This is a genomic window from Demequina rhizosphaerae, from assembly GCF_000971255.1.
Taxonomy (GTDB): Bacteria; Actinomycetota; Actinomycetes; order Actinomycetales; family Demequinaceae; genus Demequina; species Demequina rhizosphaerae.
This window is the reverse complement of sequence record NZ_BBMC01000008.1, coordinates 57672-114134: the sequence shown is the minus strand read 5'-3', so window position 1 is coordinate 114134 and position 56463 is coordinate 57672. Positions and strand designations below refer to the sequence as shown.

Here is a 56463-nt window from a genome sequence, read left to right as displayed (position 1 = left end):
GCGCGGGTCTCAGGAGCCCCCCGCGCATCGTCCCCGGGAACGAGAGAAGCCCTCCCCGAGAGTCTCGGGGAGGGCTTCCTCAACGGCGGTGACGGTGGGATTTGAACCCACGGTACGGGGTTACCGTACACAGCATTTCGAGTGCTGCACCTTCGGCCGCTCGGACACGTCACCGCGGAAGAGATTACAGGCATGTGAACGAAAAAACCTAATCGAGCCCTTTCGGGGGAGCATGCCTGCCGGCCGGGTCCGGGGGCGCCGGCGGATGTAGCAGGGCGGTTGCCACTGCAAGTCCTGCACCAAGTGCCGTATCGAGGATCCGCTCGCCCGTGACGGACAGGTCGCCGAGCTCTCCGGCGCTCGCGGTGACGATCACGAGGGCCATCGGCGTGACCGCCGCGACCGCGATCGCGTAGTGCCGCGTGATGCTCAGCTCGGTCACGTACTGCAGTGCGCCCAGCGTGAGGGCGAGCGCCAGCGGCGGCATCCCGGAGTACGCGATCGCGACGTACACGCCCACGCCGACCACGGTCCCGACGGCACGATGCAGGCCCCGCGTCACCGCCGGCCCGCGCCCGGGCACCACGCCCACGACGACGACGCCGGCCGCGACCGTCCAGTAGGCCCGGTCGGGGTCGACGTAGAGGAGCGACAGGGCGGTCCCGGCGATCGCGACGATCGCGGTGCGCATCACGAGCTCCCGCGCGCCGCGGTCCCACTCGGGCGGCGCGAGCAGCACTCGCAGCGGTCGCGGGCTCACCTGCCAGTGGACGCGGCGCACCAGCGGCGCGATGCTCGCGACCACGGCCCACGCGCAGCCCGCCGCGACGGTCCCGACGAGCACGAGCGGCGGCACCCCGCCGTTCACCGCGTGGCCGGACATCCCGTAGACGAGGATCGGGAACAGCGGACCCGGCGGCCCCAGCCGGTAGCCGTGCACCGCGATGCCGATGAGGATCGTGACCGTCACCAGGCCCAGCGCGGACAGCCACGTGTACGGCGCGAGCAGCGCGCCGAGCGCGCTCGTGAGCACGAGCACGAGGCCCGCGATCGGGCGCAGCCGCAGGCGCTCGAGGCGGGGCAGCGCCGCGAAGTAGGGCACCGTGAAGGCGCCGGTCGCGGCGATGAGCCCCAGGTCGATGCGGCCGACGGCGATGCCGACGAGGATCGGCACGGTGAGCACGATCGCGGCCTGGAGGGCGATGGGCCAGCGCGGCTCCTTGGCGGGCACGAGCGTGCCCAGGCTCACCACCGCGCGCCGCATCCCGTGGCGCCACACGTCGCGACGGCGGGGGTCCTCGCTCATCTAGCGCCGGGCCTCGAAGAACTCGGTGAGCAGCTCGGCGCACTCGTCCGCGCGCACGCCGGACACCACCTCGACCTTCGCGCCGATCCGCGCGTCGCGGACCACGTCCCACTGGGACCCGGTCGCGCCGGCCTTCTCGTCCCACGCCCCCAGCACGAGCCGCGGGACCCGGGCCTGCAGGATCGCGCCGGCGCACATGAGGCACGGCTCGAGCGTGACGACCATGGTGCAGCCGTCGAGGCGCCACGTTCCCAGGGACGATGCGGCGGCCCGGATCGCCTCGACCTCGGCGTGGGCGGACGGGTCGTGGGCGACCTCGCGCCGGTTGTGCCCGGTGCCGATGATGTCGCCGCCGGGCGAGAGCACGACCGCGCCGACCGGGACGTCGCCCGCCTCGCGCGCCTCGCGCGCCTGGACGAGCGCCTCGCCCATCGCGTCGTCCCACCGGCCTCTCACGAGGTCAGGCTACCGGCGCATCGTCCCGGGCCATCGGCCGCTTCCCGCGATACCCTCGGACCATGCATCTGCACGTCGCCGATCACCCGCTCATCCGTCACAAGGTCACCGTCCTGCGGGACAAGAAGACCCCGTCGCCGACGTTCCGTCAGCTGGTCGACGAGCTCGTCACGCTGCTCGCGTACGAGGCGACGCGCGAGGTGCGCGTCCAGGAGTGCGAGGTGGAGACCCCGCTCACGACGACCACGGGCACCAAGATCGCGGACCCGGCGCCCATCATCGTGCCGATCCTGCGCGCCGGCCTCGGCATGCTCGACGGCATGACCCGGCTGCTGCCCAGCGCCGAGGTGGGCTTCCTGGGGCTCAAGCGCGACGAGGAGACGCTCGAGGCGATCACGTACGCGAACCGCCTCCCCGAGGACCTCACGGGCCGCCAGGTCTTCCTCATCGACCCGATGCTCGCCACCGGCGGCTCGCTCGTCATGGCGATCGAGTACGTGCTCGAGCGCGGCGCGACCGACGTCACCTGCGTGTGCCTGCTCGCGGCCCCCGAGGGCATCGCGCACGTCCAGGAGAAGGTGGGCGACCGCGCCGACGTCTCCGTGGTGGTCGCGCAGGTCGACGAGAAGCTCGACCAGAACGGCTACATCGTGCCGGGCCTCGGCGACGCGGGCGACCGGCTCTACGGCATCGTCGACCTGTAGCCTCCACGCCTTCCGAAGCGCCGCATCGTCCCGGTGGACGATGCGGCGCTTCGTCATCCCCGGGGGGTCCGGCGGGCGGGCGGCGAGCCTCGTTGTCAGACCCCGGTGAGACCCTCGAAGAGTGGTCCCGGATCGGCGGTCCCACAGTGTTCAACAGGCCTCGGCCCGTCGTCCACACGACACGCCGAGGTGTCCACAGGCTTTACACAAGGTTCTCCACAGAACCACAAGATGTGGTGGCGAACTCCGGAATCGCCCCCAATATCTTGTTGCACACGGGTGTAGTTCGCGTTAGGTTCGGGGGTGCGCCTCGGAGCTGACGACGCCGGTGGATCTCCCGGAATCCGCCGCCACCCGGGTGCCACGTGTCACTGTTCCGACGGGGTCCCCGAACGGCCCATCGGGACGAATCGAGGGGAGCATCGTGACCATCACCGAGAACACCGCAGCGGCGCAGGCCGGCGCCACCGGGGCCGTCCCCGTCGTGGCCGCCGGGATCCAGGTCACCAAGCGTGACGGCACGCGCGAGCCGTACAACGCCGACCGCATCAACAAGGCGATCGAGCGCGCGGCCGAGGGCCTGCCCGACCAGATCTCGATGACCACGCAGATCGCGACCGAGCTCGCGATCACCCTGTTCGACGGCATCACCACCGAGCAGCTCGACGAGGCCGCCATCGGCGTGGCCGTGCAGAACGTCAAGGACGACCCGCAGTTCGACATCGTCGCGTCGCGGCTCCTGCGCAAGGTCATCTACAAGCGCGTGCTCGGCGGCTACGACACCGAGCTCGAGCTCGCGCTGCTCCACCAGGCGCGCTTCCCGGGCTACATCCGCGACGCGGTCGAGGACGGGCTCCTCGACCCGCGCCTCACGGAGCTGTTCGACCTCGACGCGCTCGCGGCGGCCCTCGACCACACGCGCGACGACCTCATGCGCTACATCGGCACCGTCACGATGCGCAACCGCTACATGATCACGGACCGCCACGGCAAGGCGCTCGAGGTGCCCCAGTACTTCTGGATGCGCGTCGCGATGGGCCTGTCGCTCAACGAGGCGGACCCGACCGCGCACGCGCTCGCGTTCTACGACAAGATCTCGCGCCTCGACTACCTGCCGGCCGGCTCGACGCTGGTCAACGCGGGCACCTCGTACCCCCAGCTCTCCAACTGCTTCGTCATGCAGATGGAGGACGACATCGAGCACATCGCCAAGTCCGTCCGCGACGTCATGTGGCTGACGAAGGGCACGGGCGGCATCGGCCTGTCGGTGACCAAGCTGCGCTCCGAGGGCTCGCCGATCCGCTCGAACAACACCACCTCGACCGGGCCGATCCCGTTCATGCACACCATCGACTCGACGCTGCGCGCGGTGAGCCGCGGCGGCAAGAAGTTCGGCGCGCTGTGCTTCTACATGGAGAACTGGCACCTCGACTTCCACCAGTTCCTCGACCTGCGCCAGAACTCCGGCGACCCGTACCGCCGCACCCGCACCGCGAACACCGCCGTGTGGATCTCGGACGAGTTCATGAAGCGCGTCGAGGCGGACAGCGACTGGTACCTCTTCGACCCGGCCGAGACGCCCGACCTCGTCGAGCTCACCGGCGCGGCCTTCTCGAAGCGCTACGCGGAGTACGTCGCGCAGGCGGAGGCCGGCAGGATGCGGTCGTTCAAGAAGATGAAGGCGCGCGAGCAGTACAAGTCGATCCTCATCATGCTCCAGACCACGTCGCACCCCTGGCTCACGTGGAAGGACACGATCAACAACCGCGCCCTCAACACGAACACGGGCACGATCCACCTGTCGAACCTCTGCACCGAGATCTGCCTGCCGCAGGACCGCGACAACATCGCCGTCTGCAACCTCGCGTCGGTCAACCTCCCACAGCACCTGGTCGAAGGCAAGATCGACTGGGACCGCATGAAGGACTCGGTGCGCCTGGCCGTCCGCCAGCTCGACAACCTCGTCGACATCACGCTGTCCTCGGTGCCCGAGTCGGAGTTTGCGAACCGCGAGAACCGCGCGATCGGCCTGGGCGTCATGGGCTTCACCGACATCACGGAGCGCCTCGGCCTCGCGTACGAGTCGGAGGAGTCGTACGCGCTCATCGACGAGATCGTCGAGTTCGTGTCCTTCCACGCGATCGACGCCTCGGCGGACCTCGCGCGCGAGCGCGGCGCGTACAACAACTTCGCGGGCTCGGGCTGGTCGCAGGGCAAGGTGCCGTTCGACACCATCGCGGAGACCGAGCAGGACCGCGGCGTCCCGATCGAGGTCGACCGCACCACGCGCCAGGACTGGGAGTCGCTGCGCGAGAAGGTCAGGGGCGGCATCCGCAACGCGACCCTCATGGCCGTCGCCCCGACCGCGTCGATCGGCCTCGTCGCCGGCGTCACGCCCGGCTTCGACCCGCAGTTCTCGCAGATCTTCTCCCGCGCCACGTCCTCGGGGAAGTTCCTCGAGGTCAACCGCAACCTGGTCAAGGACCTGCAGGACCTCGGCCTGTGGGAGGACGTCCGCGACCGCCTGCTCGAGGTCCAGGGCGACCTGTCGCAGATCGACGAGGTCCCGCAGCACCTCAAGGACGTCTACAAGACCTCCTTCCAGCTCTCGCCGTACGCCTTCATCGAGGTCGCGGCGCGCGCCCAGAAGTGGATCGACCAGGCGATCAGCCGGAACATCTACCTCGAGGACCGCGACGTCGACAACATGATGGCGCTGTACGCGGCCGCCTGGAAGCGCGGCGTCAAGACCACGTACTACCTCCACATGAAGCCGCGCCACACCGCCGAGCAGTCGACGGTGCGCGTCAACAAGACCGAGAAGATCAACTCGACCGGCAATGCGGCGGGCCGCCCCGCCGCCGGGGGCTCGTCCGGCCCGGCCCGCCGAGGCTTCGGCGCCGCGCGGAAGGGATTCGGCGCTGCCAAGGCGTCCGCGCCCGCCGCGCCGGTCGCCGATGCGGTCGTCGAGCCGGCGGTCGAGGCTCCGGCGGCCGAGGCCCGGCCCGTCGCCCGCGGCTTCGGCGCCGTCAGGCCCGCCGAGCCCGCCGCCGTGACCGCGCCCGTCGAGACCGTCGAGGCCGCGCCGGCCACCGGCGCGGTCCAGGCGCCCGCCGAGGTCCTCGCGGGCGTCGCCGCCACCGCCTTCGCAGCCGCTCCCCAGGAGCAGCCCGAGGTGCCGCCGGCCACGCTCCCGGAGACCGCGACCGAGACGGCGGAGGCCGCCGCGCCGGCGGGCCACGAGCCCGCTGCGGTTGCGCCGGCGGGCGCGTCGCTGCTCAATGTGGTGGAGACCGTCGACGGGGACACGGAGATGGTGGGCGGCGTCGCCTGCCCCGTGGACCCCATGGAGCGCCTCCAGTGCGAGTCGTGCCAGTAAGCGAAGCGTCAGAACAGGAGACTTGAGAACGATGGGCATTCTCGGCAGCGGCGTGCAGGACGGGCTCCTGCTCAAGCCGATCACCTACCCCTGGGCCTACGACCTGTACAACCAGGCGGTCGCCAACACGTGGTTCCCCAACGAGATCCAGCTCGGCGAGGACCTCGCGGACTTCAAGAAGATGACCGACGAGGAGAAGCACGCCATCACGTACCTGATGTCGTACTTCAACCCGAACGAGCTGCTCGTCAACAAGGCGCTCGCGTTCGGCGTCTACCCCTACATCAACGCCCCGGAGGGCCACCTCTACCTGGCGAAGCAGATGTGGGAGGAGGCCAACCACTGCATGTCTTTCGAGTATGTCCTCGAGACGTTCCCGATCGACCGCGAGGCCGCCTACGAGTCGCACGTCACGGTGCCGTCGATGGCTGCCAAGGAGGAGTTCGAGGTCAAGTTCATCCGCCGCATGACGGAGGAGACGCTCGACATCACGACGACCGAAGGCAAGAAGGACTTCATCCGCAACCTCGTCGCCTACAACATCATCCTCGAGGGCATCTGGTTCTACTCGGGCTTCATGGTCGCGCTGTCGTTCCGCCAGCGGAACCTGCTGCGCAACTTCGGCTCCCTCATGGACTGGATCATCCGCGACGAGTCGCTGCACCTCCAGTTCGGCATCAACCTCATCCTCACCGTGCTCGAGGAGAACGAGGACCTGCAGGACCCGGAGTTCGCCGAGGAGATCCGCCAGATGATCCTCGGCGCGGTCGAGATGGAGGAGCAGTACAACCGCGACCTCCTGCCCAAGGGCATCCTCGGCCTCAACGCCGACTACGTGAACCAGTACGTCAAGTACCTCGCGGACCGACGCCTCGAGGAGCTCGGCTTCGACGCGCACTACAACGTGTCGAACCCGGCGAAGTGGATGGCGACGGCCAACGACACGCTCCAGCTCGTCAACTTCTTCGAGGCCACCAACACCTCGTACGAGGTCAACGCCCAGGCCACCAAGAAGCAGTAGGAAACCACGGTAGACACGTGTCATGCAGCAGTTAGACTGACTGCACTCACATAGACGAGACGCCCGGAGCTGAGCGATCGCTCAGCTCCGGGCGTCTCGTCGTGTGCGCACCACCCCCCCTCCTCTTCGCGCCGCCCCAAGCGCGCCCACACGCAGAACGAAGGTCACCCGTGAGCGCCACCGTCACCACCGCGCCCGTCGTCGCACCGAGCCCCGGGCTCGCGATGCCGCGGAGCCAGAAGCTCCTGTACGTCGTCGTGCTCGGCGCACTCATCGCGCTCGGCCCGTTCACGATCGACATGTACCTGCCGGCCTTCCCGACGGTGGCGTCGGACCTCGCCGCCTCGGACGCCGCGATCCAGCTCACGCTGACCGCGACCACCATCGGCTTCGCGCTCGGCCAGCTCGTCGTCGGCCCCCTCAGCGACGCGTTCGGGCGCAAGAAGCCGCTCATCCTCGCGACGATCGTGCACATCCTCGCGTCCGCGTTCGTCGTCTTCGCGCCCACCGTCGAGTGGGTCATGGCGGGCCGCGTCCTCCAGGGCATCGGCGCCGCGGGCGGCGGCGTCGTCGCGATGGCCATGGTCCGCGACCTGTTCGCGGGCCAGGCGCTCATCCGGATGCTCGCGCGCATGGCGCTCGTGGTCGGCCTCGCGCCCGTGGCGGCGCCGGTCATCGGCTCGCAGCTGCTCAACTTCATGGACTGGCGCGGACTGTTCGTCGTGCTCGCGATCTACGGCACCGCGGTGGTCCTCGTGGTGAGCGGCGTCATCAAGGAGACGATGCCCGTCGAGCGTCGCGGCGGCGCCTCGCTCAGCGCGACGCGCGCCCGCTACGCGCACCTGCTCGGCGACGCGGCCTTCGTCGGAATCTCGCTCGTCGGCGCGCTGACCTTCGCGGCGCTGTTCTCGTACCTGTCGGCGTCGTCGTTCGTCCTCCAGGACGTCTTCGGCCTCAGCCCCCAGGAGTACGGCATCGTCTTCGCGATGAACTCGATCGGCCTCGTCATCGCGAACCAGGCGTCCGCGCGCCTCATGCGCGTGCTCGCCCCGCGCGCGGTCGCGACCGGCGGCCTCATCATCATGCTCACGGGCGCGATCCTCATCATCGCCGGCGACCTCATGGACCTCGGGCTGGTCGGCGTGCTCGTGCCGCTGTTCTTCGTGGTCGGGTCGATCGGCATCATCGGCCCCGCGGTCCAGATCACGGCGCTCGGCAACCACGGCGCTGAGGCCGGCACCGCGGCGTCGATGCTCGGCGCGCTCAACTTCGGCATCGCCGGCATCGTGTCGCCGCTCGTCGGCGCGATGGGCGTGTCCGTCATGTCGATGGCCGCCGTCATGGTGGGCTGCCTCGTCGTCGCGAACGCGATCTTCTGGATCGTGGTGCGCCCGCGCATCCAGACCACCGTCGTCGTCTGACCGTCGTCGCGTCGCGGCCCGAACCGCGTCCTGCTCGCTAGCGTGAGGTCATGACCACCCGCACGCTGATCCTGCTGTACGACGGCTTCGACCTCATCGACGCCGGCGGTCCGTACGAGGTGCTGCTGACCGCCTCGCGGCTGCTCCAGCGCGACGGACTCGCGCCCGAGTTCGAGGTGGTGCTGGCGACGCCCGGCGGCGGCGACGTCACCGCGTTCGGCGGGATGACGCTCACGCAGCTCGAGGACTCCGACCGGATCGAGGCCTGCGACGTGCTGCTGGTGCCGGGCACCATCGACGTCGCATGCGCGGTCGGGGACGGCGCCCTCATCGAGACGGTGGTGCGGCTGTCGCGAACCGCGGCGATGACGACGTCGGTGTGCACCGGCGCCTTCCTGCTGGCCCGCGCCGGCCTGCTGGACGGCGCTGCGGCCACCACGCATTGGGAGGACCTGTCGGACCTCGCCGCGTGCGGCGAGGTGGGCTCGGTCGTCGGCGACGTCCGCTGGGTCGACTCGGGCGCGGTGCTGACGAGCGGCGGGCTCACCTCGGGCATGCACCTCGCGCTGCACCTCGTGGCGCGGATCTCGGGCACCGACCTCGCGATGCGCACCGCACGCCAGCTCGACATGGACTGGAGCCCCGACCCCGCGCGCTGACCGCGTCGCGGGTGCCGCCTGCGCGGCGCCGATCCGCTCAGCTCTCGGCGGCGGCCTCGTCCGCGGGCTCGGCCGCGACCTCGGGCGTGAGGGTGACGACGAGCGAGCTCAGCAGGAACGCGTCGCTGTAGCCGCTGGAGACCTCCAGGCGGTGCACGCCGGCGTCCACGGTGCGCGTCTTGAACGGCTTCGCGTCGACGCCGAGCGCGTTGGCGAACGGCGAGCCGAAGGCCGTCGAGTCCGCGGCGTTGCCCGGGTTCCCGCCGATGGCGCCCTTGCCCGACCAGCCCCACGGGTTGAGCGTGTCGCCGTCGATCGCGAGGCGGTTGTCGTGCTTGCCGCGGTCGCCCTCGAAGGCGACCATGCTGACGTCCACGGCGGCGCGCTGGAGCGTGAGGAACGGCACCTCGACGGACGAGCCGAACATCCACTGGGTGCCGTCGAGCACCACCACCGTGGCCTCCGGAAGGTCGGGGTGCTCGTAGATCACGGTGATCGCGAAGCCCGCGTAGTAGTTGGGGAACACCGCGGCGAAGTCCTCCGGGAGGGCGATGTCCGCGAGCGCGTACGTGCCGTTGCCGCCGGCCGCGACCTGCTCGGTGATGTCCGCGGTCGCCTGGTAGTAGAGGTCGCCGCCGTCCCAGCTGGTCGCGACCTTGTCCGCCTCGACCTCGGCGTAGCCGCCCTCCGGCGTGCTCAGCCGCGCGACGTCGAGGTCGCCGGACCACGTGTCGAAGATGCCGCGGTTCGCCGACCACGTGAGCGTCGCGGAGAGCACCGTGGCGCCCTCGGGCAGCTGGTCCGTGCCGAGCACCGTCGTCGAGGAGCTCGCCTCGCCCTCGGCGAGGTTGAGCGGGCGCATCTTCTGCGTGTCGTTGTTGTAGCGCGAGTTCGCGTCCGAGCCGCGGAAGTCCATGACCGTCTGGCACTCGCGGACCGCGAGGTCGCAGCCGAGGAGCGGGGCGCCGACGACCGAGGCCGCGACGTGACCGGTCGCGTCGGCGCGGCTGTCGAGCGCCGCCTTGATGTCGGACAGGCCGGTGCGGACGCGGTACGTCACCGCGTCGTCGCCGGACGATGCCGTGAACTCCGTCCACGCGTCGTCGCCCAGGTCCGCGGTCGCCAGGATCGCGCCCAGGCCGAGGTCGATCGACGTGTCGCCGCCCGCATCGAGCGAGTCGAGGGCGCAGTCCGCCTCGGAGCGGTCCGCGGACAGCTCGCAGGTCCAGTCGCCGACCGACACGGTCGAGTCCGCGGCGAAGTCGAGGTAGCTGCTGATCGCCTCGGGGCCCAGGGGGGCGGTGCCGCCGCCGCCCGCCGCGGGCGCGGCGAACATGAGGCCGTCGGGGAGCACGATGCTCGCGGTCACGTCCGCGGCGGCGTCCTCGCCGCCGTTGCTGAGCTCCATGGAGATCGAGGGCGAGGTGCGCGAGATCGTGAGGTAGCTGAGCGGCGTCATGCCGATCGACAGCGCCGTGCGCGGGGTCGGCGTGGGGTCGCCGCCGTCGCCACCGTCGCCACCGTCGCCACCGTCGCCACCGTCACCACCACCGCCGGTGCCCGTGTCACCACCACCTGTGCCGGTGTCGCCGCCACCCGTGCCGGTGTCGCCACCGCCTGTGCCGGTGTCGCCGCCACCGGTACCCGTGTCGCCACCACCTGTGCCGGTGTCGCCACCGCCGGTACCCGTGCCCCCGTCGGTCGAGCCGCCGGTGGAGCCTCCGGTCGTTCCGTCGTCCGTCGATCCGCCGGTCGTACCGGTGTCACCGGTCGACCCGGTGTCACCGGAGGTGCCGTCGTCGAGCAGCGCGCCGGAGGCGCCGATGAACGTGTCGTCCCCGGCCTCGTCGTCGGGCGCGATCGTCGACTCGTCGCCGGGGGCCGTGGTGGCCTCGTCGGTCGGCTCGTCGGAGTCGTCCTCCGCGGGGCTCGGCGACGCGGACGCGCCGGCACCCGCCGCATCGTCCTCCTCGACGGGGTTCTCGACGCCGGCCGGCTGCGCGCCGGTGTCCTCGGGTCCGGCCTCGCCAATGATGCCCAGCACGCTCGCGCCGGTCATCACGAGGGAGACCACGCCGAGCGTCGCCGCGGCAGGAAGCGCCACGGCCGCGAGCCCGTTCGCGATGACGGCGATGCCGCCCGAGATGCCGCTGCCGCCGCCGGCCGCCGCACCGCCGCCGGCGGCACCGCCGCCCGCCGCGGACGAGGAGGCCGCGGCGGCGCCCTCGCCGAACACGCCGCCCACGGGCAGACCGCCCTCGAGCGCCTTGACGCCGAGGAGACCGAGGAACAGCGGGGCGATGACGGCGCGGAGGCCGCGGTTGACGTCCTCGAGCTCGGCCACCAGCGCGGTGCACTTGGCGCACGCCCGGACGTGCTCGTCGACGCGCGAGTGCTCGCGCTTGCTCAGCCCGCCGCGCACGTACGAGCCGAGCTGCGCGTTCGCCTCGAGGCAGTTGACGGTGTCGGCGGCGCCCAGGTGCTGCTGGAGGTAGGCCTGGCGGAGCGCCTCGCGGGCGCGGTAGGCGAGAGCGGCCACGCCGTTCGCGGACAGGCCCAGGAGCGGGGCGATGTCCTTGGGGCTCTTCTTCTCGACCTCGGTGTACCAGAGGACCGCGCGCCAGCGCTCGGGGAGCGAGCGGAAGGCGTCCGCGACCATCGACTGCTCGAACGTGTCGAGCGCGGGCTCGTCGGACCCGGCCTGGAAGCCGATGGCCGACTCGTAGGTCGACATGTCGTCGCGCGGCCGCGCGCGGTTCGCCTTCTCGATGACGTCGAGGCCGGTGCGGCGCACGATGGTGAAGAGGTAGGCGCGGAAGGCGAGGTCGGGGCCGTCGCCCTGCTGGAGCGCGCGGAGGATCCGGGAGAACGCCTCGGAGACCACGTCCTCCGCGTCGGCGGCGCTGTTGGTGTACTGCGCGGCGACCTTGCGGGCGGCGTCCGCGTGACGCTCGTAGAGCACGCCGAAGGCCGCCGGGTCGCCTGCGCGCACCCCGGCGATCAGCTCTGGGTCGCTGGACGTCTCCGTCCAGAGCGACAGCGCCTCCTGCGACATTCCGTGCTCGCTCCTGTAGCCGGATGGGTACCCGCATTCTTCCTGGTGCAGAAGGGGTGGGCAAGGAGGGTGAGGGGTTTGTCACACTTCGCGTCGCGGCGTCTCAGAAAAAAACTTGGAAAGTCGCGTCATCACGGTGTCATCGGCCCCTCTCATGGGGCATGACCAGCGAGGTGAACGTCCCGGGTGCAGCTCCCGCCATGCCGCTGCTGCGCCGCTGGGAGGCCGCGAGCATCGGGACGGTGTGGCGCCGTCCCGGCGACTGGTTCACCCCTGCCGCCGAGGCCCTCGCCGAGGCGCTCGAGGCCCGGCTCGACACCTCGCCCGCCGCGTACCGCCTGGGGGAGGCGCGCGCGCTCGTGGGCGTCGGCATCACCGAGGCCATCGACGACATGGCGGTGCTGTTCCGCGCCGCCGGCTACGAGTCCGCGCCGATCCGTTCGATCCGCGCGCTGTGCGAGGGCTGGACCGCGGGCGACGCCGCCACGCGCGTCGAGCCCGCGATGAACGACCCGGAGTCCGGCCTCGGAAGCAACGACTACCTGGTGGCACGCCTCGGCGAGCTGTACGGCGCCGCCGAGCGCGACGGCACCCCGGTGAGCGAGGCGTACGCGCTCGTGCTCGTCGACGTCGCCGCCGCCGACACCGATCCGTGGCAGCGGATGGCGCGCAACGCGGCCATCGGCCAGTCGCTCCGTGACGCCTACGGCAAGGGCCGCCCCATGGCGCGCCTCGCCGACGGCCTCTACGCGGTCCTCGTCGACCGCGGCCCCGACATGGGCCGCGGCATCGGCGAGCTCCGCGACCACATCTCCCGACGCGCGGGCCAGATGCGCGTCGGCAACCTCATGCGGCAGCCGCCGCGCGTGTGGATCGAGTCCCTTCCGGACCTCCACGAGTACGCGGTCGAGCTGGTGGAGTCTCTCCACCGCTGAGGGGGGACGAGGGGCCGGTACCGAGCTGAGGGCGGTGCCGGCCCCTCGTAGCATCCCCGCGCGGCTCCACGCCGACGGGTTGCTTGGCGTGCCCTGCAATGTACGCACTTCACTTATCATTAACCCATGCTTGACGACCAGACCCCCGACCTGCGCCACCGACTGCTTGAGAGCGCTCTCACGCTCATCTCCGAGCAGGGCGCGAGCGGGCTGACGGTCCGTGCGGTGGCCAAGGCCGCCGGGTGCTCGACCATGGGCGTCTACACGCACTTCAACGGCAAGTCGGGTCTCATCGACGCGGTCGTCGAGTCGGGCTTCGACGCGCTCGACCAGGTCATCGCGGACGCGTGGGAGGTCGCCGGCGTCGGCCGCGACGGTCTCATCGCGACGGCGGAGGCCTACCGTGCGTGGGCCTTCGAGTCGCCCGCGCAGTTCCAGACGATGTTCGCGCCGGCGATCGCGGGATACGAGCCCTCGGAGCAGACCCGCGAGCGCTCGTGGGAGACCTTCTTCGCGCAGCGTGCCCGGGTGGCCGCGGCGCTCGACAGCGCCGACGCGGACCCGGCCGCGTGGCACGACAGCACCACGCGCCTGTGGGCCTGGGTGCATGGCCACGTCGCCGTCGAGCTGATGAGCCGCGCGTACGCGAGCGAGTCGCACGACGAGATCCCGCCCGCGGACCTCTCGATCGCGATCGACGCGGAGATCGAGCGCGTCGCCGTCGCCGTCGCGAGCTAGCGACGGGGCAGGGGTCGCGTCAGTCGCGCGGACCCGTCCACAGCACCACGGCGCGGCCCTCGTCGCGCCGAGCGCGGCGTCCGCGCTCGACGATCACGACGTTGCCGGTGGGGCCCGTGGTGAAGATGCGCGAGCCCGTGTCCGCGCGCGGACGCAGGCGCTCGACCTCGCGCTCGAGGCTCTGCACCTCCCGTGAGAGGTGCAGGATGCGCTTGATGCCGGCGAGGTTGATGCCCTCCTCCTGGCTCATGCGCTGGATCTCGCGGAGCGTCGCGACGTCCCGCAGCGAGTAGCGACGGCCGCCGCCCGGGCGACGCCGCGGCACCACGAGGCCGAGCCGGTCGTACTGCCGCAGCGTCTGCGCGTGCATCCCGGCCAGCTCCGCGGCGGCGGAGATGAGGAACACCGGCTCGTCGACGTCGGGCTGCTCCATGGTCCACCTCCTTCGCGCCCACGCTAGCGGGCAAGCATCGTGCCTGCTGTGAGGCCTACCGTGCGGCGTCCTTGTAGAGGCTCGCGCGCGGGTCCTCGCTGCCGAGCGTCTCCGCGAGCGCCTCGACGGCCTTCTTGGCGTCGCGCGAGAGCTTGTGCGGCACCGCGACCTCGACGGTGACCAGCAGGTCGCCGGTGCCCTTCTTCGACGTGAGGCCGCGGCCCTTGACGCGCAGCGTCGTGCCGGACTGCGTGCCCGGCGGCACCTTGACCTTGACGGTGTCGCCCGCGAGGGTCGGCACGGCCACCTGGGCACCCAGCGCCGCCTCGTCGAAGCGCACGGGCAGGCGCGCCTTGAGGTTGAGCCCGTCGGTCGTGAAGACCGGGTGCTTCTGCACGTGCACGGTGAGCAGCAGGTCCCCGGCCGGCCCGCCGTTGGCGCCCGGGCGGCCCTTGCCGGGTACCCGGATGCGCTGGCCGTCCTTGACGCCCACGGGGAGCCGCGTGGAGATGCGGCCGCCGTCGGTGCCGAGGGTCACGGTCGAGCCCTCGGCGGCCTGGCGGAACGACACCTCGACCGCGGCGGCGAGGTCGCCGCCCTTCTGGGGCCCGCGCTGGTAGCCGCCGCCCCCGAAGAGGCCGCCGAGGATGTCCTCGAAGCCGCCCCCGCCGGCGCCGCCGGTCTGGAAGCGCACGTTGCCGCCGCCTCCCGGCATGCCGCCGCCGAACATCCCGCCGAACATGTCCTCGAAGTTGCCCGCGCCGCCGGGGCCGCCCGCCTGGAAGCGGGCGCCCCCGCCCATCGCGCGGATCTGGTCGTACTGCTGACGGTCGCTGTCGCTGGAGAGGACCGCGTAGGCCTCGCCCACGTCCTTGAACCGCTGCTCGGCCGTCTTGTCGCCCGGGTTGCGGTCCGGGTGCAGGTCGCGCGCGAGCTTGCGGTACGCCTTCTTGACCTCGTCCTGGCTCGCGTCCTTGGAGACGCCGAGCGTCGCGTAGAAGTCCTTGTTGAACCAGTCCTGGCTCGCCACGGCGCCTCCCTCCCTACTCGGGCTGCGCGACGATGACGCGCGCCGGACGGAGCACGCGCTCGCCGACCTTGTGGCCGGGCTGCGCGACGTGCTGGACGGTCGGCTCGGACACCTCGCCGCTGGGCTGCGACATGAGCGCCTCGTGCAGCTGCGGGTCGAACGCGTCGCCGCTGGCGCCGTAGGCCGACCAGCCGAGGCCGGCGAGGGCGGACTCGAGCTTCGCCGCGATGGCCGCGAACGGGCCGTCGGCGAGGTCGCCGTGGTCGCGCGCGGCGGCGATGTCGTCGAGGGTCGGGATGAGCGCCTCGATCGCCTTCGCGGTCGCGTTGACGCCGATGAGCTCGCGGTCGCGGTCGACGCGCTTGCGGTAGTTGACGTACTCCGCCTGCAGGCGCTGGAGGTCCGCGAGGTGCTCGGCGGCCTTGGTGTACGCCGCGTTGAGCGCGTCGTCCGCGCCGTCCTCGTCGGCGGTGAGGTCGTCCACGCCGTCGTTGTTCTCGTCGAGGAAGCTCGCTGCGGCCTCGTTCACGATGCGCTCGGCCTGGGCCTCCGCATCGTCCCGCGGCTCGGGGGTGCCGTTGTGGTTGTCGGTCATGGCTGCCTTCCCTGGAAGCGCCGAGGGCGGGCGGCGGCCCGGTGTCGGATGATCACCGCGCCGCCGCCCGCCGTCGTGCCTCGTTACTTGTTGTCCTCGTCGTCGACGATCTCGGCGTCGACCACGTCGTCGTCCTGCGGGGCGCCGCCGGCGGTCTGCGCCGCGGAGTCCTCGTCGACGTTGACGCCCTCGGCCTGCTGGGCCGCGTAGACGGCCTCGCCGATCTTCTGCGCCTTCTCGACGAGCGTCTCGTGCTTCGCCTTGATGTCCTCGACGTCGTCGCCCTCGAGCGCGGTCTTGACGTCCGCGATCGCGGTCTTGACGTCCTCGGCGACCTCGGCCGGGACCTTGTCCTCGTTCTCGGACAGGATCTTCTCGGTCGAGTACGCGAAGGTCTCCGCGTTGTTGCGGGTCTCCGCCTCCTCGCGACGCTTCTTGTCCTCCTCCGCGTGCTCCTCGGCGTCCTTGACCATGCGGTCGATGTCGTCCTTGGAGAGGGCCGAGCCGCCGGACACGGTGATGGACTGCTCCTTGCCGGTGCCGCGGTCCTTGGCGTGGACGTGGACGATGCCGTTGGCGTCGATGTCGAAGGTGACCTCGATCTGCGGCACGCCGCGCGGGGCCGGCGCGATGCCCGAGAGCTCGAACGTGCCGAGCATCTTGTTGTCACGCGCGAACTGACGCTCGCCCTGGTAGACCTGGATGAGCACCGACGGCTGGTTGTCCTCGGCGGTCGAGAAGACCTCGGACGACTTGGTCGGGATCGCGGTGTTGCGCTCGATCAGGGTGGTCATGACGCCGCCCTTGGTCTCGATGCCCAGGCTCAGCGGCGTGACGTCGATGAGGAGGACGTCCTTGCGCTCGCCCTTGATGACGCCGGCCTGCAGCGCGGCGCCCACGGCGACGACCTCGTCCGGGTTGACGCCCTTGTTGGGCTCCTTGCCGCCGGTGAGCTCGCGCACCACGTCGGCCACGGCCGGCATGCGGGTCGAGCCGCCGACGAGCAGCACGTGGTCGATGTCCGACAGCTTGATGCCGGCGTCCTTGATCACCTGGTGGAACGGGGCCTTGGTGCGGTCGAGCAGGTCCGAGGTCATCTGCTGGAACTGCGCGCGGGTGAGCTTGGTGTCGAGGTGCACCGGGCCGTTCTCGCCGATGCTCAGGTACTGCAGCGAGATGGTGGTCTGCTGCGCGGAGCTGAGCTCCTTCTTCGCCTGCTCGGCGGCCTCGCGGAGGCGCTGGAGGGCCGAGCGGTCCTTCGACAGGTCCACGCCCTCGGTGTTCTTGACCTCCTTGACGAGGTGGTCGACGATGCGCTGGTCCCAGTCGTCGCCGCCGAGGCGGTTGTCGCCCGCGGTGGCCTTGACCTGGATGGTCGAGAAGTCGTCCTCGTCCTTGCCGACCTCGAGGAGGGACACGTCGAACGTGCCGCCACCGAGGTCGAAGACCAGGATGTGCTCGTCCTCCTTGCCCTTGTCGAGGCCGTACGCGAGGGCCGCGGCGGTGGGCTCGTTGACGATGCGCAGGACGTTGAGGCCCGCGATCTCGCCGGCCTCCTTGGTGGCCTGACGCTCGTGGTCGTTGAAGTACGCGGGCACGGTGACGACGGCGTCGGTCACCTTCTCGCCGAGGTACTCCTCGGCGTCGCGCTTGAGCTTGCCCAGGATGCGGGCCGAGATCTCCTGCGCCGTGTACTTCTTGTCGTCGATCTCCTTCGACCAGTCGGTGCCCATGTGGCGCTTGACCGATGCGATGGTGCGGTCGACGTTGGTGACCGCCTGGCGCTTGGCGATCTCGCCGACGAGGACCTCGCCGGTCTTCGAGAACGCGACCACCGACGGGGTGGTGCGAGCGCCCTCGGCGTTCGCGATGACGGTGGGCTCGCCACCCTCGAGGACGGACACCACCGAGTTGGTGGTGCCGAGGTCGATGCCAACTGCACGTGCCATGTGTGTTCTTCCTCCAGTCGCGGCCGCGCCGCGTGATCCGACTCGCTCAGGACTTGAGCGACCATCACTCAACTTATGTGCGCCATCCGACACTGTCAAGCCGAGCGGCGAAAAGTTGAGCGGACTCTGCTCAACTTCTCAGGAACGTCGATTCCCAATGACGGATGTGCCTCGGGTGTCGCCGCGTGAAGGCTGTGACGGCCCCACGGGTCGCACCGGTCGCTTGCCTCACATCTGTCATTGGGAGTCGCCGGGCCGGTGCCGCCTGGCAAGGTGCCGCGGGGGCCTCGACTGGCCCCGCGCATCGTGCCTACGCTCGCCGCATGGATCACGCCGCCCGCCTCGCCGCCGCCCGTGCGCACTTCGCCGCGCGCCTCGCCTTCGAGACCGACGTCTCCGACGTGCACGCCGCGCTCGAGTCCGGCGATCCCGGCTTCGTGCTGATCGACACCCGCAACCGCGAGGCGTGGGACCAGGGCCACGCGCGCGGCGCGATCCACCTGCCCAAGCCCGACATGCCCGCGCGCATCCCCGCGAAATTCGCGGCCGGCACGCGCTTCGTCGTCTACTGCTGGGGTCCCGGCTGCAACGGCGCCACCCGCGCGGGCCTCATCATCTCCGAGCTCGGCTACGAGGTGCAGGAGATGATCGGCGGCTTCGAGTACTGGGCGCGCGAGGGCATGCCCGTCGACGCGGTCGGCGCCGACGGCGTGGTGGTCGACGCCACCTACCCCGTGGACCCGCTCACGGCGCCGCGCCCGGTCGCGGGCGCGCGCATCGCCTGCGACTGCTGAGCGGCCGCCTGCGGGGCCGCCCCCTGGGCTGCTTCCTGCGAGGTGCTCGGTGAGCGAACACCGCGAGATCGGGCGCTGAGCACCTCGCAGCGCTCCGCACGCCGCTGGCACGACCGGCTCAGCCGGCGACCTGCACGATCTGCACCACGTTGGCGGTGTCGCGACGCTCGAAGCCCAGGCGGGCGTAGAGGCGGAGCGCCGTCGCGTTCGAGGCGCCGGTGTGGAGGAAGGGCTGCCGGCCCGCCTCGCGGATCCCGTGCGCCACGACCTCCATGAGGGTGGTCGCGAGCCCGCGTCCGCGGTGCGAGTCGCGCGTGCACACCGCGCTGATCTCCGTCCACGAGCCCGTCGTGAGCCGCTCGCCCGCCATCGCGACGAGCCGGCCGTCCTCCTTGACGCCGTAGTACGCGCCGAGCAGGTGGGTCTCCTCGAGGAACGGCCCGGGCTGGGTCTCCTCGACGAGCGCGAGCATCTCCGGCGCGTCTTCAGCGGTCAGCCGGACCACGTCGGAGTGCGGGCGCCCGAAGGCGGTGGGCACCGTCATCTGGACCACCTCGAAGCGGTCGACCTCCTCCCAGGTCGGCGGCACGTCGTGCGGGAGCCCGAAGAGCACGAGCTCGTCGTCGCCCGCGAGAGGCGCGAGGTCCGCCCAGTCCTGCGCGCGGTCGCCCGGAGGGACCGCCGCGAAGCGGGCGATGGACGGGCGGTAGCGCGCGGCCTCGCCCTGGCGGACCGACAGGGGACGATGCGCGCCGGAGAGCGCGTGCCAGACGGGGTGGTCGAGCTCGGAGAGGGACATGGGGTCGATTCTCCCGCTTGCGCGGGGGTCAGACGACCCGCCCGTCGGCCATCCGCACGACGCGGTCGGCCATGACCTCGGCCTCCGCCGGGTCGTGCGTCACCAGCAGCCCGGTGGTCCCGGAGCCGTGCAGGATGTCCCGCACCTCGACCGCGAGCCGCGCGCGCAGGTCCGCGTCGAGCGAGGAGAGGGGCTCGTCGAGCGCGAGGAGGCGCGGGCGCGGGGCCAGCGACCTGGCGAGGGCCACGCGCTGACGCTGGCCGCCGCTGAGCTCCGTCACCGCGCGGTCGCCGAGGCCCTCGAGCCCCACCAGCGCGAGCAGCTCCTCGACCCGGGTCGCGCGGGCCGCGCGCCCCATCCCCGCCATCTCGAGCCCGAAGGCGATGTTCGCGCCCACCGTGAGGTGGGGGAACAGCTGCCCGTCCTGGAAGACCAGCCCGAAGCCGCGCTTGTGGACGGGCACGCGGGCGAGGTCCTCGCCGTCCCAGGCCACCGTGCCGGCGGCGGGCTCGACGATCCCCACGACCGCGGACAGCAGCGACGACTTCCCGCACCCGGACGGCCCCAGGAGCGCGAGCGTCTCGCCGCGCGCGATGTCGAGCGACACCCCTCGCACGGCCTCGACCGGCGGCGTCCCGGGGTAGGCGACGCGCAGGTCCCGCACCGCGAGGCCCGGGCCCGCACCCACGTCGGCCCCGCTCATATCTCGGCGCCCACGGTCGTGCGCAGCCGCTCGGAGGCGAGCATGATGGCCGCGGTGATCGCGGCGAGCAGGACGGATGCGGCGAAGGCCATGCCCACATTCTCGATGCCCGGGCGCGACAGCAGGCGCGCGATCGCCGTCGGGAGCGTGGGGCGGTCGGGACGGGCGACGAATGCCGTCGCCCCGAACTCGCCCATGGAGATCGCGAAGGCGAACGCGATCGACGCCGCCGTCGCGGAGCGCAGCATCGGCGCGTCGACGCGCAGCAGCACCCGCCACGGCGACGCGCCCAGCGTCGCGGCCGCGGCGCGCAGGCGCGGGTCGATCGCGCGGGCCGCGGGCACCAGCGCGCGCACCATGAGCGGCAGCGCGACCACCGCCTGCGCGATCGGCACGAGCCACCACGAGCCGCGCAGGTCCACCCCGAGCACCGAGCGGTTGAGGGTGAGCAGCACGCCCAGGCCGACCACCACCGCGGACACCCCGAGCGGCAGCATGACGAGCGACTCGAGCGCGGACGCCCGTCGCGAGCGGCGCGCCACCAGCTGCGCGGTCACGATCCCCACGACGGCCGCCATCGCGGTCGCGACGGTCGCGGTGACGAGCGACGTCACGGCCGCGTGCCACAGCGGCGCGGACAGCGTCGAACGCGCGGGCGGCTCGCCCAGCAGCGCCGCGTAGTGGTCGAGCCCGTAGCCGTCGGACGTGCGCAGGGACCGTTCGACCAGCGCCATCCCCGGCAGGGTGAGGAGCAGCGCGGTGGGTGCGAGCGCCGCCGCGATCCCCCAGCGGTCGCGGCGGCGCGGCGTCCGCGCGGGCTCGACGGCGGCGGGCGGCCGCGGGGCGCGCGCCCGCGCGCTCACCCACAGCGCGATGGCGACGAAGACCACCTGGACGAGCGCGAGCACCGCGGCCGCGCGCAGGTCGAGGAACTGGTTGACCTGGAGGTAGATCTCGGTCTCCACGGTGCGCACCCGGGATCCGCCCAGGATGAGCACGAGCGCGAATGACGTCGAGCAGAACAGCAGCACCACCGCCGCGGCCGATGCGATCGCGGGGCGCAGCGCCGGCAGCGTCACGGTGAGGAACGCGCGGGCGGGCGACGCGCCCAGGGTGCGCGCCGCATCGGCCATCCGCGGCGACAGCGACTCCCACGCGCCGCCCACGATGCGCACCACCACGGAGATGTTGAAGAACACCAGCGCGAGCACGGTCGCCGTCACGGACTGGTCCAGCCCGAGCCCGCCGAGCAGCCCCGACCGCGAGAACAGGGCCGAGAACGCGGCCGCCACGACGATGGTCGGCAGCACGAACGGCACGGTCACGAGCGCGCGCATCGTCCTCGCGCCTCGCCACGAGAACCGCGACAGCGCCCACGCCGCGGGCAGGCCCAGCAGCAGCGAGCCCGCCGTGCCCGCGACCGCGAGCCCCACGGTCGTGGAGATCGCGTCGAGCGTGCGCGAGCGTGCGAGCACCTCGAGCGCACCGGCGAGGTCCCCGCCGCCGAGGCCGTCCTCGCCCAGCAGCCCCCGCACGATGACGGTGCCGGCGGGCCACAGGAAGAACAGCCCGAGGAACGTCAGGGGCACGGCCGCGAGCGCCCACCAGAGGCGGGCGCTCGCGGGCCAGGGCTTCATCGGGGTCGGCTCAGTCGAGGACCGTGGCGGTCCACTGGTCGATCCACTCGTCGCGGTGCGCGTCGATGTCCGCCGGGTCGACGGCCAGCGGCGCCGCCGCGAGCGGGGCGAACTGCTCCCAGTCCGCCGGCACCTCGGCCGTGGTCGACACCGGGTAGACGTACATGTTCTCCGGCAGCGTCGACTGGAACGCGTCGGACAGCAGCCAGTCGACGACGGCCTGCGCGCCCGCCGGGTTCTCCGCGCCCTCGAGCACGCCCGCGTACTCGACCTGGCGGAAGCACGTGTCGAGCATCGCGGCGGTGGTGGGCTCGCCGTCGATCACCTCGTAGGGCGGGGAGGAGGCGTAGCTGAGGACGATGGGGAAGTCGCCGCCGTAGTTCGGCGCCGAGAAGTCCGTGTAATAGGTGTCCGACCACGACGCCGTCACCCGGACGTCGTTGTCCCGCATCGCGGCCCACCACGCGGTCCACGCATCGCCCTTCGCCGCGATGGTCGCGAGCAGGAACGCGAGGCCGGGGGAGGACGTCGCGGGGTTGGTGACCGACACCATGCCGGCGTATTGCGGGTCGGTGAGGTCGTCGAGCGTCGGGGCGCCGTCGGGGAAGGTCGCGAGGTCGTAGTTGAGGCAGACGTCGGAGAAGTCGACCGCCGTGAGGAGGTCCTCGGCGCCGGGGACCGCGTAGGCCGCCGCATCGTCCGCCGCGGGCACGTCGGGCGCGTACGCGGCCAGCACGCCGTTGTCGACGGCGCGCGAGGCGAACGTGTTGTCGATGCCGTAGACCACGTCGCCCAGCGGCGCGTCCTTGGTGAGGACCAGCTGGTTGACCAGCGTGCCGGCGTCGCCGGGCTGCACCAGCTCGACGTCGATGCCGGACTCGGCCTCGAAGGCGGCCAGCACGTCCTCCGGCACGGCGAAGCTGTCGTGCGTCACGAGTCGGACCGTGCCGCCCGTCTCGGGGGACGATGCGGCGGTCGCGTCGGCGGTGGCCGAGGCGCCGGGCTCCGCGGTGGTCGAGCAGGCCGCGAGCAGCAGCGTGGACATGGCGGCGGCCGTGACGGCCGCGGTGCGCGTGACGCGCATGTTTTCCTCCCGGAATAGGAGGGGACGAGACTCGACTCCCTACGCCGGTGCGAGCCGGATCAGGTTCGAGGGTCTGCGGCGTTCCGCACTCTCAGCGCCCTGGCCCCGGTCTCCCGGGAAGCGCTCCCCTGTCGTGTCCGGCCAGGATAGCGCGGGTGCGGCGGGGTGCTACTCCGCGATGATGCCCTGCGCCATGGTCCGGGTGACGTCGGTGCACTCGAGGGAGTCGAGATCGGCCGAGGCGTAGATGACGACGAGCGAGTCGTCGGCGGCGATCGCCATGAGGCACTCGTGCGTGGGCCAGCCGTCGTAGGTGGCGTCGGCCTCGATCTCGTAGGCGTCGTACCGGAGCCCCGTGATCAAGGCGCGCTCCGCCGTGATCTCCAGCGCGTCGTACTCGGTGGCCCAGGTGTCGAGGAAGCCGTGCGCCTCGTCCTTGACCCCGAGCTCCAACGGCGAGTCGTGGGCCGCGTAGATGCCGACCCACGTGCGCGCATAGTCAGTGTCGCCGTCTGCCGCGAAAGCTGCGATGGACTCGAGCGAGCCGGTCAGCACGGTGCCCTCGTCGACGCTCGCGAAGCCCTCGTACTCCTCCCACGACGCGTCGACGTAGTAGACGATCCGGCCGGACGCGGACTCGAGTCGCGTCCATTCCGGGGGCAGCCAGTGCATGATGCGCTCGGGTGTCGCGGCGGGGGAGGCCGCGGCCACGGCATCCTCGATCTCCGCCATGGCGGGCGCGCTCGCCAGGTACGAGCCGACGCCGATGCCTCCGTGCAGGACGAGCCCGCCCAGCACGATCAGCGCGACGCCCCATCCCGGGATGTCGCGCAGCGGTGCGGGCGCCGCGACCGGCGCGGAGCTCTCGACCGGCGCGGAGCTCTCGACCGGCGCCGAGCTCTCGACCGGCGCCGAGCTCTCGACCGGCGCCGAGCTCTCGACCGGCGCGGAGCGCGGCGGCGTCGGCGGCGCGACGAATGGGTCGGTGGTCATCATTCCCCCTGGTGTTCCCGCTTGTGCGAGGAGCCTAGGGGGCTGCGGACCGTATGGCACCGTGTGACACGCCCGGCCGGCGTGACGGGCGTCAGACGTCGATGCGGTGGAAGTTCTTCCAGCTCAGCGACGCGGTCGGCCCGCGCTGGCCGCGGTAGCGCGAGCCGTAGCGCTCCGAGCCGTAGGGGTGCTCGGCGGGCGAGGACAGCCGGAAGAAGCACAGCTGGCCGATCTTCATGCCGGGCCAGAGGTTGATCGGCAAGGTCGCGGTGTTCGACAGCTCGAGCGTGACGTTGCCCTCGAAGCCGGGGTCGATGAAGCCCGCGGTCGAGTGGGTGAGCAGGCCCAGGCGGCCGAGCGAGGACTTGCCCTCGAGTCGGGCGGCGACGTCGTCGGGCAGCGCCACGGACTCGTAGGTCGACCCGAGCACGAACTCGCCCGGGTGCAGCACGAACGGGCCGTCGGCGACGTCGACGAGGCGCGTGAGCTCGGGCTGCTCGGCGGCCGGGTCGATGGCCGCGTACTTGTGGTTGTCGAACACGCGGAAGAAGCGGTCGAGGCGCACGTCGATCGAGGAGGGCTGGATCATGTCCGCGTCGTAGGGCTCGAGGGCGACCCTGCCCGCGGCGATCTCAGCACGGATGTCCCTGTCCGAGAGAAGCATGGGCCCAACCTAGTGGCCGGGGCCGGGACGTGACCAGGCCCCCGGGCGCCGATGCGCGCGGGGGCCTGGTCGTCGAGCGTGCGTGCTCAGTCGTGCTCGGGCGCCTCGATCCGGATCGGCATGCGCTCGCCGTGCGAGGCGTCCGCGGCGGCGCGACCCGCGGCCGCACCCCCGACCGCGCCCTTGATGAGGTCGCTGATCCCGAAGCCGGTGACGGAGGTCATGACCTCCTCGGTCTCGGTGAAGAGGTTCGCCGCCTGGCGGGTGACCGCGGACGCGCCCTCGGTCGACACCACCGTGATGGAGTCGATCGCGGACATCGCCTTGCCCATCTCGCCCACGATCGCGGGCATCCCGTCGAGCGCGATCTCGAGCACGCCGACCTGCGGCATGTTCTCGTACGCGGTCTTCTTGGCCTCGATGCCCTCGGCCTCGGCCTTGCCCTTCGCGGCGATCGCGGTCGCCTCGGCCTCACCCTTGGCCTTGACGGCCTCGGCCTCGGCGAGACCGGTGGCCTGGACGACGCGGGCCGCGGCGGAACCGCGGGCCTCGTCGGCAGCCGCCTCGGCACGTCCGCGCGCCTCGTCCGCGGAGGCCTCCGCCTTGCCTCGCGCCTCGAACACCGCGGCGTCCGAGAGTCCGCGGGCCTGGTTGGCGGCGGCCTCGGACTCTCCGGCCTGACGCGTCGCCTCGGCGATGCCCTTCGCCTTCGAGATCGCGGCCTCGCGCTCCGCCTCGGCCTCGACCTTGGTCGCGTACGCGGTGGCGTCGGCGGGCTTGCGCACCTCCGACTCGAGGCGCATCTCCGTCACCTCGGCGCGCTTGGCCTCGGCCAGGCGCTCCTGCTCGTAGATCTCGACGTTGCGCTGCGCCTCGGCGATCGGCCCGGCGGCCTTCGCGTTGGCCTCGGCGGTGTCGGTGTCCTGCTGGATCTCCGCCATGCGGAGCGCGAGGGTGCGGTTCGCCTCGGCGATCTGCTGCTCGGCTGCCGCGCGCTTCTGCTCGGACTCGCGGCGGGCCTCAGCCTCGGCGATCTCGGCGTCGCGGCGAGCGATCGCCGCCTGGCGGCGTCCCAGGTCCTGGATATAGCCCGAGGGCGTGGTGACCGACTGGATGTTCAGCCCCTCCAGCACCAGGCCCCACTCGGAGCATGCCTCCCCTGTGACCTTCATGACGCGGTCCTTGAGCGTCTCGCGGTCGGAGTTGATGTCCTCGACCGACATGGTGCCCACGATGGCGCGCATGTCGCCCTCGATGTTCTGCTGGACGAAGGCCTCGATGTTGAGCGGGTTGACGTTGAAGCGCTCGATCGCGGCGCGCACCGAGGCCTCGTCGCCGCCGATCTTCACGTTCGCGACGCCCTCGAGGTTGACGAGGATGTTCTGGTTCGACGGCGAGTCCTGCACCCGCCAGGCGATCTGGCGCGTCTCGAGCGACACCTTGTTGTAGCGCTGCGTGAACGGCACGACGAACACGCCGCCGCCGCCCAGCACCACCTTCGACGGCACGGGGCGCGTCTCGTAGGCGACGGTGCCGTCGGCCTTGCGGACGGGCACCTGCGTCTTGGACTTCGATCCCGAGACCACGAAGGCCTCGTCCGGGTCCGAGACCTTGTAGCGCGATGCGATGGCCCAGACCACCACGATCGCCGCGAGCACGCTGGCCGCGATGGCGATCAGGGTGATCGCGCTGCCGGCGAGTCCGAACATGTACTGCCCCCTCTGTTGTGTACGAGGTCCCTCAGGCGGAGTGCCGGGAGACCTTGATCTGGTTGCCCGCGAGCACGGCGTCGACCACGACGTCGTCGCCCGCCTTGAGCGGCTCATCGGAGCGGAAGCTCATGCGACGGTTCTGCCCCAGGAACGGCACCAGCGCCGTGCCGAGCGCGCCGGGCGTCGCGGGCGCCTCGGCCACGGTGACGATGCGCCCGACCATCGCGTTCAGATCGGTGGCGCCGTCCTCCTGCTGCTGGCTCATGAGCACGCGGTGCGCGCCGAAGGCGAGGAGCCAGCCGGCGACCGCGCCGGCGAGCCCGATCAGGATGACGGTCCCGAGGCTCGGGTCGTCCATGCCGAAGCTTGCCGCGGCGCCGGCGAAGCCGAAGCCGGCGAGCGTCGCGGCCGTGGTGGTCGAGCTCAGCGCGCCGTCCGGCAGCACGTCGAGCGCGACGTCGAAGATGTCGCCGACCACCGCCGAGATGATGGCGAACACGAGCGCGAGGGCGCCGACGCCCAGCAGGAGATATCCGACGGTCATCGTCTCGAGTCCCATGTGGCTCGCCTTTCGAGTGCGAGGCTCGCGCGATCCAACGCCCCCGACGCCGCGCCGAGCCTGCCCGAACCCTAGCGGCGGCGCACGCCCGGCGCCAGCATCGTCCCTGGTCGCGTCGTGCGCCGCGGCGGTAGGGCCAGGCGACGATGCGGCGCGCGCGGGCCTCGCGCATCGTCTCGTGAGAGCGCTCTCTCGCGTTTCCCGAATCGTTTCGATAAGGTGGACTCCGACACTCCGCCGGAGGCGCCGCATGGAGGCGCGCGCCCCGACACGAAAGGCTCCGCACATGCAGTTCGGCCACTTCGACGACGAGGCCCGCGAATACGTCATCACGACGCCCCACACGCCGTACCCGTGGATCAACTACCTGGGCGCCCAGGACTTCTTCGGGCTGGTGTCGCACACGGGCGGCGGCTACAGCTTCTACCGCGACGCGAAGCTGCGCCGCCTCACGCGCTACCGCTACAACAACGTGCCGGTCGACGACGGTGGCCGCTACTTCTCGATCAACGACGGCGGCGACGTGTGGAGCCCCGGCTACCGCCCGTACAAGACCGAGCTCGACTCGTTCGAGACCCGCCACGGCATGGGCTACACGCGCATCACGGGCTCGCGCAACGGCCTCGAGGCCTCCGTGCTGCTCTTCGTGCCGGTCGACGTGAACGCCGAGGTGCACCGCGTCGAGCTCACCAACACGTCCGACGCCCCCAAGTCCTTCTCGCTGTTCAGCTTCCTCGAGTTCAACCTCTGGAACGCGGAGGACGACCAGACCAACTACCAGCGCAACCTCTCCATCGGCGAGGTCGAGGTGGTCGACGGCGCGATCTATCACAAGACCGAGTACCGCGAGCGGCGCGACCACTACGCCGTCTACGGCGTCAACGCCCCGATCGCGGGCTTCGACACCGACCGCGACACGTACCTGGGCTTCGGCAACGGCTTCGACGAGGCCGCGGTGCCGCACGCGGGCCGCGCCCAGAACAGCATCGCGTCCGGCTGGTACCCGATCGCCTCGCACCAGCTCGAGGTCGAGCTCGCGCCGGGCGAGTCGAAGGCCTTCACGTTCGTGCTCGGCTACCTCGAGAACCCGCGCGACGACAAGTGGGAGGCGCCCGGCGTCATCCGCAAGGACGGCGCGCGCGAGCTGCTCGCCCGCTTCGCCACCGACGAGCAGACGCTCGAGGAGTTCGCCCAGCTCAACGCGTACTGGGACGGGCTGCTGGGCTCGTACACGGTCGAGTCGGGCCACGAGAAGCTCGACCGCATGGTCAACATCTGGAACCAGTACCAGTGCATGGTGACCTACAACATGTCGCGCTCGGCGTCCTTCTTCGAGACCGGCATGGGCCGCGGCATGGGCTTCCGCGACTCGTCGCAGGACCTCCTCGGCTTCGTCCACCTGGTCCCCGAGCGCGCCCGCGAGCGCATCATCGACATCGCGTCGACGCAGTTCGAGGACGGCAGCGCCTACCACCAGTACCAGCCGCTCACCAAGCGCGGGAACCACACCCTGGGCTCGGGCTTCAACGACGACCCGCTGTGGCTCATCCTCGGCGTCGCCGCGTACGTCAAGGAGACCGGTGACTTCGCGATCCTCGACGAGCAGGTGCCGTTCGACAACGACGAGTCCAAGGCCGAGTCGCTCATGGAGCACCTCAAGCGCTCGTTCGACCACCCCTTGAACAACACGGGCCCGCACGGGCTGCCGCTCATCGGCCGCGCCGACTGGAACGACTGCCTCAACCTCAACTGCTTCTCCACCGAGCCCGGCGAGTCCTTCCAGACCACCGGCAACCGCACCGGCGGCGTCGCCGAGTCGGTGTTCATCGCGGGCATGTTCGCCGCGATCGGCCCCGAGTACGTCGCCCTCGCGCGCCGTCGCGGGGACGATGCGGAGGCCGACCGGGCGCAGGCCGCCATCGACGAGATGAAGGCCGCCGTCACGGAGCACGGCTGGGACGGCGAGTGGTTCCTCCGCGCGTACGACTACTTCGGCAACAAGGTCGGCACCCACGAGACGCAGGACGGCCAGATCTGGATCGAGCCCCAGGGCTACTGCATCATGGGCGGCATCGGCGTCGAGGACGGCAAGGCCATCCAGGCGCTCGACTCGGTGCGCGAGCGGCTCAACACGCCCCACGGCATCGTCCTGCTCAACCCGGCCTACACGGAGTACCACGTCGAGCTGGGCGAGGTGACGTCCTACCCGCCGGGCTACAAGGAGAACGCGGGCATCTTCTGCCACAACAACCCGTGGGTGATCATCGCGGAGACCGTGGTCGGCCGCGCCGAGCACGCGTGGGAGTACTGGAAGCAGATCGCGCCCGCATACCGCGAGGAGCAGTCCGAGGTGCACCGCCTCGAGCCCTACGTGTACGCCCAGATGATCGCCGGCAAGGACGCGGTGCGCCACGGCGAGGCCAAGAACTCGTGGCTCACCGGCACCGCGTCGTGGAACTTCGTCACCGTCTCGCAGTACCTGCTCGGCGTGCGCGCGGACTACGACGGCCTCGTGGTCGACCCGTGCATCGGCGCCGAGGTGTCCGAGTACACCGTGCGGCGCGGGGTGCGCGGCGCCACGTACGTCGTCAAGGTGTCCAACTCCGGCGGCAAGGGCGCGTCCCTCACCGTCGACGGGCGGCCGATCGAGGGCTCGCTCGTGCCGTACGCGGAGCCCGGCTCCGTGGTCGAGGTGGTCGCCACCGTCTGATCTTCCTTCCGAGCCGTGAGGGCGCCGCAGCGGGTGCGGCGCCCTCACGCATGCCCCGGGGGGTGCCGGGTCCCGGTCCCGGCGTGGCACACTGCCGGTGGACGAGGGGGGTGAGCATGATCGTGACCGACATCGAGGACGCCTACCGCGAGTCCGGTGCGCTCGTGCACACGCTCGCGCTGCGCGCGCTCGGCTCGGTCGAGGAGGCCGAGGACGTCGTGCGGCGCGTGTTCGCGTCCGCCGCCGCCGGCGGCTCCCTCGAGTCCCGCGACCTCGTCAACGATGCGGTGGACCGGATCACCGGCGACCTCGAGCGGCGCGTGCGCGCCAAGCTCGCCGCGCTCGACGACCCGGCGCTGGGCGTCGACGGCGTGACCGACGACCGCGCGGTCGTGGCCGAGGCCGACCGCATCCTCGTGCGCGCGTCGCTCGACCGGCTCGATCCCGCCGCACGCGACCTCCTCGACCGTGCGCTCGTCCACGGCGTGCCGCGGTACGAGCTCGCGATGTCCCTCGGGGTCTCCGAGGAGGAGCTCGAGGCGCGGCTGCGCGACGCGCTGCTCGCGCTGTGGCATGGGCCGGTCCCCGGCGAGGGCCACGCGCCCGTCGAGGGGCTCGCGTCCCGGGCGCTCGGGATCCGGGTCGCCGACGGCGGCCAGCAGCACATCGCGTCCTGCCGCGACTGCCGCGACGCGTGGCGGTCGCTCAACAACCTCGTCGGCTCGATCGCGCGGACGCCCGCCTCGGGGCCCATGGTCGCGCCGCGCGCCGGCCTGTGGGACGAGGTCCGCGACGCGGTCGACGCCGGGCCGCCGGCGCCCGAGGCCGACTGGCGCGAGGAGGCACGGCGCGACGCCGCGCGGGCGCACCGCAACCGCACGCTGGTGATGAGCGTCGCGCTCGTGGCCGCGAGCGTGTTCGCGGGCCTCGCCGTCGTGCTGTCGCAGATGCTCGTCGAGCCCGAGGGCGACGCGATCGCCCGCACCCGCCTCGAGGACCCGCGCGCGGGCGGCTCCGAGGCGGGCGCCGCGCGGGTGCTCGCCGGCGCGGACGGCGGCGAGGTGATCGTCGTCGACGGCCCGTACGCCGAGTACCCCGACGCCTACCTCGAGCTGTGGATCATCCCCGCGAGCGGGGAGCCGGTCGCGCTCGGCCAGCTCACGTCCGGCCGCTACGAGGTCGCGGTGCCGGCCTCGGTCGGCACGGCGGTGGGCGCGACGCTCGAGATCAGCCGCGAGCCATGGGACGGCGATCCCGAGCCGAGCGGCGACGTGGTCGCCCGCGGCACCCTGCGCTGACGCCCCTCCCGACGGCTCGCGCGGAGGTCGTTCCGGCGCGCCTCGGGCTCCGCCGCCGCCACCGCCACCGGCACCGCCGCGAGCGCGACCGCGACCGCGACCGTCGCGTCGTCCCCGCGCTCGCGGCGTGACGTCGTCGGTTGCGTGCGCACCGTCGGGGCGCATGTTCGCTGTGAGCGAAATTCGAGCAGGGGTGCATCCGGATGCGGGTCTCCGTCGGAAGTGCCGGGTGACGGCCAGCCGCACCCGGGCGGCGGCCTCGACGGAAGGAAAAGGACATGCGCACCTCGATCCTCGCCGGCATCGCCGCCGGCACCCTGCTCGCGGCGGGCACCGCCGCACCCGCGCTCGCGGTCGACGACGGGAAGGCGGAGCTCTCGGTGCTCCACGGCATCCCCGACCTGACTGTCGACGTGTACGTCGACGGCGCCCTCACGCTCGACGACTTCGCTCCCGGCGACCTCGCCGGACCGCTGTCGCTCGACCCCGGCACGTACGCAGTCGCGATCACCGCGTCCGACGCCGCCGACGACTCGGACCCGGTGCTCGGGCCCATCGACCTGCCGCTCGAGGAGGGCATGAGCTACACCGCGGTCGCGCACCTCGACGAGGGCGGCGACGCGACGGCGAACCTCTTCACGAACGACATCTCCGCGACCGCCTCCGGCGAGGGCCGGCTCACCGTCCGCCACGTCGCGGCCGCGCCCGCCGTCGACGTGTGGGCCGACGGCAGCGTCGTGTTCGAGAACCTCGCCAACCCCGACGAGGTGATGGCGGACCTGCCGGTCGGCACCTACTCCGCGGCCGTCTCGCTCACCGGCGAGGAGGACCCGGTGCTCGGGCCCACCGACGTGGCCGTCGAGGAGGCGACCAACACGATCGTGTACGCGTGGGGCTCCGCCGAGGACGGCAGCCTGGCCGTCGCCGCGCAGACCGTCGCCACGCACGCGGACATGCCCGGCGCAGTGAGCGCCGGCACGCAGGGTCTCGCCGCCGAGGACGGGGGCGTCCCCGCGGGCGTCATCGTCGCCGGAGCACTCGCCCTGGTCGCCGCGGCGGGCCTCGGCACCCGCGTCGCCCTCGCGCGACGCTGACGTCACCTCCCCGGGGCGGGGCGCCTTCTCCCCCTGCGCGCCCCGCCCCGACCCACGACCCAGGAGCCACCGATGCGTCTCCCCGCCCTCGCCCTCGCCGCGCTGCTGACGCTGTGCCTCTCCTCCTGCGCCCCGGCCGGCGCGCAGGAGGAGCAGCCGCGTGCGACGGCGGCGGCGAGCCAGACGCCCGCCGGCGCCGACATCCCCGCGATCTCGGCGGGGCCGGTGACGGGGCCGATCCCGGTCCGGCGCGCGGACGCCGCGGCGCTCGCGGAGGCGCCGCGGCCCGCGCGGCTCGTGGTCGACCGCCTCGCGATCGACATGCCGGTGCGGGGCGTCGGGCTCGAGCCCGACGGCTCCATGGAGCTCCCCGAGAGCGCCGGCACGGCGGGCTGGTTCCGTGCCGCGGGCAACCCCGGCGGCGGCCTGCGGGCGGGCCGGAACGCGGTGATGGCCGCGCACGTGGACGATGCGGCGGTGGGCCTGGGGCCCTTCGCCCGCCTGCGCGAGGCGCGCGCCGGCGACCGGGTGCGGGTGGTGCTCTCGGACGGCGGATCCGTGGTCTACCGGGTCGATCGCGTCGAGCAGACCTCCAAGCGCGAGGTCGACCTCGAGGCGGTCTTCGAGTCCCCGGACGGGGCGCTCGTGCTGGTCACCTGTGGTGGACCTTGGGATGCCGATGTGCGACATTACGAGGACAACGTCCTCGTCTGGGCCTACCCGGAGGGCGACTCTCGATGAGCGCGGGGACGGCGATGGTGACGGAAGCGACGGAGCGTGACGACGCGCCCGACGACCGCTCCGTCGACCGCGACTTCGCGGCAGGCGTCGACGGATCGCTCGAGCGCCTGTACCGCGAGTCCTCCGCGCTGGTCTTCACCCTCGCGCTGCGCGCCCTGGGCGACCGGACCGAGGCGGAGGACGTGACCCAGCAGACGTACGTCGCGGCGTGGCGCGGCCGCGATCGGTTCGACCCCGACCGCGGCCCGGCGCGCGCGTGGGTCGTCGGCATCGCGAAGCGGACCATCGCGGACGCGCTCGCGGCCCGCTCGCGGGAGCGGCGGCGGCTCGAGGCCGTGCGCGACCTCCCGAACCCGGGCGAGACGGACCCGCTCGCGGCCGAGGCCGAGAGGATCGTGGTGCGCGGCGAGGTGGAGAGCCTGGGCCCGCCGCGCTCCACCATCGTGGCGCTCGCGTTCTTCGAGGGCCGCACCCATGAGCAGATCGCGACGGAGCTGAGGATGCCCCTCGGCACCGTCAAGAGCCACCTGCGCCGCTCCCTGCTGGCGCTGCGACGAGGATTGGAGGCCGCCGATGCGTCACTGTGACGACGAGGTGCTCGCCGCGCTCGCCCTCGGCGAGCCCGTGGACGCCTCCGACGCCGCACACGTCGACTCCTGCGAGACGTGCGCCCGAGAGGTCGCCGAGCTGCGCGAGCTCCAGGGGACGCTCGTCGACGCGGGCACCGTGGGTCCGCTGGTGGCCCCGCCGGACGGCGTGTGGGAGGGCATCGAGGCGCGGGTCGCGGCGGAGGACGAGGCGGACGACCCGTCGGTCGTGCCGCTGACCGCCGGCCGCCGGCCGCGACGCGTCCCGGACCGCACCTTCGCCGGCTGGGTCGTGGGCGCGGCCGCCGCCGTCGGCGTGGTGATCGGCGGCGCCGTGGTCGCCCTCGCGCTGCGCGACTCCGGCCCCGAGCAGTCGCTGGTCGCGACCGCGGAGCTCGCCGATCTCGCGACGGAGGAGGACGCCGGCACCGCGCTGGTCGAGAGGCGCGACGACGGCACGGAGGTGCTCGTCATCGACACCGCCTACGTGCCGGCGGCCGAGGGCTCGCTCGAGGTGTGGCTCATCGACCCGGATGTGGTGGGCATGGTGTCGCTCGGGTTCCTCACCGGCGATCACGCCGAGTTCGAGATCCCGGCTGGCTACGACGTCGCGAGCTTCCCCATCGTCGACATCTCGGTGGAGCCCGCGGACGGCGACCCGACGCACTCGGGCGACTCGATCACGCGGGGCATCCTCGAGGGCTGACGGCCCTCCGCGACGGCCCGCGCGGAGCCGGGCCCGGCACGCGGGCGCGACCGCCGCATCGTCCCGTCTCCCGCGGCGGGACGGCTACGGGCGCTGCGAGAAGCGCTCGAGGAGCTCGCCCTCGCCCGCCACGACGAGCAGGTCCTCGGGCCCGACGATCGTGTCGGGGGTCGCGTACTCGAACTCGCGTCCCGCGCTCTTCACGCCGATGACGCGCACGCCGTACGTGCCCTGGAGGTCGAGCTTGTCGAGCGTGAAGTGGTGGGTCTCCTTGGGGGCCCGCATCTTCACGACGGTGAAGCCGTCCTCCACCTCGATGTAGTCGAGCATGTTGCCGCCGACCGAGTGGGCGATGCGGGCGCCGGCCTCCGCCTCGGGCAGCACCACGTGGTGCGCGCCGATGCGCTCGAGGATGCGCTTGTGCTCGTTGGACGTCGCCTTGGCCCAGATCTCGGGCACGCCGACGTCGGCGAGGTTCCCTGTGATGAGCACCGAGGCCTCGAGGGACGTGCCGACGCCGACGACGGCGGCCGCGAAGTCCGCGGCGCCGATCTGCTCGAGCGCGCGCGGGTCGGCACCGTCGGCCTCGACGCACGGGATGCGCTTGGACCAGCGCTCGACCACCGCGGGATCGCGCTCGACGCCCAGGACCTCGACGTCCATGTTGTCGAGCGTGTCCGCGATCGCGGAGCCGAAGCGGCCGAGCCCGAAGACCAGGACGCCGCCGCGGGACGTGTCGTTGCTAGCCAATGAGGGGCCTTTCTGACGGGTACCGGACAACCCGGCGCTGGCGGTTGAGCATGAGGGCCGAGGCGAGCGTGAGCGAGCCCACACGGCCCAGGTACATCGTGATGATCAAGGTCATCTTCGCATCGGAGTCCAGGTCGCCGGTGATGCCGGTCGACAGTCCGCACGTCGCGTACGCCGACACCACCTCGTAGAGCGAGCGGTCGAGCGGGATGTCGGTCTGCCACATGAAGATGCCGGTGGTGACGATGACGACGAACAGTCCCATCAGCGTGATCGAGACGGCGATGCGGAGGACCTCGGTGCCGATGCGCTTGCCGAAGGCCTCGATGTCGCGGCGGCCGCGCGCCTCGGCCCACGCCGCGAGGACCAGCACCGCGAGCGTGGTGACGCGGATGCCGCCCGCGGTGGATCCCGAGCCGCCGCCGATGAACATCAGCACGTCCTCGAGCAGCCAGGTCTGCTCGCGCGCGAGGCCCACGTCGAACGACGCGAAGCCGCCGGAGCGCTGATTGATCGACTGGAAGAACACGTTGCCGATGGTCTTGCCGGAGCTGTGGTCGCCCAGCGTGAGCGGATTGGTCCACTCGAACAGCGCGAGGAAGGACGCGGAGATGAAGGCCAGGACGGTGACGGTGACCAGCGTGAGCTTGGTGTGGAGCGACCACTTCCGCGGCGACCGCCACTGGCGGATCATGTTGAGGTACACCGGGTAGCCGAGGCCGCCGATGAAGACGCCGAGGCCGATCGGCACCAGCATCCACAGGTCGCCCGCGTACGGGTAGAGACCAGCCGGGTCGGGCGTGAAGCCGGCGTTGTTGAACGCGGACACCCCGTAGAAGACGGAGTAGCCGAACGACTTCGCCCAGCCGTAGTCGAGGGTGAGGAAGCGCGGCACCAGGATCGCCGCGATCGTCAGCTCGACGGTGGTGGAGACGATGACGACGGTGCGCAGCAGCGAGCCGAGGTCGCCCAGCCCGGCGGCGCGGGACTCGCCCGCGGCGAGGATGCGCTGGGTGAGGCCGATGCGGCGCGACACCGCGAGACCCGCCAACGACGCGAGCGTCATGATCCCGAGGCCGCCGACCTTGATCGCGAGGCCGATGATGGTGAGGCCCCACGGCGACCAGTACGTGCCGGTGTCGACCGTGACGAGGCCCGTGACGCAGACCGCCGAGGTCGAGGTGAACAGCGCGTCGACGAACGGGGCGCGCTCGCCGGAGGAGGTCGCGGCGGGCAGCGACAGCAGCCCGGTGAAGAGCAGGATGGTGATGGCGAAGGCGCCGAGGGTGAGGCGGGCCGGCGACTCGAGCGCGACGCGGTCGATCCATTCACCGAACGCGTCGCGAGCCGTGCGCAGGCTGGCCATCGATCTCCTCACCGCGGGACGTGTTCGCCCTGCTTGAAGCCCCGCGCGCGAGCCTATCCCTCACACCCATCATCGGCGCGTTCCCCACACTTCACAACCGTCACTTCAGCCCCTACAGTTGAAGGAGCATCAGGCCGATATACGCGCCAGATGCTACGAGAGGGACGAGACGACATGGCCGAATCACCGCGCACCACCTTCCTCACCGTCGCCGAGGTGGCAGAGATGGTGAGGGTGTCGCGCATGACGGTGTACCGCTGGGTGCACTCGGGCGAGCTGCCCGCCGTGCGCTTCGGCCGGTCGTTCCGCGTCCCGCAGCAGGCGGTCGAGCAGTTCATGGAGCAGGCCGCGCTCGCGGGTGGCTACGTCGTCGAAGATGACGACAAGGGCACCGGCACGGTAGGCTAGGTCCTTGTCTGTCGCGTCCAGCGCGGCCTGGACGCCGGCGTGCTACGGCACGCCTCGCACTTTATGTCGGAGAACGAGGTAGGTTCCGTGGGTTCCATCATCAAGAAGCGCCGCAAGCGTATGTCGAAGAAGAAGCACCGCAAGCTGCTTCGCAAGACGCGCCACCAGCGCCGCAACAAGAAGTAAGCGCTCCGCGCTTCGCACGCCCGTTCCACCTCGCGGTGGGGCGGGCGTTTCGCGTTCCCGGCGCATCGTCCCTTCCCGCCCCGTCCCGTCCGCAACCGGCGTACGTGCCCGCGGTCGAGCGGTGCCACCAGGGACGATGCGCGGAGTACCCGCATCCGTACGCCGGTCCGGGTAGGGGGTTGGGGCCGGGAGCCGAGTTGGGCCGGCGTGGGGCTGGGGCCGGCTAGGGGAGCTCCAGCGCGTGCACCCGCGCGGACGCCGCCGTCAGCGCCCAGCGCGCTCCCGCGGCAGGGTACGCGCGGTACGTGCGCGATCCCTCCCGGTCGAACACCTCGACGATCGAGCCGTCGACCCAGACCTCGGCGTCGTCCTCGCCGGCGCAGGCCTCGCGGGCCGAGGCGTCGCCGCCTTCGCGAGCGATGGCGAGCGACCACGGACCCTCGACCGCGGCGGTCCATGCGGGCCGGGCGATGCCACCCGCCGCATCGACCGGCTCGCCCGCCAGCGCGCGCAGCTCCGGGACGGGACGCATCCGGGCGAGCCCCGCATCGTCCACCACCACGTCGCGAGGGAAGGTGACGGTGCCGGCCCACCCCGCCGCGTCGACCGCGGCCTGCGGGCGCGCCTCGTCGCTCCAGCCGACCGCGATCACGCGCCCGTCGGCCGCCAGCAGCTGCGGCGCGTAGAAGTCCGGTCCGCCGTCGAACGGGGCCGCGGCGGTGAGGGCGAAGGCGGGGGCGCCTCCCTCGTCGGCGAGATCGCCGGTGAAGGCGAGGGTGCCGCGCGCCGAGTGGTCGAGCAGCATCCACGACACGACCAGCACCCAGCGCCCGCCGATCTCGACCAGCTGCGGACACTCCCAGACGTCGCCCGGGTGCGGCAGGTGGCCGGGCACGTCGTCGGCGCGGAGGAGGGTGCCGAGCGGGATCCAGGCATCGAGGTCGTCCGCGTCCCACAGGAGGACGGCGCCGCGGTCGTCGATGCGCGAGCCCTGCAGCGCGTAGCGGCGACCCCGCCACGTGAAGAGGAACGGGTCGCGGACATCCTTGATGCGAGTGTCGGCGGGGTGGGGGAGCGTCATCGCGTCGGGCTGGGTCCACGTGCCGTCGTCGCGCGCGGTCGCGATCGCGACCCCGACCTCGGCCGGTCCCGCCGGTGTGGCGCTGTAGACGAGCAGGGGCGGGCCGGCATCATCCGTGACCGCGACCCCCGACCAGCACCCGCCCGCGTCGATGGTCCCCGCGCGCGGCGTGAGCGCGGCTGCGTGCTCGGTCCACGTGACGAGGTCGGGAGAGCTGAGGTGCGCCCAGTGGATGTCCCCCCAGCGCGGGGCGTGCGGGTTCCACTGCATCATCACGTGCCAGCGGCCGTCCCAGCGGCCGAGGCCGTTCGGGTCGTTGACCCAGCCCGTCGCCGGACGCGGGTGGAGGCGGGGGAAGGCGTCCATGACCCCATCCTGGCGCGGGCGGTGCCGGGCCCGCAGGGTCGAGCGCCGCTCCACACGCCGGAACCGGCGCGCGTGGCCGCTCCACACGCCGGAACCGGCGCGCGTGGCCGTGCTCGCCCACCGGGACCAGGCACGATGCGCGCCGCCGCGGTGCCGTACGCCGGTGCGCGCTGGCGGCGGGGGTGGTGGCGGCCGGGAGCGGCTAGAGGTCGCGCGCGGCCTCGGCGTGCTCGCGCCGCGGCTTGCCGAGCAGCGTGCGCAGCGCGGCCTTGAGCCCGCGCGACACCTGGATGGTGACCCAGGCGGCGCCGGTGATGGAGGACTTCACGATGCCGCGGCGGCCGCTCTTGCGGCGCTTGCGGAACTCGCGGACCTCCCAGCCCCGCTCCTTGGCCACGCGTCGCATGCGCGGGTCCGGGTTGATCGTGCAGGGGTGGCCGACGACCTCGAGCATCGCCGCGTCGTTGACCGAGTCGCCGTAGGCGTGGCTCGCGGCGAGGTCGATGCCGCGCTCGGCCGCGAGGGCGCGCACCGCCGTGGCCTTGGCAGGGCCGTGGAGGAAGTCGCTCTCGAGCCGGCCCGTGTAGTGGCCGTCGCGGTGCTCCGCGACGGTGCCGAGCGCTCCGGTCGCGCCGATCCGGCGAGCGATCAGCCGCCCGACCTCGACGGGCGACGCCGTGACGAACCACACCTCGTCGCCGCGCTCGAGGTGCTCGTCGATGATCGCCTTGGTACCGGGGTAGACGCGGCTGGCGAGCAGCTCGTCGTAGACCTCCTCGGCGACCGCGGTCATCTCCGCCACCGACCAGCCCTTGATGATGCCCAGGCCCTGCTCGCGGATCCGGTCCATCTGGTCCTTCGTCTCGCCGAAGAGGACGTACGTGGCCTGCTCGTACCCGAGCTTGAGGATGTCGCGGAGGTTGAAGTAGTCGCGCTGCCACAGACCGCGCGCGATGTGGAACGAGCTCGCGCCGCGGATGACCGTGTTATCGACGTCGAAGAACGCGGCGACCCGTGGGTTGGCGTGCTCGGCGTCCGTGGTCACCGCTCAACTGTACCGAGATGCGCAAGCATCGCCCGAGCCGCCCCTGTACGCCGGGCCCGGCGGCGGCCGCCGTCGCGCCGGACGCCGAGCCTGGTGGCGACCCGCTCCGACCCCGACCCGCGCCCGCCTATCCTGGGGGGCATGCCTGCCCGCGTCATGCTCTACACCCGCGCCGGGTGCCACCTGTGCGAGGACGCCCGCGACGTGGTCGCCGCGACGTGCGCCGCGCTCGAGCACGACTGGGAGGAGGTCGACATCGACACCGATCCCGACCTCCGCGCGCGCTACGGCGACGAGATCCCGGTGGCGACCGTCGACGGTCGGACGGTCGGCTTCTGGCGCATCGACCCCGAGAGGCTGCGCGGAGCCCTCGCATAGCCGCGTGACGGAGCCCCCGCGCAACCGGGTGACAATAGGACCCATGTCCCGCGTGCACGTCCTTCGCCACGGCCATGTCCACAACCCCGACGGGGTGCTGTACGGCCGCCTCCCCGAGTTCCGCCTGTCCGACGCGGGGCAGCAGATGGCGCAGGCCGTCGCGGACCACCTGGTGAGCTCCGGGGCCGAGGTCGGCCGCGTGGTCGCCTCCCCGCTGCTGCGCGCCCAGCAGACCGCCGCGCCGGTCGCCGCGGCCTACGGCGTCGACATCGTCACCGACGAGCGCATCATCGAGGCCGACAACGCCTTCGCCGGCGGCCCCACGCCCACGCCCGCCTCGCTCGCGCACCCCCGCAACTGGTGGCTGCTGCGCAACCCCTTCCGCCCGTCGTGGGGCGAGCCGTACAAGGAGCAGGCCGCGCGCATGCACGCCGCGATCATCGACGCGGCCGCCGCCAACCCCGGCTCCGACACCGTCATGGTGAGCCACCAGCTCCCCATCTGGATCGCCCGCCGCGCCGCGCAGGGGCGCTCGTTCGTCCACGACCCGCGCTCGCGCGAGTGCGCCCTCGCGTCGCTGACCTCGTTCGACGTCGACGGCGACCGCGTCTCCTTCGCGGGCTACAGCGCGCCCGCCGCGCACATCGAGGCGCCCAAGTGAGGCCCGCCGCCCGCATCGCGATCCTCGCCGCGATCGTCCTCGCCATCGTCCTCACGGTCGTGGGCTGCGCGCCCGGCGACGCGGCGCAGTCGCCCGGCTACGTCTCGGGCGACGGCACCGTCACCGTCTTCGACGACGGCGCCGAGGTCGCGCTCGCGGGCACCTCGTTCGCCGGCGACGAGGTCGACGTCGCCGACTACCGCGGCCAGGTCGTGCTCATCAACGTCTGGTACGCCTCGTGCCCGCCGTGCCGTGCCGAGGCACCCGACATCGCCGCGCTCGACTCCCGCGACGACGTCCAGGTCATCGGCGTCAACGGCAGGGACGATGCGCCCACGGTCGAGGCCTTCGACCGCACCTTCGGCATCGAGTACCCGTCGATCGACGATGCGGACGGCGCCGCGACCGCGACCCTCCAGGGCCTCGTCGCGATGAACGCCGTGCCGACCACGCTCGTCGTCGACCCCGAGGGTGCGCTCTACGCGCGCATCATCGGCACCGCGGACCCGTCGACGCTGCGCTCGCTCGTGGACGAGGCCGCCGGGGCGGCCGCGTGACGGCGCTCGCGGCCGAGGCGTCGTTCGCCGGCATCGCCCTCACCGGCTCGATGCTGCTCGCCGTGCCCGTCGCGATCCTCGCGGGCCTCGTGAGCTTCGCGTCGCCGTGCGTCGTGCCGCTCGTGCCCGGCTACCTCGGCTACGTGTCGGGCATGGCGGGCACCGGCGGCACCGGTCGCGCGTCGAAGCCCAAGCTGGTCCTCGGCGCGCTGCTGTTCGTCGCGGGCTTCTCCGCGGTCTTCATCGCGCTCGGCTTCCTCGCATCGTCGCTCGGCGCGACGCTCGCGCCCTACCTCACGCTCATCACGCGCCTGCTCGGCGTCGTCGTGATCCTGCTGGGCTTCGCCTTCATGGGCGCGATGCCGTTCCTCCAGACCGAGCGGCGCCTCCACGTCAGCCCCACCGCGGGCCTCGCGGGCGCGCCCGTGCTCGGCGTCGCGTTCGGGCTCGGCTGGACCCCGTGCATCGGCCCCACCCTCGCGGCCGTCTTCACCCTCAGCCTGTCCGAGGCGACCCAGGGCCGCGGCGTCGCGCTCGCGATCGCCTACTGCATCGGCCTCGGCCTGCCGTTCGTGCTGCTCGCGCTGCTGTTCGAGCGCTCGGGCAAGGTGCTGGGCTGGCTGCGCCGCTGGCGACTGCCGCTCATGCGCATCGGCGGCGCGCTCCTCATCGTCCTCGGCGTGATGCTCGTGACGGGCCTGTGGGACCAGCTCACGGCGCAGCTCCAGGGCTGGATCGACGGGTTCTGGGTGGCGGTCTGATGGCGCGCGTCAAGCTCGACAACTACGTGGTGCCCGCGGCGCCGCGCCTGGGCGTGCGCGGCTGGCTGCGATGGATCTGGCGCCAGGTCACGAGCATGCGGGTCGCGCTCATCCTGCTCCTGCTGCTCGCGCTCGCGTCGATCCCCGGCTCGGTGCTGCCGCAGTGGCCGCAGGACGCCGCCGCGACCCGCGCGTTCCTCGACGAGAACCCCTTCTGGGGCCCCATCCTCGACGCGACCGGCTTCCTCGACGTGTTCGGCTCGGCGTGGTTCACCGCGATCTACCTGCTGCTCTTCGCGTCGCTCATCGGCTGCATCACGCCGCGCGCGATCCACCACTACCGCGAGCTGCGCCGCCCCGTCGCGGCCACCCCGCGCTCGCTCGCGCGCTACGACGGCGCCGGACCCGAGACCGTCTCCTCGACGCCGGACGATGCGGTGGAGGCGGCGCGCGCCGTCCTGCGCCCCCGCGCCGGCTGGGTGGGAGCGCTGCGCGGCTACCGCGTCCGCGTCGACCGCCGCGACGACGGCGCGGTCGCGCTCGCGGCGGAGACCGGCCACGTGCGCGAGCTCGGCAACCTCGTCTTCCACGCCTCGCTCGTGCTCGTGCTCGTCGCGGTCGCCTACGGGACGCTGTTCACGTACCGCGGCCAGGCGATCGTGGTCGAGGGCCGCTCGTTCACCAACGCGGTCGCGGCGTACGACACGTTCTCCTCCGGCGCGCTGTTCGACGCCTCCGACCTCGACCCGTTCACGCTGCGCCTCGACTCGCTCGACGCGGAGTTCTCCGACACCGGCCGCCCGCTGCACTTCCAGGCGAACGTCACGTTCACCGAGCCCGGCGAGGACCCGGTCGCGGAGGAGATCGCCGTCAACCACCCGCTCGAGTCCGGCGACGCCAAGATCTACCTCCAGGGCAACGGCTACGCGCCCGTCATCACCGTCCGCGACGCCGCGGGCGAGGTGGCGTTCTCCGGCCCGGTCGTCTTCCTCGCGCAGGACGCCGCCTACACGTCGACCGGCGTGATCAAGGTGCCGGACGTCACCACCGGCGAGCAGCTCGGCTTCAAGGCGACGCTCTACCCCAGCTTCCTCGAGGGCCCGTTCGCGGTCGGCTCCGTGCACCCGGACCCCGCCAACCCGGTCATCGAGATGCTCGCCTACACCGGCGACCTGGGCCTCGACGCCGGCGTGCCGCAGAACGTCTACAGGCTCGACGAGTCCCAGCTGAGCCCCGTGCAGGACGAGGACGGCCTGCCCGTCACGCTGCGGCTCGCGCTCGGCGAGACCGTCGACCTGCCGGACGGCCTCGGCTCTGTGACGTTCGAGGAGCTGCCGCGCTACGGCGCCTTCGACCTCCGCGCGGACCCGTCGCTGCCGTTCCTCCTCGCCGCCGCGGTGCTCACGCTCGCGGGCCTCGCGACCTCGCTGTTCGCGTCCCGCCGCAAGGTCTGGGTCGTCGCGCGCACGCAGGACGGAACTACAGTGGTCACCGGCGCCGCGTACGCGCCGGCGCACGATGCGGGCGTCGGGGTGGTCCTCGAGCGCGCCATGGCCGCCGCAGCGGGCCGCGACCCGGCCCCGTCGGCGGAGGAGAGGGAGCACTCATGAATCCGACCGATCTCAGCGTGATGGCGCTGGGCGGCGCGACCGTCCTCTACGCGATCGCGATGGTCGCCTACGCGATCCGCCTGGCCCGCGTGGCCGACGAGAAGGTGGCGGCCAAGTCCGCCGCCGCGGTGCCCGTGGGCGCCGGCGCGCCCGCGACGCCCGCGTCGCCCGCCGACGAGGCGCCCGCCGCATCGTCCCCGCTCAAGCGCTCCGCGAAGGCGGCGGGCATCGCCCGCTCGACCACGCTCGTGGGCGCGCTGCTCCACGGCGTGGGCCTGGCGGCGCGCGGCATCGACGCCGGCCACGTGCCGTGGTCGAACATGTACGAGTACACGATCTCGGGCTCGTTCTTCGCGGTCGTGGCGTTCCTCATCCTCCAGCGCCGACGCGACGTCGCGTACCTGGGCGCCGGCGTCACGGGCATGGCGACGATCGCGCTGGGGCTCGCGCTCACGGTCCTCTACAAGGACGTCGACACGCTGCCGCCGGCGCTGCAGAGCTACTGGCTGGTCATCCACGTGTCGATCGCGACCATCGTCACCGGCATCTTCGCGGTGTCCTTCATCGCGTCCGCGCTGCAGCTCATGCGCGACTCGCGCGACCGCGGCGTCCGCTGGACCGGCGCGCGGGCGCGCTTCCTCGACGCGGTGCCCGCCGCATCGTCCCTCGAGGCGCTGTCCTTCCGCCTCAACGCCGTCGGCTTCGTGCTGTGGACCTTCACGGTGATGGCCGGCGCGATCTGGGCCGAGCACGCGTGGGGCCGCTACTGGGGCTGGGACCCCAAGGAGGTCTGGTCCTTCGTCATCTGGGTGCTCTACGCCGCGTACCTCCACGCGCGCACCACGCAGGGCTGGGCCGGGCGCCGCAGCGCATGGCTCGCGATCGCGGGCTTCACCGCGCTCATCATGAACTTCACCGTGGTGAACCTCTTCCTCCAGGGCCTGCACACGTACGCGGGGTCCTGAGTGAAGATCGCGCTGGTCCTCGACGACAGCATCGACCGGACCGACGGGGTCCAGCAGTACGTCCTCACCCTGGGCGGCTTCCTGGCGCGCGCCGGGCACGAGGTGCACTACCTGAGCTCGTCCGCGGAGCGCACCGACGTGACCGTGCACTCGCTCGCCAGCAACGTCGGGGTGACGTTCAACGGCAACGGGCTGCGCATCCCGCTGCCCGCATCCCGCCGCGGGATCCGTGAGGTGCTCGAGGCCGAGCGCTACGACGTCATCCACGTCCAGACCCCGCACTCGCCGCTGTTCGCGGCGCGCGTGGTGGACGAGGCGCGGCGGCTGTTCGGCGACGACGTGCGGATCGTCGGGACCTTCCACATCCTCCCCGACGGGGCCGTGTCCTCGTGGGGGACGCACCTGCTCGGGCGGGTGCTGCGGCGCAACCTGCGCCGATTCGACGCCTTCTGCGCGGTGTCCGCGCCGGCCGCGGAGTTCGCGGCCTCGGCCTTCGGGATCGCCGCGCGGGTGATCCCGTGCCCCGTGGACGTGACCGGCTTCGGGGCGGCGGCCGCCGCGGCGGAGCGCGTGCCGGGGGAGGACGGCCGGCTGGTCGTCGCGTTCCTCGGCCGGCTGGTCGAGCGCAAGGGCGTGCTCGAGCTGGTGCACGCCCTCGACGCGCTGCCCGTCGCGGTGCAGGACCGGATCGACGTGCGCATCGGCGGCAGGGGGCCGCTGCTGGGCGCTCTCGAGGCCGCGATCGAGGTGAGCGCGCTGGGGCGCGTGTCGCTGCCCGGCTTCGTCGCCGAGGAGGACAAGGCCGCGTTCTACGCCGACGCCGACATCGCGGTGTTCCCCGCGACCGGCGGCGAGAGCTTCGGGATCGTGCTGGTCGAGGCGATGGCGGCGCAGGCCGGCCGCGGCACGGGCATGGTGCTCGCGGGGGCCAACCCGGGCTACCTCTCCGTGATCGGGGACGATGCGCGGGTCTCCGTCGACGCGCGCGACGCCGAGGCCTTCGCGGCGACGCTCGAGCGGCTCATCGCGGACGCGGACCTGCGGGCCGAGCTGCACGCGGAGCAGGCCGAGCGGGTGCGACGGTTCGACGTCGAGACGGTGGGCGCCCAGGTGCTGGAGCTCTACGCCGCCCGTTGACTCCCAATGACGTTTGTGGCTGGAGTCTTCTCGCGTGAAGGTTGGGGCTGACCCAGCCTTCACGCGGCATCACCCTCGTCCCATCTGTCATTGGAAGTCGGCGCGGGGCGCGACCGGGATCAGCGCGGCGGGGCCGTCGACTCGCGCACGATGAGCGTCGTGTCCATGCGCACGTGCTGCTCGCACTCCTCGCCGCGGACCAGCAGCAGGAGCATCTCCATCGCCTCGGCGCCCATCGCCTGCAGCGGCTGACGGACGGTGGTGAGCGGCACCTCCGCGCCGGCGGCCTCGGGGATGTCGTCGAAGCCCACGATCGACAGCTCGTGCGGCACCGCGACGCCCATGTCGGCGGCGACGTCCATGACCGCGAGGGCCGTGGTGTCGTTCGCCGCGAAGATCGCGGTCGGCGGCTCCGGCAGGCTGAGCATGGACTCGGCGGCGGCGGCCGCCAGCTCCGGCTCGTAGCTCGTCTCGACCACGAGGTCCTCGTCGACGTCGACGCCCGCGGCGCCCATCGCGTCGCGGAAGCCGTCCTCGCGGCGCCGGCCCGAGTCGAGGTCGCGGCGTCCGCCCAGGAAGCCGATGCGGCGGTGGCCGAGGCCCAGCAGGTGGTCCGTCGCGGCCCGCGCGCCGCCGTAGTTGTCGGAGTCGACCGTGGGCAGCGAGGACGGGCCGTAGTGGGGGTCGATCGCGATGACGGGCACGCCGGTCTCCGTGTTGAGCACGGTGGGGGTGACGAGGATCGCGCCGTCGATGAGGGTGCCGGCGAGCCGCGCGAGCGAGCGCCGCTCCCAGCCGTGGCCGTGGCCGCCGGAGTGGGCGAGCAGCTCGAAGCCGCTGCCCTCGGCGCCCGTCCAGGCGCCCTTCATGAGCTCCGCGGAGAACGGCTCGAAGCCCGCGACGAGGATCCCGAGCACGTTGGTCTTCTGCCCGCGCAGCGCCGCGGCGGAGAGGTTGCCGGCGTAGCCGAGCTCGTCGATGACGCGCTGCACCTTGGCGATGGTGTCCTTCGAGACGCCGTAGCGGCCGTTGACCACCTTGGACACGGTGGCGACCGATACGCCCGCCATGCGGGCCACGTCGGCGAGCTTCACGCGGGCGACCGGTTCCATGCCCGCATGCTATCGGCCCGCGCCCGTTGCCACAGAGTGCCTGATCCCCCGTTGCGAAAACGTTATCGATAACGTTTGACGAAAGTCGCGACGCGGTGCCAGACTCGCCACTGTTCGGCCTGAGTCAATGGAGACGAAAGGGGACATCATGGCGAACATGCGACGAGCCGCTGCGGGAGCGGCGATCGCAGCATCCATGGCGCTGCTGGCGGCGTGCAGCTCGACCGAGGCGGGGGAGGACGGCAGCTCTGCCGACGCCACCGACGGCGGATCGGGCGACGCCCCTGTCACCCTCACGTGGTGGCACAACGGAGTGGCGGGCGACACCGGCGAGAACTCGCTCGGTGACTACTGGGACACGGTCGCGGCCGACTACATGGCGGACCACCCCAACGTGACGATCGAGATCGAGCAGATCCAGAACGAGGACCTCCAGCGCACGCGCATCCCCACCGCGCTGCAGTCGGGCGACGCGCCCGACCTGTTCCAGCAGTGGGGCGGCGGCGAGATGGCGGCGCAGGCGGAGGCCGGCTACCTCATGGACCTGTCCGACGTGCTCGCGGACGACATCGGCCGCCTCGGCGGCGGCGTCGCCCCGTGGCAGGTGGACGGCGTCACCTACGGCCTGCCGTTCCAGTTCGCGGTCGAGGGCATCTGGTACCGCCCCTCCCTCTTCGAGGAGGCGGGCATCACCGCGGAGCCCACCACGATGGCGGAGCTCGACGACGCGGTCCAGAAGCTCAAGGACGCCGGCATCGTGCCGATCGCCGTGGGCGCCTCGGACGGCTGGCCCGCGGCGCACTGGTGGTACAACTTCGCGCTCCGCTCCTGCTCGCAGGACGTGGTCGCGAGCGCCGGCACGAGCCTCGACTTCTCCGACCCGTGCTGGCTCGACGCCGGCACGCAGCTGGAGGACTTCCTCGGCACCGAGCCGTTCCAGCCCCAGTTCACGTCGACCGTCGCGCAGACCGGCGCGACCTCGTCCGCGGGCATGGTCGCGAACGGCAACGCGGCGATGGAGCTCATGGGCCAGTGGAACTACTTCGTCTACGAGGGCTTCACGGACGGCTCGGACGAGGCGATCGCGGCCCTGCACGACGACCTCGACTGGTTCCCGATGCCCGCCACCGACGGCGGCGCGGGCGACCCGTCCGCGGCGATGGGCGGCGGCGACGGCTTCTCCTGCTACGTGGACGCCCCGGCCGAGTGCGCGGACTTCCTCGCGTACATCGTGAGCGACGACGTCCAGCGCGGCTACGCCGAGGCCGTCGGCGGCCTGCCGGTCGCCCCGGCGGCGTCGGACGCGGTCACGGACCCGGTCCTGCAGGAGATCGCGCAGACCACCTCGAGCGCGGCCTACGTCCAGCTCTGGATGGACACCCTGCTCGGGCCCAACGTCGGCGGCGCCATGAACGACGGCATCGTCAACATCTTCAACGGCACGGGCGACGCCCAGGGTGTCGTCGACATGATGGTCGCCGCCGCGGCGACCTCCTGACCCCCACCACTGCGACTAGAAAGCGAGGCTCCCTGGTGACCGCACTGGAGGCCTCGGGTCGCAGCGCGGCCCCCGCCGTCGACGCGGAAGCGTCGGCGGCGGGGTCCCGCCCGGTGACCCCTGCATCCGAGCACACCCGCCGCGCGACGGCCCGCAAGTGGGCGGAGATCGCCCTCTTCGTGGGTCCGGCGATGGTGCTGTTCCTCACATTCGTCGTCTACCCGGTCGTCTCGGCGGCCCGGTTCAGCCTCTACAAGTGGAACGGCGTCTCGCAGTTCTCCGACGCCGAGTTCATCGGCCTCGAGAACTACGCGCGGGCGCTGTTCGGCGGCACCGACCCCGCCACCCAGCAGGCCTTCACCACGGCCTACTCCCAGCCCTTCTGGGAGGCCCTCAGCCACAACTTCGCGATCATCTTCCTGTCGATGGCGGTGCAGCTGCCGATCGCGTTGGCGGTCGCGCTCACCCTCAACCGCAGGTTCCGCGGACGCGCCTTCACGCGGGTGGTGATCTTCGCCCCCTACGTGCTGAGCGAGGTCATCGCCGGAACGATGTGGCTCATCATCTTCGACCCCAACGGCATCGCGACCCAGCTCATGCGCGGCATCGGCCTCGACATGCCGAACGGCGGCTGGTTCGAGGACCCCACGTGGGGCTTCTGGACCGTGTTCTTCATCATCACGTGGAAGTACGTGGGGCTCGCCATCATCCTGTTCCTCGCCGGCCTGTCGGGCGTGAGCGAGGACCTCCAGGAGGCCGCGGCCATCGACGGCGCGAGCTGGTGGCAGATCCAGTGGCGGATCAACATCCCGCTCATCGGTCCCACCATCCGCATCTGGGCGTTCCTGTCGATCATCGGCTCGATCCAGCTGTTCGACATGGTGTGGGTGCTCAACCGCGGCGGCACCGCGGGCCAGTACTCGACCATCGCGAGCTACATGATGGAGATCGGCTTCTTCCGGTCGGACTGGGGCTACGGCTCCGCGATCGCGGTCATCATGTTCTTCCTGTCGTTCGTCATCGCGCTCGCCTACATGGCGACCATCCTGCGCCGCGACAACGCCCACCCCCGAAAGGCCAGGTGACGACGATGTCCGTCGACACTGCTGCCCGCTCGACCGCCGCATCGTCCGCCGACGGCCGCCGCCGCAAGGGCCTCATCCCCGAGGGCTCGACGTACGTGGCCGTGGGCATCGCCCTCGTGGGCGTGGGCCTGACGCTCGGCCCGATCCTCTACCTGATCCTCGGCGGCTTCCGCACCCAGGGCGACCTCGCCGCGAACCCGACCGGCTTCCCCGACCCGTTCATGTGGCAGAACTACTGGGACATCCTGTCCAAGCCGCTGTTCTGGCGCCAGCTGCTCAACTCGACGCTGGTGGCGGTCGCGACGACCGCGGGCGTGGTGCTGTTCGGCACGATGGCGGCGTACCCGCTCGCGCGGTACTCGTTCAAGGGCCGCGAGCTCGTGTTCGTCATCTTCACCACCGGCCTGATGTTCCCCCTCACAGTCGCGGTGCTGCCGCTGTACCTGCTGCTGCGCGACATGGGCATCTCGGGCCTGTGGGGCCTCGTGATCCCGCAGATCGCGTTCGGCCTGCCGGTCACGATCATCATCCTGCGGCCGTTCCTCGCGGCCCTGCCCAAGGAGCTCGAGGAGGCGTCCTTCATGGACGGCATCTCGCGCATCGGCTTCTTCTGGCGCATGCTGCTGCCGCTCGCCCGGCCGGCCATGGTGACGGTGGGCGTGCTCGCGTTCATCGGCTCGTGGAACGCCTACCTGCTGCCCCTGCTGCTGCTCACGGGCGACCCGACCGGCATGACCCTGCCGCTCGGCGTCACCACGTTCCAGGGCCAGCACTCCGCCGCGACCACGATGATCATGGCCTACACGTCGCTCGCGATGCTGCCGGCGCTCGCGTTCTTCCTGCTGATGGAGCGGCGCATCGTCGACGGCCTCACCGGGGCGGTGAAGGGATGACCGCGGTCGACGTCGCGGTGAGCACCCGCGTGGCCTCCCTCGTCGCGGAGATGACGCTCGAGGAGAAGCTCGCGCAGATCACCGGCTTCTGGGAGGACGAGAAGGGCGACGTCGTCGCCCCGCTCCAGGGCGAGGTCTCCGTCACCGGCGGCCTGGACGATGCGACGCGGCACGGCATCGGCCACTTCACCCGCATCTACGGCACCACCCCCGTGGACGCCGATGCGCGGGCCCGGGTCCTGTGGGAGCGCCAGCGCGCGCTCGTGACCGGGACGCGGCTGGGCATCCCCGCGATCGTCCACGAGGAGATCCTCACGGGGCTGTCGGCGTGGAAGGCCGCGACGTATCCCGGCCCGCTCACGTGGGGCGCCGCATTCGACCCGGAGCTGGTGGCGCGCATGGGCGCGCTCATCGGCCGCGACTGCCGCGCGCTGGGCATCCACCAGGGCCTCGCGCCGGTGCTCGACGTCGTGCGCGACCCCCGCTGGGGGCGCGTCGAGGAGTGCATCGGCGAGGATCCGTACCTCGTCGGCGAGATCGGCACGTCCTACGTCGAGGGCGTCCAGTCCGAGGGCGTGCACGCGACCCTCAAGCACTTCGTCGGCTACTCGGCCTCGCGCTCGGGACGCAACTTCGGGCCCGTCTCGATCGGCCCGCGCGAGCTGCGCGACGTCATGATGGTGCCGTTCGAGATGGCCGTCGTCGACGGCGGCGTCCGCTCCGTCATGCACGCCTACACCGAGATCGACGGGGTCCCCACGGCCGCCGACGGCTCGCTCCTCACGGGCGTCCTGCGCGACGAGTGGGGCTTCGACGGCGTCGTGGTCGCCGACTACTTCGGCATCGCCTTCCTCCACCTGCTCCACGGCGTGGCGGCGGACCTGTCCGAGGCCGCGGCGCTCGCGCTCGAGGCCGGCGTCGACGTCGAGCTCCCCACCGGCGACGCCTACCTCGCGCCGCTCGCGGCCGCCGTGCGGTCCGGGCGGGTGCCCGAGCACCTCGTCGACACCGCGGTCGCGCGGATCCTCGCGCAGAAGGAGTCGCTCGGCCTGCTCGACGCGGACTTCTCCGGCGAGCCGCCCGCGGGCGTCGACCTCGACGGTCCCGAGCACCGCGAGGTGGCCCGGCTGCTCGCCGAGCGCGGCATCGTCCTGCTCGCCAACGACGGCACGCTCCCCCTGGGTGCACCGGCCGGGGACGATGCGGCGGGCGCGCCGGACGCGGCGGGCGCGCCGGGTGCGCCGCGCGTGGCCGTCATCGGCCCCAACGCGGACCGGTACGCGGCGATGTTCGGGTGCTACTCGTTCGCCAACCACGTGCTCGACAAGCGGCCCGGCACCGAGCTCGGCCTCGACGTGCCCACCGTGCTCGACGCCGTGCGCGACGAGCTCGGGCCCGTCCTGTCGGCACGCGGGTGCGACGTGCAGGGCGGCTCGCGCGAGGGCTTCGCCGAGGCAGTCGAGGCGGCCCGCGCGGCCGACGTCGCCGTCGTGGTCGTCGGCGACCAGGCGGGGCTCTTCGGCCGCGGCACCTCGGGCGAGGGCTGCGACACCGACTCCCTCGAGCTGCCCGGCGTCCAGCGCGAGCTCGTCGAGGAGCTGCTCGCGACCGGCACGCCGGTGGTGCTCGTGCTCGTCACGGGCCGCCCGTACGCGATCGGATGGGCGCTCGAGCGCTGCGCCGCGGTGGTGCAGGCGTTCTTCCCGGGTGAGGAGGGCGCGCGCGCGATCGCGGGCGTGCTGTCCGGCCGGGTCAACCCCTCGGGCCGCCTGCCGGTGAGCATCCCGCGGGACACCGGCGCGCAGCCGTACAGCTACCTCCACCCGCGGCTCGGCGGCGACACCGACGTCACCAACCTGTCGTCCACGCCGCCGCTGACGTTCGGCGAGGGGCTGTCGTACACGTCCTTCGCGTACGAGGGCCTCGCGGCGGAGGACGCCCCGACCGACGGGACGATGCGCGTGTCCGTGACCGTGCGCAACACCGGCGCGCGCGACGGCGACGAGGTGGTGCAGGTCTACGCGCACCAGCGGCGGGCGTCGCTCACGCGGCCGGTCGCGCAGCTCGTCGGCTTTGCGCGGGTGCCGCTGCGCGCGGGCGAGGCCAGGCGCGTCACGCTCGACATCCCCGCGGCGCGGCTCGCGTTCTCCGGTCGGGACCTCGTGCGCGCGGTCGAGCCGGGCGAGGTCGAGCTGTGGGCCGGCACGCCGGTCCGCCGCGAGGCCGAGGCGGTCGCCTCGCTCACGGGCGAGCGCTGCCCCGTGGGACGCGAGAGCGCCCGGAGGGTCCGCGTCGAGGTGAGCTGACCGGGCGGCGTCGGACGATTCCCGTCAGTCGATTCCCAATGACACTTGTGACTGCGGTCTCACCGCGTGATGGCTGGGGCAGCCTCAGCCATCACGCGAGACGACAGGCGTCCCATCCGTCATTGGGAATCGACACGCGCCGGCGGGCTAGCGGCCCTCGCCGCTCTGGCGCTTGCGTCGCGCCTGGTCGCGCAGCCACGCGAGGTACTCCGGGTCGTCGTCGGGCGCCACGGGGTCCGAGCGACGCTGCGGGCCGCTGTCGGGGCGGGTGCGGCTCAGGAGGATCCAGCCGATCGCGCCCACGTAGGGCAGCAGCACGATGATCGCGGCCCAGAGCCACTTGGACACGCCGTACGGATCCTTCTCGGGACGCTGCATCGCGTCCGAGAGGGCGTAGATGACGAGCCCCAGGTAGACGAGGAGGGGGAGCACGCGAGCCATCCATCAAGCGTACGCCGGGTACCGTTGATGTATGAGCGTTCTTGCGTACTGGGGTGCCCGCACGGGCGTCTTCCTCGCCGTCCTCGGCGTGCTGTGGGCCGTGGGATGGCGCGACGTGATCGCGTTCCTGGCCGCCTTCGTCGTCGCCTGGCTGGTGTCCTACCTGGCGCTGCCGGGCCTGCGCGTGCGCGCCGCCGCGCAGATGGACGGCTGGATCTCCCGCAGCGAGAAGGGGATCCGCGAGGCCGCCGCCGAGGAGGACGCCGAGATCGACGCCGCCGACCACGAGGCCGGCAGCACCCGCTGAGCCCGCGCGGCTACAGCGCCAGCCCCACCGCCATGAGCAGGCCGTAGGCGAGGCCCACGCCGCTGATCCCCTGGAACATCACCGCGAAGTTCCGGCCCGACGCGCCCATGCGCATGCCGAACGCGATGACGACGGACGGCAGCGCGACCATCGTAGAGATGAGCACCCACGGGTGCGCGAACGCGACGATCACCGCGAGCCCCACCGGCAGCGTCACGGACGCCGCGAACAGCTGGCGCGCGCGCAGCTCGCCCACCTTGACCGCGAGGGTCCGCTTGCCCGCGAGCGCGTCCGTCTCGAGGTCGCGGATGTTGTTGACCAGCAGCAGCGCGACGGCGTAGAGCCCCACGCCCGCCGACGCCACGACCGCCCACCACGTGACGTGGCCGGCCTGCGTGAGCATCGTGCCGAGCACCGCGACGGGCCCGAAGAACACGAACACGCTCACCTCGCCCCAGCCCGCGTAGCCGTAGGGGCGCGACGAGCCGGTGTAGGTCCACGCCGCGACGATCGCGACCGCGCCCACCGCGAGCAGCCACCACATCTCGACGTACACGACGAGCGCGAGGCCCAGCAGCGCGCCCGCGAGGAACGACAGGTACGCGGCGCGCTTGACCGAGGACGGCAGCGCCTTGCCCGACGCGACGAGCCGCTCGGGGCCGATGCGGTCGATGTCGGTGCCGCGGATGCCGTCCGAGTAGTCGTTGGCGTAGTTCGACCCCACCTGCAGCGCGAGCGCGACGCCGAGCGCGAGCAGCGCCGGGACGAGGCGGAAGCCGTCCTCCGCGATCGCGGCCGCGGAGCCGACGATCACCGGCACGGCCCCGGTCCACAGCGTGCGGGGGCGTGCGCCCGCGATCCAGTCGGCGGTGGTGGTCATCGATCCTCCTTGCTCGCCAGGCCTCTGGCGGCCGGCCGGTCAATCTTCCCACCCGCGGTGCGCGGCACGGTCGCGCGGACGATGCGCTTGGGCCGCTCGTACGAGGCGAGACCCTCGAGCGCGGCCCCGAGCGCCGCCTCGTCCACCTCGCCCTCGACGACAGCGACGACGCGCTCGCCCCACTCGGCGTCGGGCACGCCGACGACGGCGGCGGCCGTCGCGCCCGCCCGCTCCAGCGCGAGCTCGATGCGCTGGGGGTGCACCTTGACCCCGCCGGTGTTGATGACATGGTCGGCGCGGCCGAGGACGCGCAGGCGGCCGTCCTCGCGCAGCTCGCCCACGTCGGACGTGCGGAACCAGCGGACGCCGTCGCGGGTCTCGAACGCCGCATCGTCCCCGTCCGCGTAGCCGGCCGCGAGCGTGGGCCCCGCCAGCAGGATCCGGCCGTCGGGATCGATCCGCAGCCCGACGCCGTCGAGCGGCCGGCCGTCGTAGACGCAGCCGCCGGACGTCTCGCTCATGCCGTACGTGCGCACGAGGTTCGCGGGCGCGTCCCGCTCGGGCAGCGCCGCGCCGCCCACGAGCACCGCGTCGTACGTGGCGAGCGCGTCGCGCCCGGCCGGGTCGGCGAGCAGCCGCCGCACCTGGGTGGGGACGAGCGAGACGTGGCGGCGCCCCGCGGGCAGGCGCGCGGTCGCCGCCGCGAAGGACGATGCGGTGAACGGGCCGGCGGGCATCGTCGCCAGCGGCGCCCCGGCCAGCGCCGCGCGGGCCACCACCATGGCGCCGCCGATGCGCTCCGCCGGCAGCGTCAGCAGCCAGGCCGCCTCGCCGCCGAGCCGGTCCGCGGTGAGCGCGGCGGACGCGCGGATAGCGGCCGTGGGGAGGAGCACCTCGCGCGGCGCCCCGGTCGAGCCCGACGTCGCCGCGGCCACGCCCTCGGCACGCCCGGCCAGCGCATCGTCCACGGCGGTGAGGGGATCGTCGGCGAGGCGCGCGTAGGTCACACCGACCAGCCTAGGGCGGCACCTACACTCGTCCGCATGACTTCGACCCGCATCGCGGGCACGCTCGCCGCTGCCATCGCGGCGATGACCCTCGCCGCGTGCTCGCCCGCCTCCGAGAGCGGCCCCACCACGACCGTGTCGATCGCCTCCTCGCCGGAGGTGTCGGCGGTCGCGCTGCCGCCCGCCCCCGAGGACCCGGTCCCCTCGATCGCGTGGCCGCTGACCGGTCTCGACGCGTCCGACGCCACCACCGCTGAGCTGAGCCGTCCGGCGCTGTCGATCAAGATCGAGAACTCCGCGGCCGCGCGTCCGCAGGAGAACCTCGACAAGGCGGACGTGGTGTTCGAGGAGTACGTCGAGGCGGGCATCTCGCGCCTCATCGCGGTCTACCAGTCGGACATGCCCGAGTCGGTGGGGCCGATCCGCTCGATGCGGCCCATGGACCGCAACATCATGGGCTCGGTCGGCGGGCCGCTGATCTTCTCCGGCGCGCAGCCGCGGTTCGTGTCCGCGACGCTCTCCTCGGGCCAGGACATCATCACGCAGGACGTGGGGGACTACGGCTTCTTCCGCACGACCGACAAGTCCGCGCCGCACAACCTCCACGGCTACCTGGCCTCGTTCCTCGAGCAGACCGACGCGGACGCGCCCGAGCGGCAGTGGGAGATCGCGTACCCCGCGAGCGAGGCGACCGCGCAGCTCGAGGGCACCAAGGCGACCGAGATCGACATCTACATGTCGGGCTACTCGCAGCCGTCGTGGACGTGGGACCGGACGGACCAGGTGTGGAAGCGCTACGAGTCGGGGGTGAAGCACGTCACCACGGACGGCACGCAGCTGTCCGCGACCAACGTCGTGATGCTGTGGGTGACCGTCCAGTACACGTCCTCGGACGGCGGCTCGTCGGTGCCGGAGACGCTCGTCGCGGGCCGCTCGGGCGAGGGCTACGTGGTCACGGGCAACCGCACCATCCCGATCGAGTGGAGCAAGAAGGGCCAGTACGACCCGTTCGTGCTCACCACGAAGGACGGCGACGACGTCGCGCTCGCGGCCGGTCAGACCTGGTTCGAGCTCATCCCCAACGCGGGCATCGGGCGCGCGACCTCGATCGACATCTCGTAGTCGCCGGGCGCGCGGTTCAGCGGGCGGTTCAGCGGGCGTAGGAGCTCGTCGCGACCTTGCGGGCCTTGAGGTACGTGTTGCCCAGGTACCTCACGCTCACGCGGCCCTTCGGCAGCTTCCAGGTCGTGAGCCGCACCTTGAAGACCGAGCCCGACCGCACGAGCTTGTACTTCGCCGACACCTTCCGGTCCCCGACGTACATCTGCACGTAGCCGGACTCGCGCGCGACCGAGCTCGACACGGTCGCGACGAACGTCGCCCGCGCGCCCTTCTTCACGGCGGTCCTGGCGACCGCGGTCACCTTCGGCGTCGCCTTCGTCACGGTCGCCTTGACGGTGGTCGCGGAGGGCTGGGACGCGAGCGAGCCGGAGTAGGTCGCGGTGAGCGTGCGGGTGCGGGGCTTCCAGTCCTTCGGCAGCGTGAAGGTCGCCTTGCCGTTGCTGTCCAGCGTCCGCGTCCAGCGCTTCGTGCCGACCGTCACCGTGACCTTGCCGGTCGGGGTCCTCGTCCCGCTCACCGTCACCGTGACCTTGCCCGCCGTGCCGTAGGGGACCTTGGTGGCCGTCGCGCGGATGGTCGAGGCGGTGGCGGGCCCGGCCAGCAGCGCCACGGTCGCCGAGGTGGCGGTCGCGTCGACAACGTCGAGCGTGAACTGCCCCATCGGGTCCGTGTACGTGTCGCCCGCCTGGAACGACGTCCGCAGCGTGCCGCCGGCGTCCTCCTGGGCGAGGAGGTACTGCTCGTTGTAGCCGGGCTCCATCATCGTGAGGACGACGCCG

The 56463-nt window shown here is 72.2% G+C and carries 53 protein-coding genes, 1 tRNA gene and 1 riboswitch (1 of these 55 cut by a window edge); of the genes, 29 read left to right on the top strand and 25 right to left on the bottom strand.

What is annotated here, in order from left to right; all coding sequences use genetic code 11:
- Positions 1-86: 86 nt before the first annotated feature.
- The 3 genes from AOM07_RS11650 to AOM07_RS11640 form a co-directional block, all read right to left on the bottom strand.
- Positions 87-174 (bottom strand) — tRNA-Ser (locus AOM07_RS11650).
- Between the two features lie 34 nt (positions 175-208).
- Positions 209-1306 (bottom strand): FUSC family protein, encoded by a 1098-nt coding sequence (locus AOM07_RS11645; protein ID WP_062313978.1) that lies wholly within the window; start codon positions 1304-1306, stop codon positions 209-211.
- Positions 1307-1738: a nucleoside deaminase gene (locus AOM07_RS11640; protein WP_062313976.1), complete on the bottom strand. Its 432-nt coding sequence runs from the start codon at positions 1736-1738 to the stop codon at positions 1307-1309. It lies immediately after the preceding gene.
- A gap of 86 nt (positions 1739-1824) precedes the next feature.
- Between AOM07_RS11640 and upp the strand changes: the two genes are divergently transcribed.
- From upp to AOM07_RS11615, 5 genes are all read left to right on the top strand, one after another.
- Entirely contained in the window at positions 1825-2466 is a 642-nt protein-coding gene (gene upp, locus AOM07_RS11635; RefSeq protein ID WP_062313974.1) for a uracil phosphoribosyltransferase, read from the top strand.
- 424 nt (positions 2467-2890) lie between these two features.
- A complete protein-coding gene (locus AOM07_RS11630; protein ID WP_439644923.1) occupies positions 2891-5845 on the top strand; it encodes a ribonucleoside-diphosphate reductase subunit alpha in 2955 nt (984 codons plus the stop codon).
- 31 nt (positions 5846-5876) lie between these two features.
- On the top strand, positions 5877-6866 hold the full coding sequence (locus AOM07_RS11625) for a ribonucleotide-diphosphate reductase subunit beta (protein ID WP_062313972.1): 990 nt from the start codon (positions 5877-5879) through the stop codon (positions 6864-6866).
- 170 nt (positions 6867-7036) lie between these two features.
- The gene (locus AOM07_RS11620) at positions 7037-8287 is read left to right on the top strand and encodes a multidrug effflux MFS transporter (RefSeq protein ID WP_369401224.1); all 1251 of its coding nucleotides are present in this window, start codon (positions 7037-7039) and stop codon (positions 8285-8287) included.
- 50 nt (positions 8288-8337) lie between these two features.
- Positions 8338-8946: a DJ-1/PfpI family protein gene (locus AOM07_RS11615; RefSeq protein WP_062313970.1), complete on the top strand. Its 609-nt coding sequence runs from the start codon at positions 8338-8340 to the stop codon at positions 8944-8946.
- 37 nt (positions 8947-8983) lie between these two features.
- Here the strand turns inward: AOM07_RS11615 and AOM07_RS11610 are convergent, their stop codons facing one another.
- On the bottom strand, positions 8984-12001 hold the full coding sequence (locus tag AOM07_RS11610) for a sigma-70 family RNA polymerase sigma factor (RefSeq protein WP_062313967.1): 3018 nt from the start codon (positions 11999-12001) through the stop codon (positions 8984-8986).
- A gap of 161 nt (positions 12002-12162) precedes the next feature.
- Here AOM07_RS11610 and AOM07_RS11605 point away from each other — a divergent pair, with 161 nt between their 5' ends.
- On the top strand, positions 12163-12936 hold the full coding sequence (locus tag AOM07_RS11605; RefSeq protein WP_156165224.1) for a hypothetical protein: 774 nt from the start codon (positions 12163-12165) through the stop codon (positions 12934-12936).
- A 126-nt stretch (positions 12937-13062) separates the two neighbouring features.
- The gene (locus AOM07_RS11600) at positions 13063-13674 is read left to right on the top strand and encodes a TetR/AcrR family transcriptional regulator (RefSeq protein ID WP_062313964.1); all 612 of its coding nucleotides are present in this window, start codon (positions 13063-13065) and stop codon (positions 13672-13674) included.
- Between the two features lie 19 nt (positions 13675-13693).
- Here the strand turns inward: AOM07_RS11600 and AOM07_RS11595 are convergent, their stop codons facing one another.
- The 4 genes from AOM07_RS11595 to dnaK form a co-directional block, all read right to left on the bottom strand.
- Positions 13694-14107 carry a heat shock protein transcriptional repressor HspR gene (locus tag AOM07_RS11595; protein WP_062313962.1) on the bottom strand — a complete coding sequence of 138 codons (414 nt, stop codon included), beginning with the start codon at positions 14105-14107 and terminating at the stop codon, positions 13694-13696.
- A 55-nt stretch (positions 14108-14162) separates the two neighbouring features.
- Positions 14163-15137, bottom strand: coding sequence for a DnaJ C-terminal domain-containing protein (locus AOM07_RS11590; protein ID WP_062313960.1), 975 nt, complete (start codon positions 15135-15137; stop codon positions 14163-14165).
- Positions 15138-15150: 13 nt separating this feature from the next.
- A complete protein-coding gene (gene grpE, locus AOM07_RS11585; RefSeq protein WP_062313958.1) occupies positions 15151-15732 on the bottom strand; it encodes a nucleotide exchange factor GrpE in 582 nt (193 codons plus the stop codon).
- Between the two features lie 83 nt (positions 15733-15815).
- Complete coding sequence (dnaK, locus tag AOM07_RS11580; protein WP_062313956.1) at positions 15816-17681, bottom strand: molecular chaperone DnaK; 1866 nt, start codon at positions 17679-17681, stop codon at positions 15816-15818.
- A gap of 323 nt (positions 17682-18004) precedes the next feature.
- Here dnaK and AOM07_RS11575 point away from each other — a divergent pair, with 323 nt between their 5' ends.
- The gene (locus AOM07_RS11575) at positions 18005-18475 is read left to right on the top strand and encodes a rhodanese-like domain-containing protein (protein WP_062313955.1); all 471 of its coding nucleotides are present in this window, start codon (positions 18005-18007) and stop codon (positions 18473-18475) included.
- A gap of 118 nt (positions 18476-18593) precedes the next feature.
- Here AOM07_RS11575 and AOM07_RS11570 read toward each other — a convergent pair whose 3' ends face one another.
- From AOM07_RS11570 to AOM07_RS11535, 8 genes are all read right to left on the bottom strand, one after another.
- The gene (locus AOM07_RS11570) at positions 18594-19274 is read right to left on the bottom strand and encodes a GNAT family N-acetyltransferase (protein WP_062313953.1); all 681 of its coding nucleotides are present in this window, start codon (positions 19272-19274) and stop codon (positions 18594-18596) included.
- Between the two features lie 28 nt (positions 19275-19302).
- On the bottom strand, positions 19303-19977 hold the full coding sequence (locus AOM07_RS11565) for an ABC transporter ATP-binding protein (protein WP_062313951.1): 675 nt from the start codon (positions 19975-19977) through the stop codon (positions 19303-19305).
- Positions 19974-21614 (bottom strand): ABC transporter permease, encoded by a 1641-nt coding sequence (locus AOM07_RS11560; protein WP_062313949.1) that lies wholly within the window; start codon positions 21612-21614, stop codon positions 19974-19976. The genes AOM07_RS11565 and AOM07_RS11560 overlap by 4 nt, the downstream gene beginning before the upstream one ends.
- A gap of 10 nt (positions 21615-21624) precedes the next feature.
- The gene (locus tag AOM07_RS11555; RefSeq protein ID WP_062313948.1) at positions 21625-22698 is read right to left on the bottom strand and encodes a thiamine ABC transporter substrate-binding protein; all 1074 of its coding nucleotides are present in this window, start codon (positions 22696-22698) and stop codon (positions 21625-21627) included.
- Positions 22699-22717: 19 nt separating this feature from the next.
- Positions 22718-22838: riboswitch (TPP riboswitch) on the bottom strand.
- Positions 22839-22866: 28 nt separating this feature from the next.
- Positions 22867-23691 (bottom strand): hypothetical protein, encoded by an 825-nt coding sequence (locus AOM07_RS11550; protein WP_228374451.1) that lies wholly within the window; start codon positions 23689-23691, stop codon positions 22867-22869.
- Between the two features lie 91 nt (positions 23692-23782).
- Positions 23783-24355 carry a dCTP deaminase gene (gene dcd / locus AOM07_RS11545; RefSeq protein ID WP_062313945.1) on the bottom strand — a complete coding sequence of 191 codons (573 nt, stop codon included), beginning with the start codon at positions 24353-24355 and terminating at the stop codon, positions 23783-23785.
- 86 nt (positions 24356-24441) lie between these two features.
- Positions 24442-26064: a flotillin family protein gene (locus tag AOM07_RS11540; RefSeq protein WP_062313944.1), complete on the bottom strand. Its 1623-nt coding sequence runs from the start codon at positions 26062-26064 to the stop codon at positions 24442-24444.
- 31 nt (positions 26065-26095) lie between these two features.
- Positions 26096-26626 carry a hypothetical protein gene (locus tag AOM07_RS11535; RefSeq protein WP_062313942.1) on the bottom strand — a complete coding sequence of 177 codons (531 nt, stop codon included), beginning with the start codon at positions 26624-26626 and terminating at the stop codon, positions 26096-26098.
- 286 nt (positions 26627-26912) lie between these two features.
- On the opposite strand from AOM07_RS11535, the gene AOM07_RS11530 reads away from it, so the two are divergent.
- The 6 genes from AOM07_RS11530 (at position 26913) to AOM07_RS11505 (ending at position 33762) form a co-directional block, all read left to right on the top strand.
- On the top strand, positions 26913-29336 hold the full coding sequence (locus AOM07_RS11530) for a glycoside hydrolase family 94 protein (RefSeq protein WP_062313941.1): 2424 nt from the start codon (positions 26913-26915) through the stop codon (positions 29334-29336).
- A 116-nt stretch (positions 29337-29452) separates the two neighbouring features.
- Positions 29453-30634, top strand: coding sequence for an anti-sigma factor domain-containing protein (locus AOM07_RS11525; RefSeq protein ID WP_062313940.1), 1182 nt, complete (start codon positions 29453-29455; stop codon positions 30632-30634).
- A gap of 278 nt (positions 30635-30912) precedes the next feature.
- On the top strand, positions 30913-31728 hold the full coding sequence (locus AOM07_RS11520; protein WP_062313938.1) for a DUF4397 domain-containing protein: 816 nt from the start codon (positions 30913-30915) through the stop codon (positions 31726-31728).
- 72 nt (positions 31729-31800) lie between these two features.
- The gene (locus AOM07_RS11515; RefSeq protein WP_062313937.1) at positions 31801-32469 is read left to right on the top strand and encodes a class F sortase; all 669 of its coding nucleotides are present in this window, start codon (positions 31801-31803) and stop codon (positions 32467-32469) included.
- Complete coding sequence (locus AOM07_RS11510; protein WP_228374450.1) at positions 32466-33056, top strand: RNA polymerase sigma factor; 591 nt, start codon at positions 32466-32468, stop codon at positions 33054-33056. The genes AOM07_RS11515 and AOM07_RS11510 overlap by 4 nt, the downstream gene beginning before the upstream one ends.
- A complete protein-coding gene (locus AOM07_RS11505) occupies positions 33043-33762 on the top strand; it encodes an anti-sigma factor (protein ID WP_062313934.1) in 720 nt (239 codons plus the stop codon). Before AOM07_RS11510 ends, AOM07_RS11505 begins: the two co-directional genes overlap by 14 nt.
- An 84-nt stretch (positions 33763-33846) precedes the next feature.
- Here the strand turns inward: AOM07_RS11505 and AOM07_RS11500 are convergent, their stop codons facing one another.
- Together AOM07_RS11500 and AOM07_RS11495 are read right to left on the bottom strand one after the other, a co-directional pair.
- The gene (locus tag AOM07_RS11500) at positions 33847-34512 is read right to left on the bottom strand and encodes a potassium channel family protein (RefSeq protein WP_062313933.1); all 666 of its coding nucleotides are present in this window, start codon (positions 34510-34512) and stop codon (positions 33847-33849) included.
- On the bottom strand, positions 34505-35878 hold the full coding sequence (locus AOM07_RS11495; RefSeq protein WP_062313931.1) for a TrkH family potassium uptake protein: 1374 nt from the start codon (positions 35876-35878) through the stop codon (positions 34505-34507). The genes AOM07_RS11500 and AOM07_RS11495 overlap by 8 nt, the downstream gene beginning before the upstream one ends.
- Positions 35879-36052: 174 nt before the next feature.
- Between AOM07_RS11495 and AOM07_RS11490 the strand changes: the two genes are divergently transcribed.
- Together AOM07_RS11490 and AOM07_RS14535 are read left to right on the top strand one after the other, a co-directional pair.
- Positions 36053-36286: a helix-turn-helix domain-containing protein gene (locus tag AOM07_RS11490; RefSeq protein ID WP_062299000.1), complete on the top strand. Its 234-nt coding sequence runs from the start codon at positions 36053-36055 to the stop codon at positions 36284-36286.
- Between the two features lie 87 nt (positions 36287-36373).
- Positions 36374-36472, top strand: coding sequence for a 30S ribosomal protein bS22 (locus AOM07_RS14535; RefSeq protein WP_074789180.1), 99 nt, complete (start codon positions 36374-36376; stop codon positions 36470-36472).
- Between the two features lie 223 nt (positions 36473-36695).
- Here the strand turns inward: AOM07_RS14535 and AOM07_RS11485 are convergent, their stop codons facing one another.
- Together AOM07_RS11485 and AOM07_RS11480 are read right to left on the bottom strand one after the other, a co-directional pair.
- Positions 36696-37919, bottom strand: a complete 1224-nt coding sequence (locus tag AOM07_RS11485) for a glycoside hydrolase family 32 protein (RefSeq protein ID WP_062313930.1) — start codon at positions 37917-37919, stop codon at positions 36696-36698.
- Positions 37920-38121: 202 nt separating this feature from the next.
- Entirely contained in the window at positions 38122-38964 is an 843-nt protein-coding gene (locus AOM07_RS11480) for an HAD family hydrolase (RefSeq protein ID WP_062313929.1), read from the bottom strand.
- Between the two features lie 141 nt (positions 38965-39105).
- On the opposite strand from AOM07_RS11480, the gene AOM07_RS11475 reads away from it, so the two are divergent.
- From AOM07_RS11475 to AOM07_RS11445, 7 genes are read left to right on the top strand one after another with little or no spacing between them, the layout of a single operon-like run.
- Positions 39106-39342 carry a glutaredoxin family protein gene (locus tag AOM07_RS11475; RefSeq protein ID WP_062314073.1) on the top strand — a complete coding sequence of 79 codons (237 nt, stop codon included), beginning with the start codon at positions 39106-39108 and terminating at the stop codon, positions 39340-39342.
- 43 nt (positions 39343-39385) lie between these two features.
- Positions 39386-40003, top strand: coding sequence for a histidine phosphatase family protein (locus AOM07_RS11470; protein ID WP_062313927.1), 618 nt, complete (start codon positions 39386-39388; stop codon positions 40001-40003).
- Positions 40000-40560 (top strand): TlpA family protein disulfide reductase, encoded by a 561-nt coding sequence (locus AOM07_RS11465; protein ID WP_062313926.1) that lies wholly within the window; start codon positions 40000-40002, stop codon positions 40558-40560. Before AOM07_RS11470 ends, AOM07_RS11465 begins: the two co-directional genes overlap by 4 nt.
- Entirely contained in the window at positions 40557-41321 is a 765-nt protein-coding gene (locus AOM07_RS11460) for a cytochrome c biogenesis CcdA family protein (RefSeq protein ID WP_062313925.1), read from the top strand. The genes AOM07_RS11465 and AOM07_RS11460 overlap by 4 nt, the downstream gene beginning before the upstream one ends.
- A complete protein-coding gene (gene resB / locus AOM07_RS11455) occupies positions 41321-42931 on the top strand; it encodes a cytochrome c biogenesis protein ResB (protein WP_062313922.1) in 1611 nt (536 codons plus the stop codon). Before AOM07_RS11460 ends, resB begins: the two co-directional genes overlap by 1 nt.
- A complete protein-coding gene (ccsB, locus tag AOM07_RS11450) occupies positions 42928-43896 on the top strand; it encodes a c-type cytochrome biogenesis protein CcsB (protein ID WP_062313921.1) in 969 nt (322 codons plus the stop codon). The genes resB and ccsB overlap by 4 nt, the downstream gene beginning before the upstream one ends.
- Positions 43897-45033 carry a glycosyltransferase family 4 protein gene (locus AOM07_RS11445; RefSeq protein ID WP_062313920.1) on the top strand — a complete coding sequence of 379 codons (1137 nt, stop codon included), beginning with the start codon at positions 43897-43899 and terminating at the stop codon, positions 45031-45033.
- A gap of 119 nt (positions 45034-45152) precedes the next feature.
- On the opposite strand, the gene AOM07_RS11440 is transcribed toward AOM07_RS11445, so the two are convergent.
- Complete coding sequence (locus AOM07_RS11440) at positions 45153-46145, bottom strand: LacI family DNA-binding transcriptional regulator (RefSeq protein WP_062313918.1); 993 nt, start codon at positions 46143-46145, stop codon at positions 45153-45155.
- Between the two features lie 157 nt (positions 46146-46302).
- Here AOM07_RS11440 and AOM07_RS11435 point away from each other — a divergent pair, with 157 nt between their 5' ends.
- The 4 genes from AOM07_RS11435 to AOM07_RS11420 are packed head-to-tail and all read left to right on the top strand — an operon-like array spanning position 46303 to position 51927.
- Positions 46303-47643 (top strand): ABC transporter substrate-binding protein, encoded by a 1341-nt coding sequence (locus AOM07_RS11435; RefSeq protein ID WP_228374449.1) that lies wholly within the window; start codon positions 46303-46305, stop codon positions 47641-47643.
- A gap of 35 nt (positions 47644-47678) precedes the next feature.
- Positions 47679-48728: a carbohydrate ABC transporter permease gene (locus AOM07_RS11430; protein WP_082101316.1), complete on the top strand. Its 1050-nt coding sequence runs from the start codon at positions 47679-47681 to the stop codon at positions 48726-48728.
- Between the two features lie 5 nt (positions 48729-48733).
- Positions 48734-49621 (top strand): carbohydrate ABC transporter permease, encoded by an 888-nt coding sequence (locus tag AOM07_RS11425; RefSeq protein WP_156165225.1) that lies wholly within the window; start codon positions 48734-48736, stop codon positions 49619-49621.
- On the top strand, positions 49618-51927 hold the full coding sequence (locus AOM07_RS11420; RefSeq protein WP_062313914.1) for a beta-xylosidase/alpha-l-arabinosidase: 2310 nt from the start codon (positions 49618-49620) through the stop codon (positions 51925-51927). Before AOM07_RS11425 ends, AOM07_RS11420 begins: the two co-directional genes overlap by 4 nt.
- A 147-nt stretch (positions 51928-52074) precedes the next feature.
- Here AOM07_RS11420 and AOM07_RS11415 read toward each other — a convergent pair whose 3' ends face one another.
- The gene (locus tag AOM07_RS11415) at positions 52075-52368 is read right to left on the bottom strand and encodes a PLD nuclease N-terminal domain-containing protein (protein ID WP_062313912.1); all 294 of its coding nucleotides are present in this window, start codon (positions 52366-52368) and stop codon (positions 52075-52077) included.
- Positions 52369-52399: 31 nt separating this feature from the next.
- Here AOM07_RS11415 and AOM07_RS11410 point away from each other — a divergent pair, with 31 nt between their 5' ends.
- Positions 52400-52675, top strand: coding sequence for a DUF4229 domain-containing protein (locus AOM07_RS11410; RefSeq protein ID WP_062313910.1), 276 nt, complete (start codon positions 52400-52402; stop codon positions 52673-52675).
- Between the two features lie 10 nt (positions 52676-52685).
- Here AOM07_RS11410 and AOM07_RS11405 read toward each other — a convergent pair whose 3' ends face one another.
- Together AOM07_RS11405 and AOM07_RS14985 are read right to left on the bottom strand one after the other, a co-directional pair.
- A complete protein-coding gene (locus AOM07_RS11405; RefSeq protein ID WP_062313907.1) occupies positions 52686-53555 on the bottom strand; it encodes a 1,4-dihydroxy-2-naphthoate polyprenyltransferase in 870 nt (289 codons plus the stop codon).
- Positions 53552-54562: an AMP-binding protein gene (locus tag AOM07_RS14985; protein WP_062313905.1), complete on the bottom strand. Its 1011-nt coding sequence runs from the start codon at positions 54560-54562 to the stop codon at positions 53552-53554. The genes AOM07_RS11405 and AOM07_RS14985 overlap by 4 nt, the downstream gene beginning before the upstream one ends.
- Before the next feature lie 36 nt (positions 54563-54598).
- Between AOM07_RS14985 and AOM07_RS11395 the strand changes: the two genes are divergently transcribed.
- Positions 54599-55684: a DUF3048 domain-containing protein gene (locus AOM07_RS11395; RefSeq protein WP_062313903.1), complete on the top strand. Its 1086-nt coding sequence runs from the start codon at positions 54599-54601 to the stop codon at positions 55682-55684.
- A 28-nt stretch (positions 55685-55712) separates the two neighbouring features.
- On the opposite strand, the gene AOM07_RS15135 is transcribed toward AOM07_RS11395, so the two are convergent.
- Positions 55713-56463: the 3' end of an Ig-like domain repeat protein gene (locus tag AOM07_RS15135; RefSeq protein ID WP_062313901.1), read on the bottom strand. Its footprint extends 1127 nt past the window's final position; the window shows 751 of its 1878 coding nt (coding positions 1128-1878); its start codon lies beyond the right edge, outside the window; its stop codon occupies positions 55713-55715.

Coding starts and splice junctions, on each gene's coding strand:
- AOM07_RS11645 (WP_062313978.1), bottom strand. CDS start 1,306: ATGAGCGAGGACCCCCGCCGTCGCGACGTGTGGCGCCACGGGATGCGG.
- AOM07_RS11640 (WP_062313976.1), bottom strand. CDS start 1,738: ATGGGCGAGGCGCTCGTCCAGGCGCGCGAGGCGCGCGAGGCGGGCGAC.
- upp (WP_062313974.1), top strand. CDS start 1,825: ATGCATCTGCACGTCGCCGATCACCCGCTCATCCGTCACAAGGTCACC.
- AOM07_RS11625 (WP_062313972.1), top strand. CDS start 5,877: ATGGGCATTCTCGGCAGCGGCGTGCAGGACGGGCTCCTGCTCAAGCCG.
- AOM07_RS11615 (WP_062313970.1), top strand. CDS start 8,338: ATGACCACCCGCACGCTGATCCTGCTGTACGACGGCTTCGACCTCATC.
- AOM07_RS11610 (WP_062313967.1), bottom strand. CDS start 12,001: ATGTCGCAGGAGGCGCTGTCGCTCTGGACGGAGACGTCCAGCGACCCA.
- AOM07_RS11605 (WP_156165224.1), top strand. CDS start 12,163: ATGACCAGCGAGGTGAACGTCCCGGGTGCAGCTCCCGCCATGCCGCTG.
- AOM07_RS11600 (WP_062313964.1), top strand. CDS start 13,063: ATGCTTGACGACCAGACCCCCGACCTGCGCCACCGACTGCTTGAGAGC.
- AOM07_RS11595 (WP_062313962.1), bottom strand. CDS start 14,107: ATGGAGCAGCCCGACGTCGACGAGCCGGTGTTCCTCATCTCCGCCGCC.
- grpE (WP_062313958.1), bottom strand. CDS start 15,732: ATGACCGACAACCACAACGGCACCCCCGAGCCGCGGGACGATGCGGAG.
- dnaK (WP_062313956.1), bottom strand. CDS start 17,681: ATGGCACGTGCAGTTGGCATCGACCTCGGCACCACCAACTCGGTGGTG.
- AOM07_RS11575 (WP_062313955.1), top strand. CDS start 18,005: ATGGATCACGCCGCCCGCCTCGCCGCCGCCCGTGCGCACTTCGCCGCG.
- AOM07_RS11570 (WP_062313953.1), bottom strand. CDS start 19,274: ATGTCCCTCTCCGAGCTCGACCACCCCGTCTGGCACGCGCTCTCCGGC.
- AOM07_RS11565 (WP_062313951.1), bottom strand. CDS start 19,977: ATGAGCGGGGCCGACGTGGGTGCGGGCCCGGGCCTCGCGGTGCGGGAC.
- AOM07_RS11560 (WP_062313949.1), bottom strand. CDS start 21,614: ATGAAGCCCTGGCCCGCGAGCGCCCGCCTCTGGTGGGCGCTCGCGGCC.
- AOM07_RS11555 (WP_062313948.1), bottom strand. CDS start 22,698: ATGCGCGTCACGCGCACCGCGGCCGTCACGGCCGCCGCCATGTCCACG.
- AOM07_RS11550 (WP_228374451.1), bottom strand. CDS start 23,691: ATGACCACCGACCCATTCGTCGCGCCGCCGACGCCGCCGCGCTCCGCG.
- dcd (WP_062313945.1), bottom strand. CDS start 24,355: ATGCTTCTCTCGGACAGGGACATCCGTGCTGAGATCGCCGCGGGCAGG.
- AOM07_RS11540 (WP_062313944.1), bottom strand. CDS start 26,064: ATGTTCGGACTCGCCGGCAGCGCGATCACCCTGATCGCCATCGCGGCC.
- AOM07_RS11535 (WP_062313942.1), bottom strand. CDS start 26,626: ATGGGACTCGAGACGATGACCGTCGGATATCTCCTGCTGGGCGTCGGC.
- AOM07_RS11530 (WP_062313941.1), top strand. CDS start 26,913: ATGCAGTTCGGCCACTTCGACGACGAGGCCCGCGAATACGTCATCACG.
- AOM07_RS11525 (WP_062313940.1), top strand. CDS start 29,453: ATGATCGTGACCGACATCGAGGACGCCTACCGCGAGTCCGGTGCGCTC.
- AOM07_RS11520 (WP_062313938.1), top strand. CDS start 30,913: ATGCGCACCTCGATCCTCGCCGGCATCGCCGCCGGCACCCTGCTCGCG.
- AOM07_RS11515 (WP_062313937.1), top strand. CDS start 31,801: ATGCGTCTCCCCGCCCTCGCCCTCGCCGCGCTGCTGACGCTGTGCCTC.
- AOM07_RS11510 (WP_228374450.1), top strand. CDS start 32,466: ATGAGCGCGGGGACGGCGATGGTGACGGAAGCGACGGAGCGTGACGAC.
- AOM07_RS11505 (WP_062313934.1), top strand. CDS start 33,043: ATGCGTCACTGTGACGACGAGGTGCTCGCCGCGCTCGCCCTCGGCGAG.
- AOM07_RS11495 (WP_062313931.1), bottom strand. CDS start 35,878: ATGGCCAGCCTGCGCACGGCTCGCGACGCGTTCGGTGAATGGATCGAC.
- AOM07_RS11490 (WP_062299000.1), top strand. CDS start 36,053: ATGGCCGAATCACCGCGCACCACCTTCCTCACCGTCGCCGAGGTGGCA.
- AOM07_RS11485 (WP_062313930.1), bottom strand. CDS start 37,919: ATGGACGCCTTCCCCCGCCTCCACCCGCGTCCGGCGACGGGCTGGGTC.
- AOM07_RS11475 (WP_062314073.1), top strand. CDS start 39,106: ATGCCTGCCCGCGTCATGCTCTACACCCGCGCCGGGTGCCACCTGTGC.
- AOM07_RS11470 (WP_062313927.1), top strand. CDS start 39,386: ATGTCCCGCGTGCACGTCCTTCGCCACGGCCATGTCCACAACCCCGAC.
- resB (WP_062313922.1), top strand. CDS start 41,321: ATGGCGCGCGTCAAGCTCGACAACTACGTGGTGCCCGCGGCGCCGCGC.
- ccsB (WP_062313921.1), top strand. CDS start 42,928: ATGAATCCGACCGATCTCAGCGTGATGGCGCTGGGCGGCGCGACCGTC.
- AOM07_RS11440 (WP_062313918.1), bottom strand. CDS start 46,145: ATGGAACCGGTCGCCCGCGTGAAGCTCGCCGACGTGGCCCGCATGGCG.
- AOM07_RS11435 (WP_228374449.1), top strand. CDS start 46,303: ATGCGACGAGCCGCTGCGGGAGCGGCGATCGCAGCATCCATGGCGCTG.
- AOM07_RS11425 (WP_156165225.1), top strand. CDS start 48,734: ATGTCCGTCGACACTGCTGCCCGCTCGACCGCCGCATCGTCCGCCGAC.
- AOM07_RS11420 (WP_062313914.1), top strand. CDS start 49,618: ATGACCGCGGTCGACGTCGCGGTGAGCACCCGCGTGGCCTCCCTCGTC.
- AOM07_RS11415 (WP_062313912.1), bottom strand. CDS start 52,368: ATGGCTCGCGTGCTCCCCCTCCTCGTCTACCTGGGGCTCGTCATCTAC.
- AOM07_RS11410 (WP_062313910.1), top strand. CDS start 52,400: ATGAGCGTTCTTGCGTACTGGGGTGCCCGCACGGGCGTCTTCCTCGCC.
- AOM07_RS11405 (WP_062313907.1), bottom strand. CDS start 53,555: ATGACCACCACCGCCGACTGGATCGCGGGCGCACGCCCCCGCACGCTG.
- AOM07_RS11395 (WP_062313903.1), top strand. CDS start 54,599: ATGACTTCGACCCGCATCGCGGGCACGCTCGCCGCTGCCATCGCGGCG.